54 protein-coding genes and 5 tRNA genes (1 of these 59 cut by a window edge) are annotated in these 55225 nt (G+C 73.4%); 37 read left to right on the top strand and 22 right to left on the bottom strand.

Features of this window, described 5'->3' with window-relative positions:
• The 10 genes from ACGFZN_RS21120 to ACGFZN_RS21075 form a co-directional block, all read left to right on the top strand.
• Nucleotides 1-1983: the 3' portion of a YfhO family protein gene (locus ACGFZN_RS21120; protein WP_393859995.1), read on the top strand. The gene continues 564 nt to the left of window position 1, outside the view; only the last 1983 of its 2547 coding nucleotides appear in the window; its start codon lies off the left edge, out of view; it ends in the stop codon at nucleotides 1981-1983.
• Nucleotides 1984-2006: 23 nt separating this feature from the next.
• Nucleotides 2007-2957: a glycosyltransferase gene (locus tag ACGFZN_RS21115; protein WP_393859994.1), complete on the top strand. Its 951-nt coding sequence runs from the start codon at nucleotides 2007-2009 to the stop codon at nucleotides 2955-2957.
• Nucleotides 2957-3334, top strand: coding sequence for a GtrA family protein (locus ACGFZN_RS21110; protein WP_393859993.1), 378 nt, complete (start codon nucleotides 2957-2959; stop codon nucleotides 3332-3334). The genes ACGFZN_RS21115 and ACGFZN_RS21110 overlap by 1 nt, the downstream gene beginning before the upstream one ends.
• Nucleotides 3335-3378: 44 nt before the next feature.
• On the top strand, nucleotides 3379-4407 hold the full coding sequence (gene argC, locus ACGFZN_RS21105) for an N-acetyl-gamma-glutamyl-phosphate reductase (RefSeq protein ID WP_393859992.1): 1029 nt from the start codon (nucleotides 3379-3381) through the stop codon (nucleotides 4405-4407).
• Nucleotides 4404-5555, top strand: coding sequence for a bifunctional glutamate N-acetyltransferase/amino-acid acetyltransferase ArgJ (gene argJ, locus ACGFZN_RS21100; RefSeq protein ID WP_393859991.1), 1152 nt, complete (start codon nucleotides 4404-4406; stop codon nucleotides 5553-5555). The genes argC and argJ overlap by 4 nt, the downstream gene beginning before the upstream one ends.
• A complete protein-coding gene (gene argB, locus ACGFZN_RS21095; RefSeq protein ID WP_393859990.1) occupies nucleotides 5552-6463 on the top strand; it encodes an acetylglutamate kinase in 912 nt (303 codons plus the stop codon). Before argJ ends, argB begins: the two co-directional genes overlap by 4 nt.
• Nucleotides 6460-7665 (top strand): acetylornithine transaminase, encoded by a 1206-nt coding sequence (locus ACGFZN_RS21090; RefSeq protein ID WP_393859989.1) that lies wholly within the window; start codon nucleotides 6460-6462, stop codon nucleotides 7663-7665. Before argB ends, ACGFZN_RS21090 begins: the two co-directional genes overlap by 4 nt.
• Nucleotides 7666-7672: 7 nt before the next feature.
• Nucleotides 7673-8218 carry an arginine repressor gene (locus ACGFZN_RS21085; RefSeq protein WP_393859988.1) on the top strand — a complete coding sequence of 182 codons (546 nt, stop codon included), beginning with the start codon at nucleotides 7673-7675 and terminating at the stop codon, nucleotides 8216-8218.
• 109 nt (nucleotides 8219-8327) lie between these two features.
• Nucleotides 8328-8915 carry an RNA polymerase sigma factor gene (locus ACGFZN_RS21080; RefSeq protein WP_393859987.1) on the top strand — a complete coding sequence of 196 codons (588 nt, stop codon included), beginning with the start codon at nucleotides 8328-8330 and terminating at the stop codon, nucleotides 8913-8915.
• Nucleotides 8905-9672 carry a hypothetical protein gene (locus ACGFZN_RS21075; protein ID WP_393859986.1) on the top strand — a complete coding sequence of 256 codons (768 nt, stop codon included), beginning with the start codon at nucleotides 8905-8907 and terminating at the stop codon, nucleotides 9670-9672. Before ACGFZN_RS21080 ends, ACGFZN_RS21075 begins: the two co-directional genes overlap by 11 nt.
• Before the next feature lie 16 nt (nucleotides 9673-9688).
• Here the strand turns inward: ACGFZN_RS21075 and ACGFZN_RS21070 are convergent, their stop codons facing one another.
• From ACGFZN_RS21070 to ACGFZN_RS21035, 8 genes are all read right to left on the bottom strand, one after another.
• On the bottom strand, nucleotides 9689-10537 hold the full coding sequence (locus ACGFZN_RS21070) for a serine/threonine-protein kinase (protein WP_393859985.1): 849 nt from the start codon (nucleotides 10535-10537) through the stop codon (nucleotides 9689-9691).
• Nucleotides 10534-12348, bottom strand: a complete 1815-nt coding sequence (locus ACGFZN_RS21065) for an ABC transporter ATP-binding protein (protein WP_393859984.1) — start codon at nucleotides 12346-12348, stop codon at nucleotides 10534-10536. Before ACGFZN_RS21065 ends, ACGFZN_RS21070 begins: the two co-directional genes overlap by 4 nt.
• A gap of 74 nt (nucleotides 12349-12422) precedes the next feature.
• The gene (locus ACGFZN_RS21060) at nucleotides 12423-12593 is read right to left on the bottom strand and encodes a hypothetical protein (protein WP_393859983.1); all 171 of its coding nucleotides are present in this window, start codon (nucleotides 12591-12593) and stop codon (nucleotides 12423-12425) included.
• 81 nt (nucleotides 12594-12674) lie between these two features.
• Complete coding sequence (locus ACGFZN_RS21055) at nucleotides 12675-13478, bottom strand: FAD:protein FMN transferase (RefSeq protein WP_393859982.1); 804 nt, start codon at nucleotides 13476-13478, stop codon at nucleotides 12675-12677.
• Complete coding sequence (locus ACGFZN_RS21050; RefSeq protein WP_393859981.1) at nucleotides 13471-14247, bottom strand: FMN-binding protein; 777 nt, start codon at nucleotides 14245-14247, stop codon at nucleotides 13471-13473. The genes ACGFZN_RS21055 and ACGFZN_RS21050 overlap by 8 nt, the downstream gene beginning before the upstream one ends.
• Nucleotides 14248-14264: 17 nt before the next feature.
• Nucleotides 14265-15647, bottom strand: a complete 1383-nt coding sequence (locus tag ACGFZN_RS21045) for a ferric reductase-like transmembrane domain-containing protein (RefSeq protein WP_393859980.1) — start codon at nucleotides 15645-15647, stop codon at nucleotides 14265-14267.
• A 72-nt stretch (nucleotides 15648-15719) separates the two neighbouring features.
• Nucleotides 15720-16211 carry an FMN-binding protein gene (locus ACGFZN_RS21040; RefSeq protein ID WP_393859979.1) on the bottom strand — a complete coding sequence of 164 codons (492 nt, stop codon included), beginning with the start codon at nucleotides 16209-16211 and terminating at the stop codon, nucleotides 15720-15722.
• 10 nt (nucleotides 16212-16221) lie between these two features.
• Nucleotides 16222-17574 carry a ferric reductase-like transmembrane domain-containing protein gene (locus ACGFZN_RS21035; protein ID WP_393859978.1) on the bottom strand — a complete coding sequence of 451 codons (1353 nt, stop codon included), beginning with the start codon at nucleotides 17572-17574 and terminating at the stop codon, nucleotides 16222-16224.
• Between the two features lie 209 nt (nucleotides 17575-17783).
• Here ACGFZN_RS21035 and ACGFZN_RS21030 point away from each other — a divergent pair, with 209 nt between their 5' ends.
• Both ACGFZN_RS21030 and ACGFZN_RS21025 read left to right on the top strand, forming a co-directional pair.
• A complete protein-coding gene (locus tag ACGFZN_RS21030; RefSeq protein WP_393859977.1) occupies nucleotides 17784-18524 on the top strand; it encodes a response regulator transcription factor in 741 nt (246 codons plus the stop codon).
• Nucleotides 18521-20002: a sensor histidine kinase gene (locus tag ACGFZN_RS21025; protein ID WP_393859976.1), complete on the top strand. Its 1482-nt coding sequence runs from the start codon at nucleotides 18521-18523 to the stop codon at nucleotides 20000-20002. The genes ACGFZN_RS21030 and ACGFZN_RS21025 overlap by 4 nt, the downstream gene beginning before the upstream one ends.
• Nucleotides 20003-20033: 31 nt before the next feature.
• Here ACGFZN_RS21025 and ACGFZN_RS21020 read toward each other — a convergent pair whose 3' ends face one another.
• Both ACGFZN_RS21020 and ACGFZN_RS21015 read right to left on the bottom strand, forming a co-directional pair.
• Nucleotides 20034-20738: a L,D-transpeptidase gene (locus ACGFZN_RS21020; RefSeq protein ID WP_393859975.1), complete on the bottom strand. Its 705-nt coding sequence runs from the start codon at nucleotides 20736-20738 to the stop codon at nucleotides 20034-20036.
• A gap of 3 nt (nucleotides 20739-20741) precedes the next feature.
• Nucleotides 20742-21329 carry a pyridoxamine 5'-phosphate oxidase family protein gene (locus ACGFZN_RS21015; RefSeq protein ID WP_393859974.1) on the bottom strand — a complete coding sequence of 196 codons (588 nt, stop codon included), beginning with the start codon at nucleotides 21327-21329 and terminating at the stop codon, nucleotides 20742-20744.
• A 155-nt stretch (nucleotides 21330-21484) separates the two neighbouring features.
• Here ACGFZN_RS21015 and argH point away from each other — a divergent pair, with 155 nt between their 5' ends.
• The 5 genes from argH (at nucleotide 21485) to ACGFZN_RS20990 (ending at nucleotide 27546) form a co-directional block, all read left to right on the top strand.
• Entirely contained in the window at nucleotides 21485-22918 is a 1434-nt protein-coding gene (gene argH, locus ACGFZN_RS21010) for an argininosuccinate lyase (protein ID WP_393859973.1), read from the top strand.
• Nucleotides 22919-23065: 147 nt separating this feature from the next.
• Complete coding sequence (locus ACGFZN_RS21005; protein ID WP_393859972.1) at nucleotides 23066-24037, top strand: aldo/keto reductase; 972 nt, start codon at nucleotides 23066-23068, stop codon at nucleotides 24035-24037.
• 83 nt (nucleotides 24038-24120) lie between these two features.
• Complete coding sequence (locus tag ACGFZN_RS21000) at nucleotides 24121-24672, top strand: TetR/AcrR family transcriptional regulator (protein WP_393859971.1); 552 nt, start codon at nucleotides 24121-24123, stop codon at nucleotides 24670-24672.
• Nucleotides 24669-26195: an MFS transporter gene (locus ACGFZN_RS20995; RefSeq protein ID WP_393859970.1), complete on the top strand. Its 1527-nt coding sequence runs from the start codon at nucleotides 24669-24671 to the stop codon at nucleotides 26193-26195. The genes ACGFZN_RS21000 and ACGFZN_RS20995 overlap by 4 nt, the downstream gene beginning before the upstream one ends.
• A gap of 271 nt (nucleotides 26196-26466) precedes the next feature.
• Entirely contained in the window at nucleotides 26467-27546 is a 1080-nt protein-coding gene (locus ACGFZN_RS20990; RefSeq protein WP_393859969.1) for a hypothetical protein, read from the top strand.
• 63 nt (nucleotides 27547-27609) lie between these two features.
• On the opposite strand, the gene ACGFZN_RS20985 is transcribed toward ACGFZN_RS20990, so the two are convergent.
• Entirely contained in the window at nucleotides 27610-28281 is a 672-nt protein-coding gene (locus ACGFZN_RS20985; protein ID WP_393859968.1) for a lysophospholipid acyltransferase family protein, read from the bottom strand.
• Between the two features lie 368 nt (nucleotides 28282-28649).
• On the opposite strand from ACGFZN_RS20985, the gene ACGFZN_RS20980 reads away from it, so the two are divergent.
• The 3 genes from ACGFZN_RS20980 to ACGFZN_RS20970 all read left to right on the top strand — a co-directional run bounded on the left by ACGFZN_RS20980 (nucleotide 28650) and on the right by ACGFZN_RS20970 (nucleotide 30947).
• Nucleotides 28650-29825, top strand: a complete 1176-nt coding sequence (locus tag ACGFZN_RS20980; protein WP_393859967.1) for a glycerophosphodiester phosphodiesterase — start codon at nucleotides 28650-28652, stop codon at nucleotides 29823-29825.
• A 93-nt stretch (nucleotides 29826-29918) separates the two neighbouring features.
• Entirely contained in the window at nucleotides 29919-30404 is a 486-nt protein-coding gene (locus tag ACGFZN_RS20975; protein WP_393859966.1) for an RNA polymerase sigma factor, read from the top strand.
• 45 nt (nucleotides 30405-30449) lie between these two features.
• Nucleotides 30450-30947: a GNAT family N-acetyltransferase gene (locus ACGFZN_RS20970; RefSeq protein WP_393860201.1), complete on the top strand. Its 498-nt coding sequence runs from the start codon at nucleotides 30450-30452 to the stop codon at nucleotides 30945-30947.
• Here ACGFZN_RS20970 and ACGFZN_RS20965 read toward each other — a convergent pair.
• Together ACGFZN_RS20965 and ACGFZN_RS20960 are read right to left on the bottom strand one after the other, a co-directional pair.
• Nucleotides 30937-31359: a hypothetical protein gene (locus ACGFZN_RS20965; protein ID WP_393859965.1), complete on the bottom strand. Its 423-nt coding sequence runs from the start codon at nucleotides 31357-31359 to the stop codon at nucleotides 30937-30939. The two genes, ACGFZN_RS20970 and ACGFZN_RS20965, sit on opposite strands and share 11 nt — an antisense overlap.
• A 1-nt stretch (nucleotide 31360) precedes the next feature.
• On the bottom strand, nucleotides 31361-31720 hold the full coding sequence (locus tag ACGFZN_RS20960; protein WP_330341114.1) for a hypothetical protein: 360 nt from the start codon (nucleotides 31718-31720) through the stop codon (nucleotides 31361-31363).
• Nucleotides 31721-31807: 87 nt separating this feature from the next.
• Between ACGFZN_RS20960 and ACGFZN_RS20955 the strand changes: the two genes are divergently transcribed.
• From ACGFZN_RS20955 to ACGFZN_RS20915, 9 genes are all read left to right on the top strand, one after another.
• Nucleotides 31808-32458: an HAD family hydrolase gene (locus ACGFZN_RS20955; protein WP_393859964.1), complete on the top strand. Its 651-nt coding sequence runs from the start codon at nucleotides 31808-31810 to the stop codon at nucleotides 32456-32458.
• A 345-nt stretch (nucleotides 32459-32803) separates the two neighbouring features.
• Complete coding sequence (locus tag ACGFZN_RS20950; protein ID WP_393859963.1) at nucleotides 32804-33838, top strand: methionine ABC transporter ATP-binding protein; 1035 nt, start codon at nucleotides 32804-32806, stop codon at nucleotides 33836-33838.
• Complete coding sequence (locus ACGFZN_RS20945) at nucleotides 33835-34572, top strand: methionine ABC transporter permease (protein ID WP_393859962.1); 738 nt, start codon at nucleotides 33835-33837, stop codon at nucleotides 34570-34572. Before ACGFZN_RS20950 ends, ACGFZN_RS20945 begins: the two co-directional genes overlap by 4 nt.
• Before the next feature lie 64 nt (nucleotides 34573-34636).
• Nucleotides 34637-35467, top strand: a complete 831-nt coding sequence (locus ACGFZN_RS20940; protein WP_393859961.1) for a MetQ/NlpA family ABC transporter substrate-binding protein — start codon at nucleotides 34637-34639, stop codon at nucleotides 35465-35467.
• A gap of 133 nt (nucleotides 35468-35600) precedes the next feature.
• Nucleotides 35601-36239, top strand: coding sequence for a GNAT family N-acetyltransferase (locus ACGFZN_RS20935; protein WP_393859960.1), 639 nt, complete (start codon nucleotides 35601-35603; stop codon nucleotides 36237-36239).
• Between the two features lie 85 nt (nucleotides 36240-36324).
• Nucleotides 36325-37560 carry a precorrin-6y C5,15-methyltransferase (decarboxylating) subunit CbiE gene (gene cbiE / locus ACGFZN_RS20930; protein ID WP_393859959.1) on the top strand — a complete coding sequence of 412 codons (1236 nt, stop codon included), beginning with the start codon at nucleotides 36325-36327 and terminating at the stop codon, nucleotides 37558-37560.
• Nucleotides 37561-37904: 344 nt separating this feature from the next.
• Nucleotides 37905-41900, top strand: a complete 3996-nt coding sequence (gene cobT / locus ACGFZN_RS20925; protein ID WP_393859958.1) for a nicotinate-nucleotide--dimethylbenzimidazole phosphoribosyltransferase — start codon at nucleotides 37905-37907, stop codon at nucleotides 41898-41900.
• Between the two features lie 142 nt (nucleotides 41901-42042).
• Nucleotides 42043-43275: a uroporphyrinogen-III C-methyltransferase gene (cobA, locus tag ACGFZN_RS20920; protein WP_393859957.1), complete on the top strand. Its 1233-nt coding sequence runs from the start codon at nucleotides 42043-42045 to the stop codon at nucleotides 43273-43275.
• Nucleotides 43276-43362: 87 nt separating this feature from the next.
• Nucleotides 43363-44181, top strand: coding sequence for a TrmH family RNA methyltransferase (locus ACGFZN_RS20915; protein ID WP_393859956.1), 819 nt, complete (start codon nucleotides 43363-43365; stop codon nucleotides 44179-44181).
• A gap of 45 nt (nucleotides 44182-44226) precedes the next feature.
• On the opposite strand, the gene ACGFZN_RS20910 is transcribed toward ACGFZN_RS20915, so the two are convergent.
• On the bottom strand, nucleotides 44227-45639 hold the full coding sequence (locus tag ACGFZN_RS20910; protein WP_393859955.1) for a protein kinase: 1413 nt from the start codon (nucleotides 45637-45639) through the stop codon (nucleotides 44227-44229).
• Between the two features lie 601 nt (nucleotides 45640-46240).
• On the opposite strand from ACGFZN_RS20910, the gene ACGFZN_RS20905 reads away from it, so the two are divergent.
• From ACGFZN_RS20905 to ACGFZN_RS20895, 3 genes are all read left to right on the top strand, one after another.
• On the top strand, nucleotides 46241-46417 hold the full coding sequence (locus tag ACGFZN_RS20905; RefSeq protein ID WP_393859954.1) for a hypothetical protein: 177 nt from the start codon (nucleotides 46241-46243) through the stop codon (nucleotides 46415-46417).
• Between the two features lie 888 nt (nucleotides 46418-47305).
• Nucleotides 47306-48265, top strand: a complete 960-nt coding sequence (locus ACGFZN_RS20900; RefSeq protein ID WP_393859953.1) for a phosphotransferase family protein — start codon at nucleotides 47306-47308, stop codon at nucleotides 48263-48265.
• Nucleotides 48266-48346: 81 nt separating this feature from the next.
• On the top strand, nucleotides 48347-48637 hold the full coding sequence (locus ACGFZN_RS20895) for a zf-TFIIB domain-containing protein (protein WP_330341127.1): 291 nt from the start codon (nucleotides 48347-48349) through the stop codon (nucleotides 48635-48637).
• 70 nt (nucleotides 48638-48707) lie between these two features.
• On the opposite strand, the gene ACGFZN_RS20890 is transcribed toward ACGFZN_RS20895, so the two are convergent.
• The 5 genes from ACGFZN_RS20890 to ACGFZN_RS20870 form a co-directional block, all read right to left on the bottom strand.
• Nucleotides 48708-48779, bottom strand: a tRNA-Val gene (locus ACGFZN_RS20890).
• Between the two features lie 29 nt (nucleotides 48780-48808).
• Nucleotides 48809-48880 (bottom strand) — tRNA-Val (locus ACGFZN_RS20885).
• Nucleotides 48881-48927: 47 nt separating this feature from the next.
• Nucleotides 48928-48999, bottom strand: a tRNA-Val gene (locus ACGFZN_RS20880).
• 1 nt (nucleotide 49000) lies between these two features.
• Nucleotides 49001-49074: transfer RNA gene (locus ACGFZN_RS20875), tRNA-Cys, on the bottom strand.
• Between the two features lie 38 nt (nucleotides 49075-49112).
• A tRNA-Gly gene (locus tag ACGFZN_RS20870) sits at nucleotides 49113-49185 on the bottom strand.
• Nucleotides 49186-49363: 178 nt separating this feature from the next.
• Here ACGFZN_RS20870 and ACGFZN_RS20865 point away from each other — a divergent pair.
• The 3 genes from ACGFZN_RS20865 (at nucleotide 49364) to ACGFZN_RS20855 (ending at nucleotide 52132) form a co-directional block, all read left to right on the top strand.
• Nucleotides 49364-50419, top strand: a complete 1056-nt coding sequence (locus ACGFZN_RS20865; protein ID WP_393859952.1) for a chorismate-binding protein — start codon at nucleotides 49364-49366, stop codon at nucleotides 50417-50419.
• Nucleotides 50416-51237, top strand: coding sequence for an aminotransferase class IV (locus ACGFZN_RS20860; RefSeq protein ID WP_393859951.1), 822 nt, complete (start codon nucleotides 50416-50418; stop codon nucleotides 51235-51237). The genes ACGFZN_RS20865 and ACGFZN_RS20860 overlap by 4 nt, the downstream gene beginning before the upstream one ends.
• A gap of 70 nt (nucleotides 51238-51307) precedes the next feature.
• A complete protein-coding gene (locus ACGFZN_RS20855) occupies nucleotides 51308-52132 on the top strand; it encodes a GNAT family N-acetyltransferase (protein ID WP_393859950.1) in 825 nt (274 codons plus the stop codon).
• Between the two features lie 13 nt (nucleotides 52133-52145).
• On the opposite strand, the gene ACGFZN_RS20850 is transcribed toward ACGFZN_RS20855, so the two are convergent.
• Entirely contained in the window at nucleotides 52146-52679 is a 534-nt protein-coding gene (locus ACGFZN_RS20850) for a DsbA family protein (RefSeq protein ID WP_393859949.1), read from the bottom strand.
• A gap of 263 nt (nucleotides 52680-52942) precedes the next feature.
• Here ACGFZN_RS20850 and ACGFZN_RS20845 point away from each other — a divergent pair, with 263 nt between their 5' ends.
• Nucleotides 52943-53380: a hypothetical protein gene (locus ACGFZN_RS20845; protein ID WP_393859948.1), complete on the top strand. Its 438-nt coding sequence runs from the start codon at nucleotides 52943-52945 to the stop codon at nucleotides 53378-53380.
• Nucleotides 53381-53562: 182 nt separating this feature from the next.
• The gene (locus ACGFZN_RS20840) at nucleotides 53563-53730 is read left to right on the top strand and encodes a hypothetical protein (RefSeq protein WP_366779354.1); all 168 of its coding nucleotides are present in this window, start codon (nucleotides 53563-53565) and stop codon (nucleotides 53728-53730) included.
• 64 nt (nucleotides 53731-53794) lie between these two features.
• Here ACGFZN_RS20840 and ACGFZN_RS20835 read toward each other — a convergent pair whose 3' ends face one another.
• Together ACGFZN_RS20835 and ACGFZN_RS20830 are read right to left on the bottom strand one after the other, a co-directional pair.
• Entirely contained in the window at nucleotides 53795-54355 is a 561-nt protein-coding gene (locus ACGFZN_RS20835) for a CGNR zinc finger domain-containing protein (protein ID WP_330341133.1), read from the bottom strand.
• A 310-nt stretch (nucleotides 54356-54665) separates the two neighbouring features.
• Nucleotides 54666-55079, bottom strand: coding sequence for an SsgA family sporulation/cell division regulator (locus ACGFZN_RS20830; RefSeq protein ID WP_004002642.1), 414 nt, complete (start codon nucleotides 55077-55079; stop codon nucleotides 54666-54668).
• Nucleotides 55080-55225: the final 146 nt, after the last annotated feature.

Below are 55225 nucleotides of genomic sequence, written 5' to 3'. Positions count from 1 at the left end.
GCCCTCGCCTGGACCGCCGACTTCTACACCGCCTACATGGCCACTCTCGGCGCCGGGCTCGTCCTCGCCCTGCGCCTGCTGCTCGCCCGCCCGCCCCGCCGGCAGGCGCTCGCGGCGGCCGGCCGCGCCGCCCTCACCGCCGCCCTCGGCACAGGCCTGGCCGCCCCGCTCGTCGCGGTGGTCTACTTCGGCACCCGGCACGCCTACCCCGGCCGCGTACGGCCGTTCACCCCCGTGCCGGGCGAGGACCTGCTCGCCCGGCTGCTGCCGGCGACGTACGGCTTCGGCTCCCCGGCCCTCTACGTCGGCGTCACCGCCCTGGTGCTCGCCCTCGCCCTGCCCTTCCACCGCGCGGTGCCCGCCCCGGTCCGCGCGGGCTGGACCGCGCTGGTGCTCCTGGTCGCCGTGTCCCTGCAGTGGGCGCCCACCAGCCTGGCCTGGCACGCCTTCGCCACCCCGCAGGGCAGCTCCTACCGGCAGGCCTTCGTCCTGTGCGGGCTGCTGGTGATCGCCGCCTGGCACGCCCTGGCGTACGGCCCGCCCGACGGGCGCGCCCTCGGCGCCGCGACCGCGCTGCTCGCCGTCCTCACCGCGGTGGCGAGCCGCAGCGCGCTGGTACGGCCGCACACCTGGCCGGTGCTGCTGCTCGCCGTCGCCGGCACTCTGACCGGGCTCGTCCTGCTGGGCCGCGCCGGGCCGCGCACCCGACTGGCCGGAGCCGCCGTCGTACTCCTCCTCGGGGCGCAGGTCGGGGAGAGCGCCGCCACCTCCGCCGTCGCCGCCGGGCTGCGCCTGAAGCACCTGGACGACTACGCGCCCTGGGGCGGGCGGCAGCAGCGGCAGGCCGCGGTGATCGCCGAGAACGACGGCTGGCCCCGTTACCGCACCGACCCCGGCCGCGAGCAGACCGTCGGCAACGACCCGCTGCTGGTCGGCGGCCAGGGCGCCCAGTACTACAGCAGCCTCACCTCCGACGTCCTCAGCCGCACCCTCACCGCGCTCGGCGGCGGCTGGAGCTCGCGCGGCCGCAGCGTGCAGAGCCTCGACAACCCCGTCACCGACGTCCTCTTCTCCGTCGGCGCCCGGCTGCACGACCCGCCGGACCCGCACCAGGGGGGAACCCAGGCCCCGGGAAGCGACCGGATCACCGTCACCCGGCGCGACGTGCCGCCCCTGGTGACCGTGCGGAGCGCGCCCGACGACACCCCGTTCGGACCGTCGCCGTACCGCAACCAGGAACTGCTGCTGGGCAGCCGGGTCTACACCGTGCCCCGCATCGCCGTGTACGACGACTCCGGCAAACCGGTGAGGAGCCGCTACGTGGGCTCCGGAAACGCCCTGACCGGGCCCGTGATCACCGCCCGCTGCCCGGCCGGGACCCAGGTCGAGCTGTGGGCGCCGCACTTCTCCGGCACCGCGCGGCTCGCGGGAAGCGGCACCGGCGTCCCGTTCCGGTCCACCTACGGGCGCAGCCGGGCCGCCATGGCGCCGCTCGGCGCCGCACCGGCCTTGGGACGGGTGCGGATCGAGCTGACGCCGGACCGGCCCGGCCGCATCCCGCCCGGCGCGGTCGGCTGCCTGGACACCGCCCGGCTGGACGCGGCCGCCGCGCGTCTGAAGGCCACCGGCGCCACCGGGGTGAGCGTCTCCGGCGGCACCCTCCGGGCCCGGCTGCCCGCCGGCAGCAAGGGCATCGCGGTCGTCGCGGCACCGCGCATCGCCGGCTGGCGGTGCGCCACCGGCGACGGCGCGGTCCGCCCCGCCGGCGCCTACCACGGGCTGATCGCCGTCCCGCTCGACGGCCGCTCCACCAGCCTGACCTGCACCTTCCATCCGCCCGGCCTGCGGCTGGGCACGACCGTCTCACTCGCCTCGCTCACGGTACTCGCCCCGCTCACCGCCCTCACCGCCGTCCGCCGCCGGCGCGTCCCCGCGCCGCCCGCCGGCACACCACCACGCGAGCGCGTGACCACCGCACCCTGACCGCGCCTCTGGGGGAACCCGCCATGCTGATATCGATCGTCGCGCCCTGCTACAACGAGGAAGCCGTCCTGGAACGGTTCCACGACAGGACCCAGGCCGTCGCCGAGGAACTGCTGCCGCTCGGCCACGACATGGAGTTCGTGTACGTGGACGACGGCAGCCGCGACCGCACGCTCGCCGTCCTCGAACGCCTCGCCGAGCGCGACGCACGGGTGCGCTACGTCTCCTTCAGCCGCAACTTCGGCAAGGAGGCCGCCCTGCTCGCCGGCCTCAGGCACGCCTCCGGCGACGCGGTGGTCGTCATGGACGCCGACCTCCAGCACCCGCCCGAACTGATCCGGCGGATGGTCCGGCTGCGCGAGGAGGGCCACGACCAGGTCATCGCCCGGCGCACCCGCACCGGCGACGGCCTGGCCCGGACCCTGACCGCGCGCCTTTACTACCGGCTCGTCAACCGCCTGGTCGACGTCGAACTCGTCGACGGCGCGGGCGACTTCCGGCTGCTGTCGCGCCGCGTGGTGGACGCCGTGCTGGCCCTGACCGAGTACAACCGCTTCTCCAAGGGCCTGTTCGCCTGGGTGGGCTTCCCGAGCACCGCCTTCGCGTACGAGAACGCCGCCCGCGAGGCCGGCCGCAGCTCCTGGAGCCTGCGCGGCCTGCTCAACTACGGCATCGACGGACTGCTGTCCTTCAACAACCGCCCGCTGCGCGCCGCCCTCTGGCTCGGCATGGTCCTGCTGGGCTGCGCGGGCCTCTACACGGCCTGGATCGTCGGCGCCGCCCTGCTCCACGGCGTCCGGACGCCCGGCTACGTCACCATCATCACCGCCGTGACCGCCCTCGCGGGCGTGCAGATGGTCATGCTGGGGGTGATCGGGGAGTACACCGGCCGCATCTACTACGAGGTGAAGGGCCGCCCGCACTTCGTGGTGCAGGCGACCAACGTCGAACGGGCGAAGGACCTCATCCCCTGATGTCGAGACAGATGGCCGTCTTCGCCGTCGTCGGCGGAGTCAACACCGCCACCTATTACGGTCTGTATCTGCTGTTCCTGGCATTCCTTCCCTATCTGGCCGCGCACGTCCTGGCATTTCTGCTGAGCATGGTCGGTTCTTTCTTCCTGAACGCGCGCTTCACCTACCGGACGCGGCCCACCTGGCGGAAATTCCTGCTGTTCCCCCTGACCAACCTCACGAATTTCCTCATCACCACGGCCGGGGTGTACGTGATCGTGGACGTCCTGCACGCGGGGAGCCGCTTCGCCCCGCTCCTCGCCTCGGCCGCCGCGATCCCGGTGACCTTCCTGCTCTCCCGCCGCATCATGCTGCCCGGCCCCGACACCGTTGCATAAAAGTGCAGCGAAACGTATAGTCATGCCATCCAGAGGAGGGTGACATGGCGGTACGTGCGGCGGTGGCCGGAGCGAGCGGATACGCGGGCGGCGAGGTCCTGCGCCTGCTCCTCGCACACCCCGAGGTCGAGATCGGTGCCCTGACCGCGAACTCCAACGCCGGTCAGCGGCTCGGCGCGCTCCAGCCGCACCTGCTGCCGCTGGCCGACCGGGTGCTCACCGAGACCACGGCCGAGGTGCTCGCCGGGCACGACGTGGTCTTCCTCGCGCTGCCGCACGGGCAGTCCGCCGCCGTCGCCGAGCAGCTCGGCCCCGACGTCCTCGTGGTCGACATGGGCGCCGACTTCCGGCTGAAGGACCCGGCCGACTGGGAGCGGTTCTACGGCTCCGAGCACGCCGGCACCTGGCCCTACGGCCTCCCCGAACTGCCGGGCGCCCGCGCCGCGCTGGAGGGGTCCAAGCGCATCGCGGTGCCCGGTTGCTACCCGACCGCGGTCACCCTCGCCCTGTTCCCGGCCTACGCCGCCGCGCTCGCCGGGCCGGAGGCGGTGATCGTCGCCGCGTCCGGCACCTCCGGCGCGGGCAAGGCACCCAAGCCGCATCTGCTGGGCAGCGAGGTCATGGGCTCCATGTCGCCGTACGGCGTCGGCGGCGGCCACCGGCACACCCCGGAGATGATCCAGAACCTCAGCGGGGTGGCGGGACGGAGCGTGCGCGTCTCCTTCACGCCGACCCTCGCGCCGATGCCCCGCGGGATCCTCGCCACGTGCAGCGCGTCCGCCGTCGAGGGGGTGACGGCGGACTCCGTCCGCGCCGCCTACGAGAAGGCCTACGCCGACGAGCCCTTCGTCCACCTGCTCCCCGAGGGCCAGTGGCCCGCGACGGCGTCCGTCCACGGTTCCAACGCCGTTCAGGTGCAGGTCGCGTACGACGAGTCCGTGGGCCGCATCATCGCCATCAGCGCCATCGACAACCTGACCAAGGGCACCGCCGGCGGTGCCGTCCAGAGCATGAACATCGCCCTGGGTCTCCCGGAGACCACCGGGCTTTCCACGATCGGAGTCGCACCGTGAGCGTCACGGCAGCCAAGGGGTTCACGGCGGCGGGCATCGCCGCCGGGATCAAGGAGAACGGCAACCCCGACCTGGCCCTCGTGGTCAACAACGGGCCGCGCCGTGCCGCCGCGGGCGTCTTCACCTCCAACCGCGTGAAGGCCGCGCCGGTGCTGTGGTCGGAGCAGGTGATCAAGAGCGGTCAGGTGTCGGCCGTCGTCCTCAACTCGGGCGGCGCCAACGCCTGCACCGGCCCCAAGGGCTTCCGGGACACCCACGCCACCGCCGAGAAGGCCGCCGAGGTGCTCGGCCGGGGCGCCGTCGAGGTCGCCGTCTGCTCCACCGGCCTCATCGGCGTCCTGCTGCCCATGGACAAGGTCCTCGACGGCGTCGAGACGGCCGCCGCCGCCCTGTCCGAGCACGGCGGCGAGAAGGCCGCCATCGCCATCAAGACCACCGACACCGTCCACAAGACCTCGGTCGTCACCAAGGACGGCTGGACCGTCGGCGGCATGGCCAAGGGCGCCGGCATGCTCGCGCCCGGTCTCGCCACCATGCTGGTCGTCCTCACCACCGACGCCGACCTCGACAACGCCACCCTGGACAGGGCGCTGCGCGCCGCCACCCGGGTCACCTTCGACCGCGTCGACTCCGACGGCTGCATGTCCACCAACGACACCGTGCTGCTGCTGGCCTCCGGCGCCGCCGGTGTCACCCCCGAGTACGCGGAGTTCGCGGACGCCGTACGGCAGGTCTGCGACGACCTCGGCCAGCAGCTGATCCGTGACGCCGAGGGCGCCAGCAAGGACATCAAGGTCGAGGTGATCAACGCCGCGAGCGAGGCGGACGCCGTCGAGGTGGGCCGCTCCATCGCCCGCAACAACCTCCTGAAGTGCGCCATCCACGGCGAGGACCCCAACTGGGGCCGGGTGCTCTCCGCGATCGGCACCACCTCCGCCGTCTTCGAGCCGGACCGGCTGAACGTCGCCATCAACGGCGTCTGGGTGTGCAAGAACGGCTCGGTCGGCGAGGACCGCGAGAAGGTCGACATGCGCTACCGCGAGGTGCACATCGTCGCCGACCTGGCCGCCGGGACCGAGACCGCGACGATCTGGACCAACGACCTCACCGCCGACTACGTCCACGAGAACAGCGCCTACTCCTCATGAGCACTCGCAAGCACACGGCCCTGCCGAAGGCCCAGATCCTCATCGAGGCGCTGCCCTGGCTGACGCGGCACCACGGCAAGATCGTCGTCATCAAGTTCGGCGGCAACGCCATGGTGAACGAGGAGCTGAAGGCCGCCTTCGCCCAGGACGTCGTCTTCCTGCGGCACGCCGGCCTCAAGCCGGTCGTCGTCCACGGCGGCGGCCCGCAGATCAGCGCCGCCCTCGACAAGCACGGCATCGTCAGCGAGTTCAAGGCGGGCCTGCGCGTCACCACCGAGGACGCCATGGACGTCGTACGGATGGTGCTCGCCGGGCAGGTGCAGCGCGAGCTCGTCGGCCTGCTCAACCAGCACGGCCCGCTCGCCGTCGGCCTGACCGGCGAGGACGCCCACACCATCACCGCCACCAAGCACCAGCCCGAGATCGACGGCGAACTGGTCGACATCGGCCGGGTCGGCGAGATCACCGGCATCGACACCGGCGCCATCGAGGCCCTGCTGGCGGACGGCCGCATCCCGGTCGTCTCGTCGATCGCCCGCTCCCAGGACGACCACCATGTCTACAACGTCAATGCTGATACGGCGGCTGCGGCACTCGCTGCGGCACTGGGCGCCGAAACCCTCATGGTCCTCACCGACGTCGAGGGCCTCTACGAGGACTGGCCGAACTCCGACGAGGTGATCAGCCGCCTCACCGCTTCCCAACTGGAGAAGCTGCTGCCGGAGCTGAGCTCCGGCATGGTGCCGAAGATGGAGGGCTGCCTGTACGCCGTGCGCAACGGCGTGCACACCGCCCGCGTCATCGACGGCCGGGTCCAGCACTCGATCCTGCTGGAGATCTTCACGGACGAAGGCATCGGCACGATGGTCGTGCCCGACGGCATTCCGGTCGAACAGGGGGAGTCATGAGCAACCAGGAGCTGACCGAGCGCTGGCAGGGCGCGCTCATGAACAACTACGGCACCCCGCGCCTGCCCCTCGTGCGCGGGGAGGGCGTGAAGGTGTGGGACGCCGAGGGCCGGGAGTACCTCGACCTCGTCGGCGGCATCGCCACCAACGCCCTCGGCCACGCCCACCCGGCGGTCGTCGCGGCCGTCACCGAGCAGATCGGCCGGCTCGGCCACATCTCCAACTTCTTCATGGCCGAGCCCACCGTCGCCCTCGCCGAGCGGCTGCTGACGCTCTTCGGCCGCGAGGGCAGGGTCTTCTTCTGCAACTCCGGCGCCGAGGCCAACGAGGCCGCCTTCAAGATCGGCCGGCTCACCGGGCGCACCCGCATGGTCGCCACCGCCGGCGGCTTCCACGGCCGTACGATGGGCGCCCTCGCGCTCACCGGCCAGCCCGCCAAGCAGGAACCCTTCCGGCCGCTGCCCGCCGATGTCACCCACGTGCCCTACGGGGACGCCCAGGCGCTCGCGGCGGCGGTCACCGAGGAGACCGCCTTGGTGATCATCGAGCCGATCCAGGGCGAGAACGGCGTCGTGGTGCCGCCGGCCGGCTATCTCAAGGCCGCCCGCGCCATCACCGCCGCCACCGGCGCCCTGCTGGTCCTGGACGAGGTGCAGACCGGCATCGGCCGCACCGGGACCTGGTTCGAGTACCAGGCGCACGAGGGCGTGCTCCCCGATGTCGTCACCCTCGCCAAGCAGCTCGGCGGCGGACTGCCGCTCGGCGCCACCGTGGCCTTCGGCCGGGCCGCCGACCTGCTCCGGCCGGGCCAGCACGGCACGACCTTCGGCGGCAACCCGGTCGCCTGCGCCGCCGGGCTCGCCGTCCTCGACACCATCGAGGGCGAGGGACTGCTGGAGAACGTCAAGCGGCAGGGCGAGAAGCTGCGCGAGGGAATCGAGGGCCTCGGCCACCCGTTGATCGATTCCGTGCGAGGCGCCGGCCTGCTCCTGGGTATCGTGCTCACCGGGCCGCACGCGCAGCAGGCGCAGGCGGCGGCCCAGGAGGCCGGGTTCCTGGTGAACGCGCCCGCCCCCGACGTCGTACGGCTCATGCCGCCGCTGAACATCACGGACGCCGAGGTGGGTGCCTTCCTGCAGGCGCTGCCCGGCATCCTCGACGCAGCGAACCCAGTGGATGGGGACGGACGATCCGGAGAATAGGACGACGATGAGCCAGGCGCAGGACCACGAGCACGCGGCCGGCAACGGGCCCGCCGTGCCGCAGACGCGTACCGCGCGGCACCGCCGGATCGTGGACATCCTCAACCGGCAGCCGGTGCGGTCGCAGAGCCAGCTGGCGAAGCTGCTCGCCGACGACGGGCTGAGCGTCACCCAGGCGACGCTCTCCCGGGACCTCGACGAGCTGAACGCGGTGAAGATCCGCAACACCGACGGCGAGCTGATCTACGCGGTGCCGAGCGAGGGCGGCTTCCGCACCCCCCGCGCGCCGCTGGGGGAGTCGGCGAAGGAGGAGCGGATGCGGCGGCTCTCCCAGGAGCTGCTGATCTCCGCGGAGGCCTCCGCCAACCTCGTGGTCCTGCGCACCCCGCCGGGCGCCGCCCAGTTCCTGGCCTCCGCCATCGACCAGGCCGAGCTGCACGACATCCTCGGCACCATCGCCGGCGACGACACGCTGCTGCTGATCAGCCGGGACCCGAGCGGCGGGCAGGCCCTCGCGGACCACCTGCTGCGCCTGGCGCAGAACGGCCACTAGCCCGCATGCGGCGCCCCGCCCGTCGGCGCAGAATGGGAATGTGATCTTCCGCGGCGGGCGGGCAGGTGGGCGGGCAATCCCCTGGCGGCCGTCGTCCGTATACAGAAGTGTGTCGGGTCTCCGGTTCCCCGAGGGCCGTCTCCCGGACGAGGCCCTGCTGGCCGGGCTGGCCACCGGGGACCCGGAACTGGCGGCTGTCTTCGTCCGCAGATTCCAGCGCCGGGTCTTCGGCGTCGCCATGGCCGTCACCGGCGACGAGCAACTCGCCGAGGACGTCGCCCAGTCGACGTTCGAGCGGGCGTGGCGGCACGCCCAGATCTACGACTCCCGCCGCGGCTCGGTCGCCACCTGGCTGACGACCATCGCGCACAACCTCGCCGTCGACGCCGTCCGGGCCCGGCGGAGCCCGCCGATGGCCCCCGAGGACGTCGACGCCCTCATCGGCGTCGTCACCGAGACCCCCGAGCAGTGGGCGCTGGCCGACGAGGCCTCCGCCGAGCTGCGGGCCGCCGTGGCCCGGCTGCCCCGGGAACAGGCCCGGGCCCTGGTGATGGCGGGCATCTACGGCATGACGGCCCAGCAGATCGCCGACACCGAGGAGATCCCGCTCGGGACCGCCAAGACCAGGATCAGGTCGGCCATGGCGAAACTGCGCACCACGCTCGCGTCCCCGAAGCGAGGCGACCATGTCGAGTGACGCCGGCTGCGAGAAGCTGCGGGAGATCGGCGCCGAGCTGGCGCTGGGCGTGCTGCCCGGCCGCGAGCGCGCGGAGGCGATCGCCCACCTGGACCGGTGCGCGGACTGCCGGGAGTACGTCCGCAGGCTCACCCTGGTCGGCGACCGGCTGATCGGCCTGCTGCCGGACGCCGACCCGCCGGCCGGGTTCGAGACCCGGGCGGCGCGCAGGCTGGCCGAGCAGGCGTCGGCGCAGGAGGGCCGGGAAGGCGCCGCGGCTCGCGCGGCCCGGGGGCTGCGCGGGCGGGCCCGCCGGGCCAGGCTGCGGTTCGCGGCCGTCCTCGCCGCGGTCACCGTCGCCGTCGGCTTCGCCGGGTGGGGGGTCGGCACCGCCGTGGAGGCGGTCATCGCCTCCACCGCGCCCGCCGTCGTGTCCGAGCCGATGATGGTCGGCGACATGACGTCGGCCGGGCACGGCGGGCAGGCCGCAGGCGAGGTCTACGCCCATCCCGGAAGCCCCGGCTGGGTGTTCGTGTCCGTCGCCCTCGCCGGGCCGCGCCACTCGTACACCGGCAGGGTCATCTGTCTCCTGGAGCACTCCGACGGCACCTCCGTGCGGGTCGGCGACTTCCCGCTGACCGGTGGGCGCGGCCAGTGGGGCGTGGCCGCTCCGGGCGACCTGTCGACCCTCACCGGCGCCCGGCTGACCGCTCCCGACGGCACCGTCCTCGCCACGGCCCAGCTGCACAAAGGCCAGGTGGTCCAGTCCGAGGCGTGAGGGCGGCCGCCGGCGCTCAGGGCTCCGGCGGCAGTGCCGGCTCCAGGGCCGCGGTCAGCTCGGCGACCGTGGGCCGCGCCGACGGGTCCGGCCGCAGACACGCGTCCACGGCGGCGGCGAGCGGCCGCGGCAGCCGCCGCCGGGACGCGACCGGTGGGGCCGTCCGCGCCGCCCCGGGGCACCCGCCGTCCGTGGCGTCGCCGCTGTCGCCGGCCGTCTCCCCGTGGTCGAACGGCGGCCCGCCGCACGCCACCTCGAAGAGCGTGACCCCGATGCCCCACACGTCGGCGGCCGCCGTGAGCGGCCCGCCGCGCGTCTGCTCCGGAGCCCGGTAGCCGCACGTGCCCACCCCGGCGGGCGCGCGTCCCGGCGGCCGGGCCACGCTCAGGTCCAGCACCTTGGCGTGACCGCGCTCCACCACCACGTTGGACGGTTTGAGGTCCAGATGCAGCAGGCCCCGGCCGTGGAGGTAGTGGACGGCGGAACACAACTGCACGCCGAGCAGCGCCACATCGGCCGCGGCCGGCCGGCGCCTCAGGCGGTGCACCAGATGGGACAGCGTCTCACCGGTCAGCGTCTCCAGGACGACGAGCGGCTCGGGCCGCTCCAGGGTCTCGTAGCCGCGCACCAGGTGCGGATGGGTGAACTCCCGCAGCCACCGGCCCTCCCGCAGCAGCCGCGCGCCCAGCCCCTCCTCGCCGCGCAGATCCGGCCGCACGACCTTGATCACGCAGCGGCAGGCCCGCTCCTCGCTCCACGCGTCGTACACGTCGAGCCAGCCGGTGCGGGTCAGATGGGCCAGGATCGCGTACCCGGGAGCCGGGCGCGCGCCCGGTGCCAGGGCCGGGGGCGCGGGGACGGTCATGACAGCACCGTGCCCGTGCTCAGCCGGTGCAGCCGGGCGTACGCGCCCTCTCGGCGCAGCAGGTCGTCCGGGGCGCCGTGCTCGACGACCCGGCCGCGGTCGAGCACCACGATCCGGGTGGCGTCGCGGACGGTCAGCAGGTTGTGGGAGATGACGACGGTCGTCCGGCCGGCCATGAGCCGGCGCAGCGGTTCCATGATCCGCCGGCCCGATCGCATGTCGAGCCCGGTGGTCGGCTCGTCCAGCAGCAGCACCGGCGCGTCCCTGATCATCGCGCGCGCGATCGCCAGGCGCTGGCACTGCCCGCCGGACAGCGTGCGGCCGCGCTGGCCGACGAGCGTGTCGTAGCCCTCCGGGAGCCGCTCGATGAACTCGTGGGCGTCCGCCGCGCGGGCCGCCGCGAGGATGTCCGCCTCGCTCGCCCCCGGCCGGCCGTAGGCGATGTTCTCCCGCACGGTGCCGTGGAAGACGAGCGTCTCCTGGAGCACCACGGCGACGCCCTCCCGCACGTCGGACAGGCGCAGCTCCCGCAGATCGGTCCCGTCGAGCCGGACCGCTCCCCGGTCGGGGTCGTAGAACCGCAACTGCAGCTTGGCGACGGTCGACTTGCCGGCCCCGCTGGCGCCGACCAGCGCCAGCGTCTCGCCCGGGGCCACCCGGAAGGACACTCCCGACAGTGCCCAGGAGGGGGCGCCGGGGTAGCGGAACCAGACGCCGTCGAACTCCAGCGCGCCCCGCACCCGCCCGGTCCGCCGGGCGTCCGCCCGCTCGCGGACCTGCGGCCGCTGGTCCAGCAGCTCGATGATCCGTTCGGCCGAGGCGGAGGCCGCGTAGAAGGCGGTGCCGAGCCCGGACAGGCCGTGCACCGGGCCGTACAGCTTGCCGATCAGGGCGAGGAAGACCAGCAGCCCGCCCAGCGTGAGCTGACCCTGCGCCAGTTTCCAGGTGCCCAGGCCCGTCACCGCGAGACCCCCGGTCACCTCGATGATCTCGACGACCGGGGTGTAGACGGCCCGGATCCGCGCGGAGGCCATCACCGCCCGGAACCTGCCGACGCCCTCCCGCTCGAACCGGCGCTCCTCCCAGCCCTGCCGGTTGTACGCCTGCACCAGCGCCACATTGCCCAGCACCTCCTCGGCGACCGCGCTGAGCGAGCCGCTGCGCCGCCTGCGCTCCCGGGACGCCGCCTTGATCAGCCGCGAGAAGTGCCGGGCGGCGCCCCAGAACAGGGGCACGATCACCAGTGCCAGCAGGGTCAGGTCCCAGCGCAGGTAGAACAGCAGGCCGAGGAAGAGGGCCAGGCGGATCACGTAGTACAGGGCGTCCGCGACCCCCGAGAGCAGGAACGTCTCCACCGCGTCGACGTCACCGGTGACGCGGGAGAGCACGTCGCCGAGCCGGCGGCGCTCGAAGAAGCCGAGCGACAGCCCCTGGACATGCCGGAAGACGTCGCAGCGCAGCGACAGCAGGAAGCGTTCGCCGACCCACGTCGAGATCATGTCGTCGGCGAAGCGCAGGACGCCGGAGAAGAGGACGAGACCCAGATAGGCCGGTGCGATCCACACGAAGGGCCGCAGGTCGCGGGGGACGAGGACCGCGTCCACCACGGTCTTGAACAGCCACAGCTCGACGGCGTCCACGGCCGGGCCGAGCAGGCTGAAGACGACGACGGGCGCCAGCCAGCGCCGGCCGCCGCGCGTATAGGGCCAGAACCGCCGGAACACCGCGCGCGGCGGCACCGGTGGCGCGGCCGCCACGACGCCGTCGGACGCCTCCGCGACCGACAGCAGACGCCGCAGGACATGCGCCATGGGAGGGTCCCTCGGGGATCGGCGGAGCGGACCGGGGCCTGGCGGTCCCCGGTCCGCTCCGCCTCCGTGCGCGATCAGTATCCGTGGTGGTCGTGGTCGCCGTGGTCGTGACGGCCGAAGTCGTCGTGGCGGTGACCGCCGCTGTGCCGGTGCCCGTGCCGGTGGCCGTGCCGCGTGCCGAAGTGACGCGAGGTGTCGTCGCGGTCGCGGCGCTTGGCGGGCAGCAGACTGCTGAAGATGGCCATAGCGCTCCTCCTGAAACTCAGTGCACACGGGATACGTCCCAGGACGGAAATGGGATGGCCTTCAGCGGAAAAAGGCGCGGGTCAGCCCAGTCGCGCGGCCAGCCCCCCGGTGCAGCGCACCTCGTCCCCGGCCGTGATCAGCAGGGCCTCCACGCCGGGCAGCGACTCCAGCCAGGCCAGCCCCGCCCGCGACCCCATCGCGAACGCCGCCGTGGCCCAGCAGTCGGCCCAGGTGAGCCGGGGTCCCACGACCGTCACCGCGACCAGGTCCGACACCGCCGACCTGCCCGTGCGCGGATCCACGATGTGCGCGCCCCGCTCGGCCGTGCCCGAGGTCGCCACCGACAGCTCCGCCAGACCCGCCGCGGAGATCACCGCCGCCAGACCGCCCGGCCGCAGCGGATCGGCCACTCCCACGCGCCACGGCCGCTGCGGCTCCGGCGACCCGAGCAGCTGCACGTCCCCACCCCCGTTGACGCTCACCCCGCACACCCCGGGCACCTCCGCCAGCAGCCGCGCCGCCCGCTCGGCGGCCCAGCCCTTGACGATGCCGGTGGGGTCCAGCGAGCCGCGGTAGCGGGGGCTGAACCAGCCCTCGCTCACCCGCTCCGCCTCGTCGGCCAGTTCCAGCACCTCGGCCACCTCGGGCGAGCAGTCCGCGACGGTCAGCTCACCCCGTACCAGCCGCGAGACCTCGCTGTCCTCGCGGTAGGTGCTGAAGACCGCGTCCGCGCGGTGCAGCCCGGCGACGGCCTCGGCCAGCGCCTGCCGCACGGCGCCGCCTTCCCCGCCGCGGACGTCGAAGGAGAAGACGGTCCCCATGACCTCCTCCGCGTGACGCACCGCGGCGGGAGCGTCGGCCGGCTCGGTCACCGTGTCAGCCACCGGCCTGGTCCAGCGCCGACTGGAGGGACTGCCGGTAGCCGGTGCTGGTGTAGGTGGCGCCGGAGACGGCGTCGATGTGCGCGGTGCCGGCCGCGACGGCCTCCTGGTTGAGTTTGGGCACGGCCATCGCGGTCTTCTGGTCGCTGAGCCCGCCCTTGGGGGCCTGGACGGCCTCCGCCTTGGTGATCTTCCCGCCGGCGACGGTGATCCGCACCTGGACCGGCCCGTACTGGGTCTGCGCCACCTTCCCGGTGACCGTACGGGCCTGCGCCGCACCGGAGGAGCCGGCGCCCGAAGAGCCGGAACCCGCCGGCTTCATCCGGTCCAGCGCCGACTGCAGCGACTTCTTGTATCCGTCGCTCGTGTACGTCGCCCCCGACACCGCGTCGATCCGCGCGCTCTGCGCCGCGACGGCCTCCTGGTTCAGCCTGGGCACGGCCATCGCGGTCTTCTGGTCGCTGAGCCCGCCTTTGGGGGCCTGGACGGCCTCCGCCTTGGTGATCCTCCCGCCGGCGACGGTGATCCGCACCTGCACGGTCCCGTACTGCGTCTGCGTCGCGTCACCGGTCACCGTGCCGGAACCCGCCCCCGCCGCCTGCGACCCGCCCTGCGGGGCCTGCTGCCCCGCGACGGTCTGCTGCGGCGCGGCGCCGGCCGCCGACGCGGCGGCAGGACCGGACGCCGGCTTCAGCGACAGCAGCAGCACGACACCGGAGACGGTCGCGGCGGTGGCCAGCACGACCCGCCGAATGGGGTGGCTCTTCCTCATCTGTCCGTAGCTCCCGCTCACATCTCGAACGACTCGTGATGGATGCGGCGGGCGGGGACCCCCGCGCCGCGCAGTGCCTCGTACACCGACTGCGCGAACCCGGGCGGGCCGCACATGAAGACGTCGTGGCGGTCGATGTCCGGGATCTTCCGCTGCAGGTTCTCCGCGGAGATGTCCGGCCGCTCGCCGTCGGGGCTGTTCACCGCGTACATCAGCCGGGCGCCCCGCTCGTCGGCGATCTTCGCCAGCTCGTCCCAGAGTGCCAGATCCTGGGTGCTGTTGGCCCGGTACAGCAGGGTGATGTCACCGGCCGCGCCGGGCAGCGTCTCGAACAGCGCCCGCATCGGGGTGATGCCGACCCCGCCCGCGACCAGCAGCACCTTGCCCCGGCTGCGGCGCTGCGCGGTGAGCGCGCCGTACGGCCCCTCCGCCCACACCCGGGTGCCGGGCGTCAGCTCGCGCAGCCGCGCGCTGTGGTCGCCGATCGCCTTCACGGTGATCCGCAGCATGTCCGGGCGGGGCGCCGCCGACAGCGAGTAGGGGTGCGAGCTGAACCGCATGCCCGGCGCGAGGAACCGCCAGCGGAAGAACTGGCCCGCCTCCGCGCCCATCCGGTGCAGCCTGCGCCCGCCGATCAGCACGGACACGATGCCCGGCGTCTCCTCGATGACGGCCTCCACCCGCATCCGGTGCCGCAGGTTCAGCCGGATCGGGGTGAGGATGCGGTACCACAGCACCAGCGCGGTGACGGCGCCGTACAGGCCGTACCAGAAGGTCTTCGCCACGGGTTCGACCGCGAAGTCGTTGCCGGTGGTGATCTGGTGCCAGAAGGTCAGGAACACGGCCGCGTACGTCATCAGGTGCACGTGGTACCAGGTGTCGTACGGCATCCGGCGGCGGACCGCGCCGGCGGAGGTGAGCCCGATCAGCACGAACAGGCCGGTGCCGACGGCCGCCTTGCCCAGGTCCGGCAGCTGGTCGATGGAGTCCATCGTCTGCTGGACGATGTCGCCGAGCGACTTGCCCGCCTGCCGCGCGTACCCCCACATGGTGAGGAAGACGTGCGCCGCGATCAGGGACAGGGTGTAGCGGCCGCTCATCGCGTGCCAGCGGGCCACCCGGTCCGAGCCGACCCGCCGCTCCAGCGCGGGCACGCGCGCCATCTGGAGCACGACCAGCGCCATCAGATAGCCGGCCAGCAGGCCGGTGATCCGGCCCGCGTTGAGGATCCTGCCGGTGTCGTCGGCGATGGAGGGGGTGTTGTGCCACCAGAGCCACAGCACGGCCGCCGCGCCCGCCCAGACGGCGAGCAGCAGCGGTACGGCCGGGCTGCGGCGCGGGCGGATGCGGCGCATCGTCTGGCGGCGGGCGGCACGGCCGCCTGCGAGCGTGGTGGTCACGGTTCCTCCGTGGGGACTTGACCCTTGGCCCTCAGATACGCGCCGGACGCGCTCGGTGTTCAGCGTGCCCGCTCACAGCCCCGCGGAGTCGAGTGCGGACTGCAGGGACTGCTGGTAGCCGGTGCTGGTGTAGGTGGCGCCGGACACCATGTCGATGTCCGCGCTCTGCGCCGCCAGCGCCTCGCGCCGCAGCTGGGGCAGCGCGTAGCTGTTGATCTCCTGGTCGCGCGGGTTGTCCTGCGGGTACTGCACGGCCGTCACGTCCGTGAGCTTGCCGCTCTTGATCGTCACCCGCACCTGGACCGGGCCCCAGCGGGTCTGCACGGTGTCGCCGGTGGCGGTCTTGGAGACGCCGCTCTTCGAGCCGGAGGAGGAGCCGCTCGACGAGCCGGACCCGCTGGACGGTGCCGAACTGCTCGACATCGTGGGCGACTTGGTCTCGGACGTGGCCAGCACGGGGCTCGTGTGCGGCTTCAGCGACAGCAGCAGCACCATGCCGGAGACGGTGGCGGCGCTCGCGAGCACGATACGGCGCAGGGGGCGGTTCTTCTTCAACGCGTGCACGGGGACTACCTCACAGCTCGAACGACTCGTGGTGGATACGGCGGTCCGGGACCCCGGCCGCCCGCAGCGCCTCGTACACGTCGCGGGCGAAGCCGTGCGGCCCGCAGATGTAGACGTCGTGGCCGGCGATGCCGGGGAAGGTCGCGCGCAGCGACTCCGCCGTGATGCGGGGGCGCTCGCCCCGGGGACCGTTCAGCGCGTACAGCACCTGGGCGCCGCGCCAGCGGGCGATCGCCTCCAGTTCCCCGCCGAGCGCCAGGTCCTCGGCGCCCCGCGCCCGGTACAGCAGGGTGACCTCGCCGGGCAGGGTCTCGAACAGCGCCCGCAGCGGGGTGATGCCGACGCCGGCCGCGATGAGCAGACAGTGGTGGCTGGTGGCGCGGTCGGCGGTCAGCGAGCCGTAGGGGCCCTCCGCCCACACCCGGGTGCCGGGCCGCAGCAGGGCGACGGCCGCGCTGTGGTCGCCGAGCGCCTTGACCGTGATGCGCATCGTGTCCGGGCGTGGCGGCGCGGACAGGGAGTACGGCGTCGACGTCCAGCCCAGTCCCTGGCCGAGGAACCGCCAGCGGAAGAACTGCCCCGGCCGTGCCCCCAGCTCGTCCAGGTGCCGCCCGCGCACGACGATCGAGTACACGCCGGGCGCCTCCTGGTGGACGGAGTCCACCCGCAGCCGGTGGCGCCGGTTGAGGCGGACCGGGGTGAGGATCCGGTACCAGAGCACCAGGGCGGCGACGCCCAGGTAGAGCGCGTACCAGGCGGCGGTCGCGACGGGCTTGCCGTTGAACTCGTTCCCCAGCGTCAGCTGGTGGAAGAAGGCCAGGAACACCGCCGCGTACGTCAGCAGGTGGACGTAGTACCAGAACTCGTGGCTGGTGCGGCGGCGCACCGCCCGCGCCGAGGTGACGCCGACCGCGAGGAGGATCACCGTGCCGGCGGTGGCCTTGAGCATGTCCGGGTAGTCCAGGACGACCGTCACCGCCTCGTGCCACAGCGAGGCCCGGTCCTGGGCGGCGTACCCGGTGAGGATCAGCACGATGTGCGCGAGCAGCAGGCAGACCGTGTACCGGCCGGCCATCGCGTGCCAGCGGGCCACCCGGTCCGAGCCGATCCGCCGCTCCAGCAGCGGCACCCGCGCCATCAGGCCGACCAGCACCGCGCAGGCGTATCCGCACAGCAGCCCGGCCATCCGCCCGGCGCCGGTCAGCCAGCCGGCCGTGCCGGTCACGGAGGCGGTGTCCGCCCACCACAGGGCGACCACGGCGGCCGCCCCGGCCCACAGCACGGCCAGCACGGGCGCCGCGGGGGAGCGCCGTGCGGTCACGGGCACCGGCGGGGCCGCCCGCCCCGCATCCACGGTGGTCATCGATCGCCGTCCCTTCGTCGTCGTACCGGGCCACTGTGCGCGGCGAAGCTCTGAGCCACCTCTGAACAACGCCCTGACCAGGGGCTTTGAGAGCAGACTCAGAGCTGGTTCTCAGCCGGTGTTCAGCGGGCCGGGGAGCGTACTCAGAGAAAACTCAGAGGGCGGGCGGTACGCCGCACCCCGCCACCTGGGTGATGCTGGTAGGCGCGATGAACACGACCCGTTCCGGCCGACCGGCCCTCACCCGACCCGACGGCACCCCCGTGCGCGTCCTCGTCGTCGACGACGACCCCGACCTCGCCGAGGTGCTCACCGGAGCCCTGCGCTACGAGGGCTGGCAGGTGCGCGCGGCCGGCGACGGCGCCTCGGCCCTCGACGGCGCGCGCGAGCTGCTGCCCGACGCCGTGGTCCTGGACGTGATGCTCCCGGACACCGACGGCTTCGCCGTGCTGCGCCGGCTGCGCGAGGTGAAGCCGGACGTCTGCGTGCTCTTCCTCACGGCCCGGGACGCGGTGGAGGACCGGATCGCGGGGATCACGGCCGGCGGCGACGACTACGTCACCAAGCCGTTCAGCCTGGAGGAGGTCGTGGCCCGGCTGCGCGGCCTGCTGCGCCGGGCCGGCATGGCCCGCCAGCAGGAGGAGGGCCCGCGGCTGACGGTCGGCGACCTGGTCATGGACGAGGAGGCCCGCGAGGTCACCCGGGCCGGCGAGCTGATCGAGCTGTCGCCCACCGAGTTCGAACTCCTGCGCTTCCTCATGCGCAACCCGCGCCGGGTGCTCAGCAAGGCGCAGATCCTCGACCGGGTGTGGTCCTACGACTTCGGCGGCCGGGCCCATGTCGTGGAGCTGTACATCTCCTACCTGCGCAAGAAGGTCGACGCGGGCCGCGCACCCATGATCCACACCGTGCGCGGGGCGGGGTACGTGCTGAAACCGGTGACGACGTGAGCCGTCCGGACGTCCGCGACCGCCTCGCCCGGCTGCCCCGGCCCCGCACGCTGCGCGCCCGCCTCACCTTCGGCCTCGTGGTGCTCCTCGCGGTGAGCTGCGCCGCCGTGGGCCTCGCGGCCGTCGTGGAGCTGAACGGCTTCCTCACCCAGCGCCTGGACGAGCAGCTCGCCCAGGTCGGCACCCGCTTCCCGGAGAGCCTCGAACACAACGGCATGCTGCCCGACGACCACGACGGGGACGAGAAGGGCGACACCCGCCGCATGGCCACCGGCACCTTCGGCGCCCGCCTGCTCGACGGCACGGTCACCAACAAGGGCCTCATCCGCTCCGGCGACCTGGGGGCGGACCTGAACGTCGACCTGACGGCGCGGGACGCGGCCCGGCTGGCCCGGGTCCCGGTCGACGGCCGGCCGCACACCGTCGAGCTGTCCTCCCTGCACGACTACCGCGTCGTCGCCTCCGCCGGCCGGGACGGGGACGTGCTGCTGGTCGGGCTGCCGCTGGAACCCGTCGAGACCGCGGTCCACCGGCTGGAGGCGGTCGCCGCGATCGTCTTCGGGGCGGCCCTGGTGGTGACGGGGGTGGCCGGCGCCCTCTGGGTCCGCTGGTCGCTGCGCCCGCTGAGCCGGGTCGCCGCCACCGCCACCCGGGTCAGCGAGCTGCCGCTGGCCAGCGGGGAGGTGGCGCTGCCGCCGCGCGCTCCGGATCCCGACCCGGGCACCGAGGTGGGCCGGGTGGCGGCCGCCTTCAACCGCATGCTGGGCCATGTCGAGGACGCCCTGACCAAACGCCACGCCAGCGAGGAGCGGCTGCGCCGCTTCGCCGCCGACGCCAGCCACGAGCTGCGCACCCCGGTCGCCTCGGTCCGGGGCCACGCCGAACTGGCCCTCCTCCACCCGGGCCCGGTGCCGCCGGAGGTGACCCGGGCGCTGCGGCGCATCACGGCCGAGTCCGCCCGCATGGGGGAGATGGTCGACGACCTGCTCCTGCTGGCCCGCCTCGACGCCGGCCGCCCGCTGGAACGCGAGCCGGTCGACCTGACCCGCCTGGTCCTGGACGCGGTCACCGACGCCCGCGCGACGGGCCCCGACCACCGCTGGACCCTGGACCTGCCCGAGGACCCGGTCACGGTCCCCGGCGACGCCCACCGCCTCCAGCAGGTGCTGGCCAACCTGCTGGCCAACGCGCGTTCGCACACGCCCGGGGGCACGAAGGTGACGGTCATCCTGGAGGCGGACGCCGGTTCGGCCGTCCTCCGGGTGCACGACGACGGCCCCGGCGTCCCGGAAGAGGTCAGGGCCGGCGTCTTCGAACGCTTCACCCGGGCGGAACACCGCCGCCACCCGAACGCCTCCGGCGCGGGCGCGGGCCTGGGGCTGTCGATCGTGGCGGCGGTGGCGGAGGCGCACGGGGGGACGGTGGGACTGGAGAGCCGGCCCGGCTCCACGACGTTCACGGTGCGCCTGCCCCGCTGAGCCGGCCCGGGCACGCCCCCGGGTACCGCCCTCAGTACCGGGTGACGGCCGTGACCCCGTCCACGGTCCCGATGGCGATGTGCGGCCGCTTCTCCGGCTCGGCCCACTGGAGGATCCGCCGCATCGCGTCCTCGGGCACCGACACGCAACCGGCGGTCGCCGCCTTGCCGTTCACATGGAGGAAGATCCCGGCGCCGCGCCCGCGCACCGGCCGGTCGTAGTTGAAGCCGATGACGAGGGCGTACGCGTACTGCGTCGGGTAGGAGACGAGGTGTTCGGACTCGGACGCACGGCAGTCCCGCGGCAACGGCTCGACCCACCGGTTGTACGAAGCCGAGTCGTTGTCCTGGCACCACCACGAACCGTCCTTCACCGCGCGATAGGCGACCCTCGTCCCGCTCGGCGCCGCCTTGGTCCCGAAGGCGAACGGAAGGCCGTACAGACCGGTCGGCGTGGTGTTCGTGCCCTGGGTCCGCGAGCCGCCCTCGGCCAGTCCGTTCGCTCCGAACCGCGCCGGAGCCGTCCCGGCCGCCACCCACCGGCCGTCCCGGAGGTCCCACCACGTGAGCGTCCCGGACGTGGAGTCGGTGCGCGCCGCCTGCGCGGTGATCAGCTGGCGGCCGCCACCGGTGTCGGCCATCCGCGCGGGCAGCGGGCCCGGCCCGGCATCCGGGGTGAGGCCGAGCAGGGCGAGCGAGGAGACGGACACGAGGGTCAGGACGACACCGGGGCGCATGGCTCAGACGGTAGACGGAGGCAGGGGGAGCGGCAGCCCGGGTAGTCCGTCCAGGCTCGTCGCCACGTGCTCCTTCTTCTCGAAGTACGCGTTCAGGGAGGCGTCGTCCTCCCGTGCGAAACGCTTTCCGTGCAGGTCGCGGTCGGCCTCGTACGCCATGTAGGGGACGGCGTACCCGCAGGTGTCGCGGATCAGCTCCGCATGGACGACGATGATCGCGCGCAGCCCGTGCGCGCTCGGGTCGCTGTCGGGGAAACGGCCGAGCAGGTCCTTGAAGCGCGGGTCGTCCCGGAAGACGGGCTCGCCCCGGCCGTGCACGCGCACGATGTTCGGCGGGCCCTGGAAGGCGCACCACATCAGGGTGATCCGCCCGTTCTCCCGGAGGTGCGCGATGGTCTCGGCGTTGGACCCCGCGAAGTCCAGGTAGGCCACGGTGCGTTCGTCGAGCACGGCGAAGGAGCCCTTGAGGCCCTTGGGGGAGAGGTTGACCGTGCCGTCGCCGGACAGCGGGGCGGTCGCGGTGAAGAAGAGGGGCTGCTCCTCGATGAACGTCCGGAGCCTGCCGTCGATGCGCTCATAGGTCTTTCCCATGTCTGCTGATTATCCGCGCAAGTCTTTCGACTGTCTAAGTATTTGCCCGCCCTTCGGGGCCCGGCCCCGCTGATTGACGAATAATGCAGACCTCTGCATAATCATGCATAACGGCAGGCGCAGTGTGAGAACCCACTTTCCTAGGAGCAGCCCAAGTGAGCAGCAACAGCGGTGACGTACGGCTCTGGGGCGGCCGTTTCGCCGACGGTCCCGCCGAGGCCCTGGCGAAGCTGTCCGCGTCCGTCCACTTCGACTGGCGGCTCGCGCCGTACGACATCGCCGGTTCGCGCGCCCACGCGCGCGTGCTGCACAAGGCCGGCCTCCTCACCGAGGACGAGCTGCAGCGCATGATCGCCGGGCTGGACCGGTTGGAGGCCGACGTGGCGTCCGGCGCCTTCGTCGGCACCATCGCCGACGAGGACGTGCACACCGCCCTGGAGCGCGGCCTGCTGGAGCGCCTCGGCCCCGACCTCGGCGGCAAGCTGCGGGCCGGCCGGTCGAGGAACGACCAGGTGGCGACCCTGTTCCGGATGTACCTGCGCGACCACGCCCGCATCATCGGCGGACTGATCGCCGACCTCCAGGACGCCCTGATCGGCCTCGCCGAGGCCCACCCGGACGTGGCGATGCCGGGCCGCACCCACCTCCAGCACGCCCAGCCGGTCCTGTTCGCCCACCACGTCCTCGCCCACGTGCAGTCCCTGTCCCGGGACGCCGAGCGGCTGCGCCAGTGGGACGAGCGCACCGCGGTGTCGCCGTACGGCTCCGGGGCGCTGGCCGGCTCCTCCCTCGGCCTGGACCCGGAGGCGGTCGCGCGGGACCTCGGCTTCGAGCACGGCAGCGTCGGCAACTCCATCGACGGCACGGCCTCCCGCGACTTCGTCGCCGAGTTCGCCTTCATCACCGCGATGATCGGCGTGAACGTCTCCCGGATCGCCGAGGAGATCATCATCTGGAACACGAAGGAGTTCTCCTTCGTCACCCTGCACGACGCGTTCTCCACCGGCTCGTCGATCATGCCGCAGAAGAAGAACCCGGACATCGCCGAGCTGGCCCGCGGCAAGTCGGGCCGCCTGATCGGCAACCTGACGGGTCTGATGGCGACGCTGAAGGCCCTGCCGCTCGCCTACAACCGCGACCTGCAGGAGGACAAGGAGCCGGTCTTCGACTCCTGCGACCAGCTGGAGGTGCTGCTGCCCGCCTTCACCGGCATGATCGCGACCCTCACCGTCAACCGCGAGCGCATGGAGGAACTGGCCCCGGCCGGCTTCTCGCTCGCCACCGACATCGCCGAGTGGCTGGTCAAGCAGGGCGTGCCGTTCCGCGTGGCGCACGAGGTCGCGGGGGAGTGCGTCAAGGCCGCCGAGGCGGAGGGCAAGGAGCTGGACGACCTCACGGACGAGCAGTTCGCGAAGATCTCCGCCCACCTCACCCCGGAGGTGCGCTCCGTCCTCAACGTGCCGGGCGCCCTGGCCTCCCGCGACGGGCGCGGAGGTACGGCGCCCAGCGCGGTCGCCGTCCAGCTGGCCGAGGTCAAGGCGGACGTGGCGGCCCAGCGCGCGTGGGCGGAGGCGAAGAAGCGGAACTGACGCGGCACGGCCGGGTCCCCGTGCCCCGAAGGGGCGCGGGGCTGTACCCATGCCCCGAGTACCCCGGCGCCCGGCTCCCGCAGCGGAGCGTCGTCGCGGGTTACGTTGGTCGCCAGCCGTACCGGAGCCGACCGAACGGAGCCCGCGATGCCCTTCGCCCGCCTGGCAACAGCGACGACCCCCACCTGTCACATCGGACTCGGACTCGCCGCCGTCGGCCGCCCCGGTTACATCAACCTGGACCGCGAGAAGGACCTCGGAGACAACCGCAGCGTCGACGCGCTGCGCGCCCGCACCCACGAACTCCTCGACGCCGCCTACGCGCAGGGCGTGCGCTACGTCGACGCGGCCCGCTCCTACGGCCGTTCGGAGGAGTTCCTCGCCGACTGGCTGAACGCCCGGCCCGACATCGACGACGTGGTCGTCGGCAGCAAATGGGGCTACACCTACACCGCCGGCTGGTCGGCGGACGCCGACACCCACGAGGTCAAGGACCACAGTCTCGCGGCGTACGAGCGGCAGCGCGCCGAGACCGACGCCGTGCTCGGCGACCGCCTCGACCTCTACCAGATCCACTCGGTGACCCCGGACAGCCCCGCGCTCACCGACAAGGAACTGCACGCCCGGCTCGCCGACGCCGCCGCACAGGGGCTGACCATCGGCTTCTCCACCAGTGGTCCCGCGCAGGCCGAGGCCGTCCGCGCCGCCCTCGCCGTGACCGTCGGGGGCGAACCGCTGTTCCGTACCGTGCAGTCGACGTACAACCTGCTGGAGACCTCCGCCGCGCCCGCGCTCGCCGAGGCGCACGACGCCGGGCTCACCGTGATCGTCAAGGAGGGCATGGCCAACGGCCGGCTGGCCGGGCCGCACGCGCCGGAGGCGCTCAGGGCCGTCGCCGAGGAGACCGGCCTCGGCTGCGACGCCGTGGCCCTGGCCTGGGTCCTCTCCCGGCCCTGGGCCGGCGTGGTCCTCTCCGGCGCGGCGACGGCCGCCCAGCTCGCCTCCAACCTCCACGCCCCCGCCGTCGACCTCGACGAGGACCAGCTGTCCCGCCTCGCCGGCCTCGCCGAGGACCCGCACGCCTACTGGGAGCAGCGCGGCCGGCTGCCCTGGCACTGATCACACACCTCACCGACCGGTAGCTCTGAGTCGCACACGCCCAGTATGAGACAAGACTGTCTCATACAAGCTATCGTTGTCTCATGGCTCTCGACCGTGACCACGTGCTGCGCACCGCGGCCGCCCTGCTGACCCGCAAATCCACCGCGACCATGGACGAGGTCGCCAAGGCCGCCGGGATCAGCCGGGCCACGCTGCACCGGCACTTCGCCGGGCGGGACGCACTCGTCCGGGCCCTGGAGACGCTCGGCATCGAGGAGTGCGAGGCGGCCGTGGACCGCGCCCGCCCGGACGACGGGCCCGCGAGCGAAGCCGTACGCAGGCTGGTGCGCGAGATCCAGCCCGCGGCCGGACTGCTCGCCTTCCTGTACGGCGAGAGCCAGTTGTGGGAGGGCGAGCGGCAGAACGGCGGCTGGCAGCGGCTGGACGGGCGCATCGGCGCGGTGTTCCAGCGCGGTCAGCGAAGCGGCGAGTTCCGCATCGACCTCACCCCGGTCTGGCTCACCGAGGCGCTCTACGGCCTGATCGCCTCCTGCGCCTGGGCCACCCTGGACGGCCGCGTGGCCGCCAGGGACTTCCCGACGATGGTCGCCGAGCTGCTGCTCGGCGGCGCTCTGCGAAGAGAGGAATCATGACCCGCACCCTGCAGCCGGCGCACACGGCGGAGGCGGTGAAGCGCCCGGGCCGCTGGCTCGCGCTCTGCGTCCTCGTCCTGGCCGTGCTGCTGGTGGCCGTCGACGCCACCGTCCTCGGCCTGGCGACCCCCTACATCAGCGAAGACCTGCACCCCTCCGGCACCCAGCTGCTGTGGATCGGCGACGTGTACTCCTTCGTCATCGCCGGTCTGCTGGTGTCCATGGGCAGCCTCGGCGACCGCATCGGCCGCAAGCGGATCCTGCTCGGCGGCGCCACGGCGTTCGGCGCGATCTCCGTGCTCAACGCCTACGCCACCACACCGGAACTGATGATCCTGGCGCGGGCGCTGCTCGGTGTCGCGGGCGCGACCCTGATGCCCGCCACCCTCGCCCTGATCCGCAACCTCTTCCACGACCCGCGCGAGCGCAGCCTCGCCGTCGGCATCTGGGGTGCCACCGCCTCCGCCGGCACCGCGGTCGGGCCGATCGCCGGCGGCTTCCTCCTCGAGCACTTCTGGTGGGGCTCGGTCTTCCTGATCAACCTGCCCGTGATGGCGGTGCTGGTCCTGGTCGGCATCCGCACCCTTCCCGAGTCCCGCAATCCGCACCCCGGCCCCTGGGACCTGCTCAGCGTCGCGGCCTCGCTGGCCGGCGTGATCGGCGTCGTCTACGCGGTCAAGGAGACGGCCACGCACGGCCTGACCTGGCCCACGCTCGCCGCGGGCCTGCTGGGCGCGGCCGCGCTCTGCGGCTTCGTGCACCGCCAGCTCACCATGCCGACGCCGCTGCTGGACATGCGGCTGTTCCGGCAGCGCGGCTTCAGCGGCGCGGTCCTCGCCGACCTGCTGACCGTGCTCGGCATGTCCGGCCTGGTGTTCTTCCTCTCCCAGTACCTGCAACTCGTCCAGGGCAGGCACCCGTTCGAAGCGGGCCTGGCCGAACTGCCCGCCGCCGTCGGCGCGGTGGCGGCCGGCCTGGCCGCGGGCCGCGCGGCCCGCCGCTTCTCGGTCCGCGCCGTGGTCTCCGGCGGCCTCGCGGCGGTCGGCCTGGCCCTGGCCACGCTGACGGCACTCGACCGGTCCACCGGCTACCCGGCCCTCGGCGCCGCGCTGCTGGTCGTGGGCGTCGGCGCGGGCCTGTCCTTCACCGTCACCGCCGACGTGATCCTCTCCAGCGTGCCGAAGGAACAGGCGGGCGCGGCCTCGGCGGTCTCCGAGACGGCGTACGAACTGGGCGCGGCCCTCGGCATCGCCCTGCTGGGCTCGATCGTCACCGCCGCCTACCGCGGCTTCACGGGCCCGGCAGGCACCCCGGCCCAGGCCCACGAGTCGCTGGGCGCGGCGGTCGAGGCGGCGACGAACATGCCCCCGCACACGGCAGGGGAACTCCTGAACGCATCCCGCGACGCCTTCGTCCACGGCCTGCACCTGGCCTCCGGCACGGGAGCGGCGGTCCTGCTGGGAACAGCGGTGGCGGCGTGGTTCCTCCTGCGGGGACAGCGACTGGAGAACACGGCGGAGTAATGGGCCTGGCGGCCAGGCACGTTGGCCTTCCGGTCCCTTGCCTGGCGGCGTCCAGGTCCGGTGTCTTGCCTTGCGGCGCACGGCAGCCCGGCGCTTCGCCGACCGCGCCGACGTGCCGGGCGGACGCTCATGCGATCATGCGGGCGGCTCTGGGTGGACCGGCGCACGGACGATCAGTCGATCGGACGGGCGAGGGCGAGGGAGCCGTCGGGAATCGAGCGGGGAACGGGAGTGCGGTGTGAGCGGGGCTGGGGGGCACGACGGGTCGTCAGTGTCGGACGAGGAGTGGGAGCGGTTCCTGCGTGAGTCGGTGGAGGGCGCAGCGGACGCTCCTGTCGAGCCGTCCGCGCGGGCGCGTGAGGTGGAGCGGCGGCTGCGGGAACGCCCGGGGCAGCCGGAAGGCTGGCGCACCCACGCACCGGCCCGGCCCCGGCGCAGGACGGGGCGGTACGTGACCGGGCTGGCGGCCGCCCTGGCGCTCCTCGTCGTGGGGCTGTTCCCGCAGCAGGTCGTCGGCTGGTTCGGCGGCGACGACGGGCACGCCGGGGCGCCGTCGGCCGCCGAGTCCGAGCGCCCGCGGGAGGCTCCCGGCGCGGAGCCGGCGCTGCGCGGCACCCTCGCCGAGCCCTTCCGGGGGTCACCCGCCGTTCACTGGGCCGACGGAGCGGCCGGGATCACCGTGCCGAAGGCCCGGGCGACCGGCTGGATGGACACCGCCCAGGTCGCGCGGGCGCTGCGGCGGAGCAAGGACTTCATGGTGGCCGCGGGGCTCGACTCCCGCGTGCTGCGCGGTGAGCGGCCGACGAAGGCGATCGCGCTGCTCAACCCGCACCAGAAGGACGTCCAGGACTACCTCCGCGCCGCCCTGTCGTCGAAGGCGCCCACTGCTGAGACCGATCCGCTGCTGCTGTTCAGCCGCTTCCGGCCGGGGCAGGCCCGGCCGGCCGGTGACGTCGTCAAGACCCGCGGGCGGCTCACCTACCGGGAGGGGAAGCGGGGAGCGGTCGAGGTGACGGCGGACGTCACCTTCGTGTACCCGGTGACCCCCGCCCGCGACAGCGGGCGGGACGCCGAGGTGGTCCGTACGATCGTGCGGCGCAAGGTCGTGATGAGCTGGGACGACCCGGCCAAGGTCATCACCCAACCGGGCACGATGTCCCTCGTCTCGTACGCGCTCGACATGACCAACGGCGGCTGCTCCGGCCCCACGGGCTACTTCGTGCCGCCCTTCGGCACCGCCGACGAGCAGTCCACCGACGCCGCCCACCGGATCGATCCGTACGACCGCAGCAAGCCGGTGGGCGGCACCGCGTCGAAGGGCGACGGCTGCGCGACCGCGACCCGCTCCTAGCGGACGGCTGCGAGGGGCGCGGAGTCTCCGGCGCCCCGAACGGCCGGCCGCACCGGCAGCGGCTTACGCCGCCTTGGCCTTGGTGGCGTACATGTCCACGTACTCCTGCCCCGACAGCCGCATGACCTCGGCCATCACCGAGTCGGTCACGGCCCGCAGCACATAGCGGTCCCGGTCCATCCCGTCGTACCGGGAGAACTCCATCGCCTCGCCGAAGCGGACGGTGACCCGGCCCGGCCGCGGGATGCCCCGGCCGCCCGGCTGCAGCTTGTCCGTGCCGATCATGGCGAACGGGACGACCGGCGCACCGGTCATCAGCGTCAGCCGCGCGATGCCGGTGCGCCCCCGGTACAGCCGGCCGTCGGGCGACCGCGTGCCCTCGGGGTAGATCCCGAAGATCTTGCCCTCCTCCAGGATCCGCCGCCCGGTCATCAGCGCGGCCACGCCGCCGCTCGCGCCGTCACGGTCCACCGGGATCATGCCGACGCCGGTGAAGAACCACGCCATCAGCCGGCCCTTGAAGCCCTTGCCGGTGACGTACTCGTCCTTGCCGATGAAGAAGACCTGCCGCTTGGTGACGAGCGGCAGCACGATCGAGTCGATGAACGTGAGGTGGTTGCCGGCCAGAATGACCGGACCCTCGCCGGGGATGTGCTCCACGCCCTCCACCTGTGGGCGGAACATCAGGCGCATGATCGGTCCGAGCACTGCCTTGATGAGCGCGAAGCGGGACAACGGGTCCTCCGATGCCGAGGGGGTCGATATGTGTCTGTGCAGGTGAGGACATTACTCGCGGCTCCCGGCCGGGCGCACATCGGGGACGCCCGGTTCACCGAGGTCTTACGAACTGTTGACGCGGGTTTACCTGCGGTGACGTCCGGGAGACGGGTCGTAACACCCTTGCGACGGTGTGACGGATATCGCGAACGGCCGTCACCCGGTCGGCTACCCGCACTGCGGCGGTCGAAGCCGACGGCCCGTCAGCACTCCGCCCCCACCGGCCATACGGCGTCACCCGGGTGTTCCGCCCGGGGACTCCCTCCGGTCATGTCCGCGCCCCTACGATCGGCCCGACTCACGAGGCCGACGGCAGGAGGGCGCTGATGAGCGGCGACCAGGCGGACAAGAAGACCCCGGGCCCCGGGCGGCGGGCGATCCTCGGCGCCGCGGTGCTCGGCGCGAGCGGAGCGGTCCTCGGGCTGCCGGGCGCGGCCGAGGCCGCCGGGGACCGCACCGCGGGACAGGGCGGCCGGGGCCTGAAGAGCCTGCCGGTGCCGGCGATCATCGGTCACCGCGGCGCCAGCGGCTACCGCCCCGAGCACACCTTCGGCTCGTACGACCTGGCCCTGGACCTGGGCGCCGACGTCGTCGAGGCGGGCGACCTGGTGCCCACCAAGGACGGCCATCTGGTCTGCCGGCACGAGCCGGAGATCGGCGGCACCACGGACGTCGCCGCGCACCCGGAGTTCGCCGGCCGCAAGACCACCAAGGTGGTCGACGGCGTGCCCACCACCGGCTGGTTCACCGAGGACTTCACGCTCGCCGAGCTGAAGACCCTGCGCGCGGTCGAGCGCATCCCGGCCAACCGGCCGCACAACACCCTCTACAACGGGCGCTGGGAGATCCCCACCTTCGAAGAGGTCCTGAGGTGGCAGGACGAGCAGACCCGCAAGCGCGGCAGGCAGGTCTGGATCTACCCCGAGACCAAGCACCCCACCTACTTCCGCAAGCTCGGGCTGGGCCTGGAGGAGCGGGTCGCCAAGCTACTGCGCAAGTACGGCAAGGACGGCCGGAACTCGCCGGTCATCCTGCAGTCCTTCGAGCCCACCAGCATCCAGAGGCTGAACCAGCTGGTGGACAACCCGCTGGTCGTGCTGCTCTCCACCGCCGACAGCCGCCCCTACGACTTCGTCGAGGCGGGCGACCCGCGCACGGTCGCCGATCTCATCACCCCCAAGGGCCTGCGCGAGATCGCCGGCTACGCGCAGGGCATCGGGCCGACCCTGGACCTGGTCATCCCGAAGAACGCGGACGGCACCCTGGGCAAGCCGACGACCCTGGTCGCCGACGCGCACAAGGTGGGCCTGGTCCTGCACCCCTACACCATGCGCAACGAGAACCCGTTCCTTCCGGCCGAGTACCGCAAGGGCAGCGCGGCCGACGGCTACGGCGACCCCTTCGGCGCCTTCCGCACCTACTTCGCGACCGGCATCGACGGCGTCTTCACCGACAACGCCGACACCGGCCTGCTCGCCCGCGCCGACTTCCTCGGCGGCTGACCGGCGTCAACCACGGCATCCGCCGGCCCTCCGTTCGGAGTGTCGGCCCGCCGCCCCGGAAACCCGCTCCCGGGGCGGCGCGTCGTTCCGCATATGACGCACGACTTGGTAGCCGCCCTGCACCCCCTGCTCACCGCCGAGGCGTCCGCCGAGGCATATGCCTCCGGGAGCGAGCCGGACGATCTGGAGCAGGCCGTCTGGGTGCGGCTGCTGGAACGGCTGGAGACCGACGGGCCGCCGGGCGACCCGCAGCGCTGGCTGCGCAGGGCCGTACGCGCCGAGGCGCGCCGCAGCCGCCGTACCAGCCGGCGTGAACGGCCCTACGGCCTGGAACCGGCCGACGACAACCGCCCCGGACCGGAGCAGCTCGTCCTCGCCGCCGCCCGGCACCGCGCGCTGCGCGACGCGGTGCGCCGGCTGCTCGAGGCCCTGCTGTCCCCGAAGGACCTGACATACCGGGAGATCGCGGGGGAGTTGGGTATCTCACAGGGCAGCCTCGGCCCGGAACGCTCCAGATGTCTGGGATGTCTGCGTCGATTGCTCGCACCGGAGGTTGCGGCCCGCGAAGTGCGGGGATAGGAGTGAGGGACGACAGGTGATCAGGTGAGCGGGAGGCGTGCGCACATGGGCATGAGCGTGACCATCTCGGCGGCGACCGAGCAGGACGCGGAGCAGATCTTCAGGCTCCAGTACCTGTGCTTCCAGAGCGAGGCGGCGCTGTACGGCAACTACCGCATCGACCCGCTCGTGCAGACCCTGGACTCCGTCCGCGAGGAGGTCGCCACCGACTGCGTCTTCGTCGCCCGGCTCGGCGACGAGGTGGTCGGTGCGGTGCGCGGCAAGGTCACCGAGGACGGCGCCGCGGCCATCGGCACGCTCTGCGTCCACCCCCGGCTGCAGGGCCACGGCATCGGCGCGCGCCTGCTGCGCGCGGCCGAGACGGCGCTGGAGCAGGAGCGGGGCGCCACCCGCTTCCGCCTCTTCACCGGCCACCGCAGCGAGGGCAATCTCCGCCTGTATCGCCGCTCCGGCTACGAGACGGTGGGCCGCTCCCGTGGTGACGACGGAGTGGAGCTGATCATCCTGGAGAAGCAGGCGGGGGCCTACGCCGCTACGGCGTGACGGTTGTCCGGCGCGCCCGCCGCAGCCAGTACATCGCCGAGACCGGCAGCAGCACCGGGATGAAGACGTACCCCGCCCCGTAGTACGACCACACCGTCGCGTCCGGGAACGCCGAGTGGTCGACCAGGGTCCAGGTACCGACGAGCAGCACGCCCGCGAGCTCGGCGGCACAGCACACCAGTGCCGCCCTGCGGGCCGTCTCCCCGCCCCGCACCAGCGTGAACGTGATGAACCCGTACACGACACCGGCCACGGCCGACAGCGAGTAGGCGAGCGGCGCCCGGTCGAACTCCGTGGAGATCTGGAAGACCGAACGGGACACCGCGCCGACCACCATCACGCCGTAGAACCAGACGAGCAGCATGCCCGGTCCCTTGATCAACCGGGTCGGCTTCTCCTCCACCGCCGTCATCTCAGCCTCCCCAGATGTCGAAGAGCCGCACTTCCAGCACGGCCAGCACCACACCGCCCGCGGCGACCGTCACCGAACCCCAGCGGGTCCGCTCCGCCAGGGACATGAACCCGGCCGCCGGGATGCACGCGAACGCGCCCAGCAGGTACGCCACGAAGATCGTCGTGCCCTGCGCCGGCTTCTCGCCCCGCGCCAGCTGTACGACGCCGACCACCAGCTGCGCCACGGCCAGCAGCGACACCACGGCCATGCCGATGAAGTGCCAGTCCTTGGTCGGCTGGTCCCGGTAGGCGGCCCAGCCGCACCAGGCGGCGAGCAGCAGCGCGGCGACCCCGGTCACCAGCGTCAGGGCATTGAGCATGCCGAGACCTTATTACGGCCGAAACGGACGCCGGCCGCCGACCCCGCCGTACGCCGGAGGGTCTAGACCACATCGTAGGGTCTGGGTATGACGATCCACGCGCACGCCCTCCTGTTCGACAACGACGGCACCCTCGTCTCCTCCCTCGATTCCGTCGAGCGCTGCTGGACCCGCTGGGCGAAGGAGTACGGGATCACCGCCGAGCAGTTCCGGCGCGTGGCACTGCACGGGCGGCCCGCCGCCGAGATAGTCGCCGACCTGCTGCCCGCCCGCCTGGTGCCGGAGGCGGTCGCCCGGGTCGAGCAGCTGGAGGTGGACGACGTGCCGGACGGCGGCGTACGGCTGCTGCCCGGCACCCGGGACTTCCTGGACGCGCTGCCCGCCGACCGCTGGGCCGTCGTCACCTCCGCCACCCGGCGCCTCGCCGAGGCCCGCCTCGACGCCGTCGGCATCCTGCCCAAGACGCTGATCGCCGCCGACGACGTCACCCGCGGCAAGCCCGACCCCGAGCCCTACCTGCTCGCCGCCCGGCAGCTCGGCGTCGACCCGGCCCGCTGCGTCGTCTTCGAGGACGCCCCGGCCGGACTGCGGGCGGGCCGCGCCGCCGGGATGACCACCGTGGCGTTGACCACAACCCACCGCGCGGAGGAGCTGGACGCCGACCTCGTGGTGCAGGACCTGTCTGCCTTGTCCGCACTGGTCACCGACCGGGACGTGGAGATCTCCGTCCGCCGCTGAGCGCCGGATCCGGGGTGTCCGCCGCTGTCCACTATCCGGACAGCGGCGACCGGTCAGCACCGTCGGTCTGGTTTACTGATCGCATGACCACGACGAGCTGCCGCACCCGTGCGACCGAGGCGACCATGACGCCGCCCGGTGCTCGTTGTCTGTGTCGCCTGATGTGTCGAATGTGCGCCTTCTAGAGGGCCCCCGCATCAGCTGAGCCTCGCGCCCCGAAGCGAGAGCCGTGGCATGTCCGTGCGCACAGTCCGTACGGGACACAACCCCACCCCCATGCCTGTACCGCATGCACCCGTGCCCGGGCACACCCACGCCCGCGCAACCGACAGTGACGGAAATCCTGTGATCACCACCTCGGGCCTGACCAAGGTCTACCGCTCCCGCGGCCGTGAGGTCACCGCCCTCGACGGCGTCGACCTGCACGTCCGCGAAGGCGAGGTCTACGGCGTCATCGGCCAGTCCGGCGCCGGCAAGTCCTCCCTCATCCGCTGCGTCAACCTGCTGGAGCGCCCCACCTCCGGCACCGTGACCGTCGCCGGACAGGACCTCACCGCCCTGGCCGGCCGAGGCCCGCGCGCCGGCCGGGAACTGCGCCGGGCGCGCAGCCGCATCGGCATGGTCTTCCAGCACTTCAACCTGCTGTCCACGCGGACCGTGCAGGACAACGTCGAGCTGCCGCTGGAGATCCTCGGAAAGTCGGGGAAGGAACGTTTCCGCAAGGCGCTGGAACTCCTCGACCTCGTCGGCCTCGCCGACAAGGCCAAGGCCTACCCGGCCCAGCTGTCCGGCGGCCAGAAGCAGCGCGTCGGCATCGCCCGCGCCCTCGCCGGCGACCCCAAGGTGCTGCTCTCCGACGAGGCCACCAGCGCCCTCGACCCGGATACCACCCGCTCCATCCTCCAGCTGCTGCGCGACCTGAACCGGCAGCTGGGCCTGACCGTCCTGCTCATCACCCACGAGATGGACGTCGTCAAGGCGGTCTGCGACTCCGCCGCCCTCATGGAGAAGGGCCGCATCGTGGAGTCCGGCACCGTCAGCGAACTGCTGGCCACGCCCGGCTCGGAACTCGCCGCCGCGCTGTTCCCGGTGAGCGGCGAGCGCACGGGCGCCGACCGGACCGTCATCGACGTCACCTTCCACGGCGAGGCCGCCACCCAGCCGGTCATCTCGCAGCTGTCGCGCACCTACAACATCGACATCTCGATCCTCGGCGCCGCCATCGACACCGTCGGCGGCCTGCAGATCGGCCGCATGCGCATCGAACTGCCCGGCCGCTACGAGGACAACGTGGTGCCGATCGGGTTCCTGCGCGAACAGGGCCTGCAGATCGACGTCGTGGGCCAGGAGGCCCTGCTGGTGAAGGAAGGTGCCAAGTGACCTGGTCCGAGATGCAGCCGCTGCTGCAGCAGGCGTGTACCGAGACCTTCCAGATGGTGCTGTGGTCCACCCTGATCGCCGTCGCCGCCGGCCTTCCGCTCGGCATCCTCCTCGTCCTCACCGACCGGGGCGGCCTGCTGCAGAACGTCCTCGCCAACAAGGTGACCGGCCAGATCGTGAACATCGGCCGGTCCATGCCGTTCATCATCCTGATGGTCGCGCTGATGAGCTTCACGCGCTGGGTCACCGGGACGACGATCGGCACCACCGCCGCGATCGTGCCCCTCGCCATCGGCGGCATCCCGTTCTTCGCCCGGCTGGTCGAGACGGCCGTCCGCGAAGTGGACCACGGCCTGGTCGAGGCCGTGCAGTCCATGGGCGGCAACACCTGGACGATCGTCCGCAAGGTCCTCGTCCCCGAGGCCCTGCCGTCCCTGATCGCCTCCACCACCACCACGGTCATCGCCCTCATCGGCTACTCCGCCATGGCCGGCACGGTCGGCGGCGGCGGCCTCGGAGACCTCGCCGTCCGCTACGGCTACCAGCGCTTCGAGACCGAGCTGATGTGGATCACCGTCGCGATCCTCGCCGTCGTCATCTCCCTCATCCAGTTCGCCGGCGACCTCGCGGCCCGCTCCCTGCACGGCCGCGGCGGCCGCTCCGGCCCGGCCCCCAGGCTCCGCCTGCTCAAGGCGAAGGAGCCGGCGGCGGCCGACATAAGCAAGGTCGCCTGACCCACCCCGGACTCCCCGTCCACCCAGCACGGGGTCGCACCACCCATCAGGAAAGGCACTTTTCGTGCGTAACACCGCCAAGCTCACCACCGCCGTCCTCGCCGCCGGAGCCCTCACCTTCGGGCTGACCGCCTGCGGCTCCGGCAGTTCCTCCGCCTCCCACGACTACAGCGGCCCGCTCGTCGTCGCCGCGAGCCCCACCCCGCACGCCGAGATCCTCGACTTCGTCAAGAAGAACCTGGCGAAGAAGGCGGGCCTGGACCTCGAGGTCAAGGAGTTCACGGACTACATCACGCCGAACACGGCGACCGAGGACGGCTCGGTGGACGCCAACTACTTCCAGAACCAGCCGTACCTGGACGACTTCAACGCCAAGCGGGGCACCCACATCGTGCCCGTCGTCACGGTGCACCTGGAGCCGCTCGGCCTGTACTCCCACAAGGTCAAGAAGGCCGACGCGCTGAAGAGCGGTGCGACCGTCGCCGTCCCCAACGACGCCGTCAACGAGGCCCGCGCCCTGAAGCTGCTCGCCGCCAACGGCCTCATCACCCTCAAGTCCGGCGTCGGCAACGAGGCCACCCCGCAGGACATCACCAAGAACCCCAGGAACCTGAAGTTCAAGGAGGTCGAGGCCGCCCAGACCCCGCGCTCCCTGGACGACGTGGACGCGGCCGTGGTGAACGGCAACTACGCCATCTCCGCCGGTCTGAAGCCCGCCAAGGACGCCATCCTCCTGGAGTCCGCCAAGAACAACCCGTACGCCAACTTCCTCGCCGTGAAGAAGGGCAACGAGAAGGACCCGCGGGTCGAAAAGCTCGCCAAGCTCCTCGTCTCGCCCGAGGTCAAGAAGTTCATCGAGGACAAGTACCAGGGCTCGGTCATCCCCTCCTTCTGATCCGGCCCGCCCGCCCCCGGGGCCCGCTCCCGCACCGGGAGCGGGCCCCGTCGTGCGGTTCAGTGGTTACATGCTGCATGCTGGGCAGTTCAGCAGGCCCTGAAGGTTCATTCCGAAGGTTACGGAGCGGCGCATGACTAGCACCTTCCCCAACATCTCCATCAGCACGGAGCGGTTGGTGCTGCGTCCCTTCGAGGAGTCCGACATCGAGGCCTTCGCCGAGATGATGAACGACGAACTGGTCACCGCCTGGACCTCGGTGCCGCAGCCGTACACCGAGGCCGACGCCCGCGCCTGGATCACCGAACAGGCCCCCGCCGAACGGGCGGAGGGCCGCGGCATCGTCTTCGCCGTCGACGAGTTCCTCACCCAGCGCCTGGTCGGCACCGTCCATCTGCGGCACGCGGACTGGCGCGTGCGCTCCGCCGAGATCGCCTACGTCATCGCCCCCTGGGCGCGCGGCGAGGGCTACGCCTCCGAGGCGGCCCTGGCCACCGCCCAATGGCTGTTCCGCGACCAGAAGTTCGAGCGCCTGGAGCTGCGCACCGCCGCCGACAACACCGCCTCCCAGCAGGTCGCCCAGAAGATCGGCTGCATCAGCGAGGGCGTCCTGCGCGGCGCCTGGATAGCCCGGACCCGCGACACCCACGGCGAGTGGACCGACGTGCGCACCGACCTCATCGTCTGGAGCCTGCTCCCCGAGGACCTGGACGGCGTCGAGGAGCAGCTGGCCGACACGAGCGGTTTCACCTCGTACTCCGACTGGAACTGAGCCCTCAGCCGCACCAGGTACGCTCAGGGGGCCCGCGAGGGGTCCGTACCCCTGACGACCTGCGAAGACCTGGAGAGAAACGACGATGGCCGACCGGGTCACGGTGATCGGCTGGGACGGCTCGCCGCTGACCGACACGGCACGCGCCGCCCTCGGCGCCGCCACACTCGTGGCGGGCGCGGCCCACCACCTGGCGCTGCCCGAGGTTCCGCCCGCCGCCGAACGCGTCCGCCTGGGCAGCGTCGCGCTCGCCGCCCGCCGGATCGCCGCCCACCGCGGCACCGCCGTCGTACTCGCCGACGGCGACCCCGGCTTCTTCGGTGTCGTACGGACCCTGCGCGCCCCCGAGTTCGGCCTGGAGGTCGAGGTCGTCCCCGCCGTCTCCTCGGTGGCCGCCGCCTTCGCCCGCGCCGGCATGCCCTGGGACGACGCCCAGGTGGTCGTCGCCCATCCGCGCACCCTGCGCCGGGCCGTGAACGTCTGCCGCGCCCACACCAAGGTCGCCGTCCTCACCGCGCCGGGCGCCGGACCCGCCGAACTGGGGCTGCTGCTGGAGGGCGTCCACCGGACCTTCGTCATCTGCGAGGAACTGGGCACCGAACGCGAGCAGGTCACCGTCGTCACCTCCGACAAGGCCGCCGACCACACCTGGCGCGACCCCAACGTCGTCATCGTCATCGGCGGCCCGGCCGGGGCCGGGGAGGGCGGCGGCTGGATCGCCGGCCGGGACCCGGGCGCCGGACCGCGCGGCTGGGTGCAGCCCGACGCGAGCTACGGCGAGGGACCGGCCGGCCGGCCCGGCGGCGGCCTCGGCGAGGGCGAACGGCAGCTGCTGCGGGCCGCCCAACTCGCCCGGCTCGGGCCCCGGGTCGGCGACCTGGTCTGGGACATCGGCAGCGGCTCCGGCGCGTTCGCCGCGGAGGCCGCGCGCGCCGGAGCGGCCGTCATCGCCGTCGACCGGGACCCCGCGGCCTGCGCCCGCACCGACTCCGCCGCGCGCCGGTACGGCGTCCAGCTCCAGGTCGTCCACGGCATCGCCCCGCACGTCCTGGAGAACCTGCCCGAACCGGACGTCGTCCGGGTCGGCGGCGGGGGGGCGGCCGTCGTCTCCGCCGCCGCCGACCGGCGCCCGCAGCGCATCGTCACCCACGCCGGCACCCGCGACGCCGCCGAGCTCATCGGCCGCGACCTGACCGAGCACGGATACCGCGTCGAGTGCGCGCTGCTGCAGTCCGTCGAACTCGACACCCGCGCCTGGACGGAGACCGAGCGGAGCGTCGCGTTCCTGCTCACCGGGGTTCTCCCGGAACGCGCCCCGTGATCCGGTTGTCGTACCGCGCGCGGTAGGCTGGCCGATCGTTGTGCCACACCGGCGGTCCGGAACTTCGTTCGCCAATGTCCGGAAAGCACGCCCGTTTTGGGGCGGGTGTGGTACTGCGGAACCGGAGGACGCGCAACGTGGCGCAGTCCACAGCGGGCTGTCGCGGATCATGCTGTCGCGACGGCCGGGCGGCCGGGACAATGCCACTGAATGGCTTTGTCGCCTTTTCCGGCGGGTCGTTCGTGCCGCTGGGCACGGACGCTCGTTCTTCACTACGGGCGGTCGGTGCGCCGTTCCGGGTGAGCTGGTCGTAGGAGCACTAAACCGATGGGCGAGGGGTACGCATGACCGACACCGGCCAGGTCCCGGGCGAGGGGCAGCCGGAGAGCGCAGGCATGGTGGAGCAGCCGGGCGTCGCCGCGCACGGTGCGTACACCTACCTCTCCGAGGCACCCGCCGAGGACGAAGACCTGCTGCTGCCGGGCGCCCAGGGCGCATGGGGCAACGAGGTTCCGCCACCCGCGCCGGAACCGGTCGTCGAGGCCGTCCACCAGCCGGGGCCGCACGAGACGGCCGGCCGGGACAGCGGCTCCGTCGACCTCAGCGGCGTCCGCCTGCCGAACCCGGCCCCGGCCTCCGTGCCGCCGTCGCCGATCCTCTCGGCCCCGCAGGAGCAGCCGGCCGCCGCGCAGCCGCCGCGCCGTCCGCTGCACCTCGGCCCGCCGATCCCCGACGCCTCCGCGAGCCCGGTCCGCTCCCTCGCCGACCGCGGCCCGGCCGGCGCGCCGGTACGGCAGCCCGGGCCGGTCGCGCCCGGTCCCGAGTACCTCGACGCCCAGCAGCCGCCCGAGACGGCCCCGCAGGGCGCGGTCCCCTGGGGCGCCGCCCCCGCGGTCCAGGCGGACGCGCAGGCACCGGCTGCCGAAACGGTTGACCCGGCCGCCGTCGCCGTGGACACCGCCGCGCAGACCGACCCGTCCGGCGCCGCGCAGGCCGCCGTCACCCGCCTCGCGACCCAGACCGCCGCACCGGTGCCGGACACCGCGCACCTGGTCCACGGCCACGACGGCGTACAGCCCGCGCACGGCCATGACGGGGTGGTGCACACGGCTCCCGCGGCGACGGTGCCCGAGGAGGCCGGGGCCGCCGGCCCTCGCGCGACGGAGGGTGTTCAGACGGCCGTGGCTGTCGCCGAAACCGGTGAGAGCGCGCCGGAGGTGGCCGGTGCGGAGCCCGCCGAGGGCACGACCGCCGTGGACGGCGGGCTCGCCGCCGCCGTCGGCGCTCCCGCCGCCGACGCCGAGGCCGTGGCGGACGCCGGCCGGCCCGCCGAGGGCGAGGTGCCGGCTCCCGAGGGTGCCGAGACCGGGCAGGCCGTGGCGGGCGCCGAGGGCACCCCGGCGCCCGCGGCCGCCGGGACGGCTGCCCCGGATCACGAGCAGACCGTCGCCCCGCAGGCGGCAACGCCCGCGCAGACCGAGACCGTTGCGGCCGGACAGGCAGCGGCTCACACCGCCGACGGGGTCGACCCGGCCGAGACCGCTCAGCCGTCCGGCGAGGCCGGCCCTGGCCAGGACCCGGAGCAGGCCGCGGACACTGCCCCTGCTGCCGAGGCAAGCACCGAGGCTCAAGAGAGTGCCGCGACCGTTCCCGCGGCACAGGAGCCGACCCCCGCGCCGGACGCCCCGGCGGACGCCGTCCCGGCCACCGGGGACGCCCCGTCCGGTGTGGCGGAGTCCCAGCCCGGTGCCGTGGACGCGCAGCCCCCGGCCGCCGCGGACGCCGTACACACGTCCGAGGCCGCCGTCGCACCCGAAGCCGACGCCGTGACCGCGCTCGCGTCCGGAAACCCGGCCGGTGCTTCCGAGGCGCCGGAGGCGCAGGCCGCCGAGGCAGTCACGGCACCCGGGTCCGCGGCCGAAGGCTCCGGCACCCCCGCGCCGCAGCCCTTCCCGGCGCACGGTCCGCAGGGCCCGCAACTGGCGGCCGAGCCCCTCGCGTACGACGTCCCGGCGGCCGCGGAGCCGTATCCGCAGTCCCAGCCCGACGCTGCCGCACCTGAGGCCGTCCCGCAGGCCGAGCCCCACGCGAGCGCCCCCGAAGCCCTCCCGCAGCCCGAGCCCGGCACGGCCACCCACACGGCCACCCCCGAAGCAGTCCCGCAGGCCGTCGCTGCCGCCACCCCGCAGACACCGCCCTCGGAGACCGTCACCACGGCGAATGCCGAAGCCGTTCCCGTGGCGGCGGCCCCGGCCGGGCCGGCGGGTGTGTCCGCGCAGCCGGAGGTCGGCGGGCAGCACGCCCCCGCCGAGCAGGCGGAGCCGCTGCCCTCCCATGTGCCGCCGCACCCGGAGCAGCCGTTCGGGCAGTTCGTGCCGGTCGACGGCCAGGTGCCCACGGCCCCGCACCTGGCGCCGACCCCGCCGCAGCCCCTGGTCCTGCCCCCGCAGGACACGCAGCAGGCGGCGGCCACGGTGCCCGCGCCGCGCGAGGGCGAACCCGCGCCGGGCCCCGATGTCGCACAGGACGCGGAGGACCTGCGGACCAGGGCCGCCGACCAGGAGGAAGAGGGCACGGAAGCAGTGGCCGAAGCAGGACAGTCCAGCGGCCCGGCCGCGCCCGGCTACGCCGACGCCGAGCGCGAGGCCGTCCTGAAGGTCATGCGCGAGCGCAGAGACATCCGCAACGGCTTCCGCAGCGACCCCATTCCGCACGAGGTGCTGCTGCGCGTCCTGGAGGCCGCCCACACGGCGCCCTCCGTGGGCCACTCGCAGCCCTGGGACTTCGTCGTCATCCGCTCCGCCGAGACCCGGCGGACGATGCACGAACTGGCGATGCGTCAGCGTGAGGCCTACGCCAAGTCGCTGCCCAAGGGCCGGGCCAAGCAGTTCAAGGAACTGAAGATCGAGGCCATCCTCGACACCCCGGTCAACATCGTCGTCACCGCCGACCCCACCCGCGGCGGCCGGCACACCCTCGGCCGGCACACCCAGCCGCAGATGGCGCCCTACTCCTCGGCGCTCGCGGTGGAGAACCTCTGGCTCGCCGCCCGCGCCGAAGGCCTCGGCGTCGGCTGGGTCAGCTTCTTCGACGAGCGGGAGATGGTCCGCGCGCTCGGCCTGCCCGAGCACCTGGAGGTCGTCGCCTACCTGTGCGTCGGGTACGTCGACGAGTTCCCGGACGAGCCCGAGCTGATGCAGGCCGGCTGGTCCAAGCGACGCCCCCTGTCCTGGGTGGTGCACGAGGAGACGTACGGCCGCCGCGCCCTGCCCGGAGAGGAACCCCACGACCTGCTTGCCGAGACCGTCGCCCAGATCCGCCCGCTCGACGCCAAGGCCCTCGGCGAGGCCTGGGAGCGCCAGAAGCGCATGACCAAGCCGGCCGGCGCGCTGGGCATGCTGGAGATCATCTCCGCGCAGTTGTCCGGGCTGTCCCGGCAGTGCCCGCCGCCGATCCCGGAGCCCGCCGCCGTCGCCATCTTCGCCGGCGACCACGGCGTGCACGCCCAGGGCGTCACCCCCTGGCCGCAGGAGGTGACCGCCCAGATGGTGGCCAACTTCCTGGGCGGCGGCGCGGTCTGCAACGCCTTCGCGAACCAGGTCGGCGCCGAGGTGTGCATCGTGGACGTCGGCGTCGCCGCCGACCTGCCCGCCACCCCCGGCCTGCTGCCCCGCAAGATCCGCGGCGGCACGTCCGACATGACCACCGGCCCCGCGATGACCCGCGAGGAGGCCAAGCAGGCCATCGAGGTCGGCATCGAGACCGCCCGCGACCTGGTGGCGGCCGGCAACAAGGCGCTGCTGACGGGCGAGATGGGCATCGCCAACACCACGGCGTCGGCCGCGCTCATCTCGGTGTTCACCGGCGCCGACCCGGCCGAGGTCACCGGCCGCGGCACCGGCATCAACGACGAGACGCTGGCCCGCAAGACCGAAGTGGTCCGCCGCGCCCTGGAACTCCACCAGCCCGACCCGGCCGACCCCGTCGGCGTCCTGGCCGCGATCGGCGGCTTCGAGCACGCCGCCATGGTCGGCCTGCTCCTCGGCGGCGCCTCCCTGCGGACGCCGGTGATCCTGGATGGCGTCAGCGCCGGCGCCGCGGCCCTGGTCGCCCGCGCCATCGCCCCCGAGGTGCTCGCCGCCTGCATCGCGGGCCACCGCAGCGCCGAACCGGGCCATGTGGCGGCCCTGAACAAGCTGGGCCTGCGCCCGCTGGTCGACCTCGACCTGCGCCTCGGCGAGGGCACCGGCGCCCTGCTGGCGCTGCCCCTGGTCCAGAGCACCGCGCGGGCCATGCACGAGGTGGCGACGTTCGACTCGGCGGGAGTCACCGAGAAGTAGGCGCCACGGCACGGGTGGTCCGGTGCTCAGCTGCCGGACCACCCGGTGCCCTCTGCCCTGCGCACAGCTAAAATCGCACGTCAGGGCCGCTCCGAAGGTGCAGCGGGCCCCCACCGCACAGCTGCACGAGGAGCCGCCCCTCATGGCCGAACACCCCGCCTACCCTGTAGGCCTCCGCCTCTCCGGCCGCCGCGTGGTCGTCCTCGGCGGAGGCACTGTGGCCCAGCGCCGCCTCCCGGCACTGATCGCGGCGGGCGCGGACATCACCCTCGTCTCCCCGGAGGCGACCCCCTCGGTCGAGGCCATGGCCGCTGCGGGTGAGATCACCTGGGTCCGGCGCCCGTACCAGGACGGCGACCTCGCCGAGGCCTGGTACGCCCTGATCGCCACCAGCGACCCCGAGGCCAACGCGCGGGCGTCCGCCGAGGCCGAGCGCCACCGCGTCTGGTGCGTCCGCTCCGACGACGCCGACCAGGCCACCGCCTGGACCCCGGCCACCGGCCACAGCGAGGGCGTCACCGTCGCCGTGCTCACCACCGAGGCGCGCGGCCGCGATCCCCGCCACACCGCCGCCATCCGCGACGCGGTGGTCGAGGGCCTGCGCGACGGCACCCTGGTGGCCCCGCACCACCGCACCCGCACGGCAGGCGTCGCCCTGGTCGGCGGCGGACCCGGCGACCCCGACCTGATCACGGTCCGCGGCCGCCGGCTGCTCGCCGCGGCGGACGTCGTCATCGCCGACCGGCTCGGCCCGCGCGACCTGCTCGCCGAACTCCCGCCGCACGTCGAGGTCATCGACGCGGCGAAGATCCCCTACGGCCGCTACATGGCCCAGGAGGCCATCAACAACGCGCTCATCGAGCACGCCAAGCAGGGCAAGTCGGTCGTACGGCTCAAGGGCGGCGACCCGTTCGTGTTCGGCCGGGGCATGGAGGAGGTCCAGGCGCTCGCCGAGGCAGGCATCCCCTGCACCGTGGTTCCCGGCATCTCCAGCTCGATCTCGGTGCCGGGCGCGGCCGGCATCCCGGTCACGCACCGGGGCGTGGCGCACGAGTTCACGGTCGTCAGCGGCCATGTGGCCCCGGACGACGAGCGTTCCCTGGTCGACTGGCCGTCGCTTGCGAAGCTCACCGGCACGCTGGTGATCCTCATGGGCGTCGACAAGATCGGGAAGATCGCCGAGACGCTCGTCGCGCACGGCAAGTCCCCGCAGACCCCGGTCGCGCTGGTCCAGGAGGGCACGACGGCCGCCCAGCGCCGCGTCGACGCCACCCTCGCCACGGTCGCCGAGACGGTGCGGACCGAGGACGTCAAGCCCCCGGCGGTCATCGTGATCGGCGAGGTCGTGACGGTCGGCCCGCCGCCCGCCGCATGACGACCACGCCCTTGATCATGTGTAACCCCGGGTAACCTAGTCGTTCCAGCCGTTGGCTCCGCACCCAGGACAAGGCAGTATCACCCTGTGGCCGATCTCATCACCGTCGAGGACCCCGACGACCCCCGCCTGACCGACTACACCGGCCTGACCGACGTCGAGCTGCGCCGCAAGCGCGAGCCCGCCGAGGGCCTGTTCATCGCCGAGGGCGAGAAGGTCATCCGCAGGGCCAGGGAAGCGGGCTACGAGATGCGCTCCATGCTGCTCTCGGCCAAGTGGATCGACGCCATGCGCGACGTCATCGACGAGGTCCCCGCGCCCGTCTACGCCGTGAGCCCCGAACTGGCCGAGCAGGTCACCGGCTACCACGTGCACCGCGGCGCCCTCGCCTCCATGCAGCGCAGGCCGCTGCCGACGGCGGGAGAACTGCTGCGGGACGCCCGCCGGGTCGTGATCATGGAGTCGGTCAACGACCACACCAACATCGGCGCGATCTTCCGCTCGGCCGCCGCCCTCGGCATGGACGCGGTCCTGCTGTCGCCCGACTGCGCCGACCCGCTGTACCGGCGGAGCGTCAAGGTGTCCATGGGCGCGGTGTTCTCGGTGCCGTACGCCCGCCTGGAGACCTGGCCGAAGGACCTGGAGTCGGTCCGCGAGGCCGGATTCACGCTGCTCGCGCTCACCCCGGACGACAAGGCCCGCACCCTCGACGAGGCCGCCCCGCACCGGATGGACCGGGTGGCTCTGATGCTCGGCGCCGAGGGCGACGGACTGTCCACCCGGGCCCTGGTCGCCGCCGACGAATGGGTCCGCATCCCGATGTCCCACGGCGTCGACTCGCTCAACGTCGGCGCGGCCGCAGCGGTCGCCTTCTACGCGGTGACCGCCGGCCGCCCGGAGTCCTAGTCGCCGACCGGTCCACGGCCCGTGCCTGGTGCCGGGCCGTGCCGGTCAGTTCGCGAGGCCCGTGCCCGGTGCCGGGGCGTGCCGGCCGGGTACCGGGAGTCCGGCCTCTGCCCTCGCGTGGGCCGGCTGGGCCTGCCGCTGGCGTCGGACGCCGTCGTCGCCGAGGCCGCGGGCGGGCCCCTGGCAGCCCTGCGCCACCGCGATGCCGAGCGCCACGAGCAGCGTCACCACGACGAACACGAACAGCCGCTGGCGCAGCAGCCGGGGATTGGCCGGCCGCAGCCCGGTGCCCGTCGTCCGCGGTGCCGGCCGCCCGGAACCACCTCTTCCGGCCGGACGGCCCCCGCTGCCCGAGCGCGGCGCGCCACCACGCTGCGCTGGGGGCGTACGCCCGGAGCCCGACCGTGCGGAGGGGCCCGTGCCGGCGCCCCGGGGGCCGCTGCCGGTCCGGGCGGACGCGCCGCCGCGCGCCGGCGTACCGCCCCGGGCGGGCGCGCCGCCGCGCGGCACCGGCGTGCCCGGGGACATGCGGCGGGTGCGCTGCGGCTCCGGGTAGGTGTCCACGAGCCGCCCGGTGGGCCGGTCCGCCTCCGCGGCGCGCGGCGCGGGCGGCCGTACGCCGTCCAGGCCCTGAGCCTCCCGTGCCGCGATCTCCTTGAGCCGCAGCGACAGCTGCAGCGTGCTGGGCCGGTCCTCGGGGTCCTTCGCCAGACAGGCCCGCACCAGCGGGGCGAGCGCGTCCGGCACGCCGTGCAGCTGCGCCTCCTCGTGCACCACCCGGTACAGCATCACCTCCGAACTGCCGTGCCCGAAGGGCGAGTCGCCCGTGGAGGCGTAGGCGAGGGTGGCGCCGAGCGAGAACACGTCGGTCGCCGGGGTGACGGCCGCGCCGCGCACCTGCTCCGGCGCGAGGAAGCCGGGGGAGCCGACCGCCGTGCCCACGTGGGTGAGCGTGGAGGCGCCGGTGGCCCAGGCGATGCCGAAGTCGATGATCCGCGGCCCCTTCGGGGACAGCAGGATGTTGGAGGGCTTCAGGTCCCGGTGGACGACGCCCGCCTCGTGCACCGCGACCAGCCCCTCCGACAGGGCCGCGCCGATCGCGGCGGTGTCGGCCGCGCTGAGCGGGCCCTCGTCGGCGACCTTGTCGTGCAGGGAGGGGCCGGGCACGTACTGCGTGGCGAACCAGGGACGCTCGGCCTCCAGGTCGGCCGCCACCAGCCGGGCCGTGCAGCCGCCCCGGATACGGCGGGCGGCGGAGACCTCGCGGGCGAACCGCGACCGGAACTCCTGGTCCTCCGCCAGATCGGGCCGGATCACCTTCAGCGCGACCCGCTGCCCCTTCTTGTCGGAGCCGAGGTAGACCACGCCCATCCCGCCCGCGCCGAGCCGTCGGTGAAGCCTGAACGAGCCGACGACGCGCGGGTCCTCGCGCCTCAGGCGCATCATCGCCATGTTCATCCCCGCTGCCCGGTCCCTGTGACGTGGCACAGCTTACGTTTCCACGGCCGCCTGCGCGCAGAGGCCGCGCCCTCCGGCGCGGAAGGAATGTGATGCCGACCGGTACGACGTGAAAAGCGGTCAGGAAGCCTGCCGCCACCGGGGCCTTGGGCCGACGCCGTCCCCAACCGCTCGCCCACGGGCGGGCGTTGGGATCATGACGGGCCAGCTGGCCTCGGTTTCCCGGCCCGCCAGGCACCCTCGGCGAAGGGCCCGCGGACCCCGGCGCGGGGCCGGCGGCGGACCGTGCGCGGCTCCGGCTCCGCCCCCGCGCGGAGTGATCGAAGTCACTCCGTCCGGCCGTAGGACGCGTCGGACATGACCGACACGGCGGACCACCCCTCCGGGAAGACCCCGAGACCCTGATGCGCGTCTCCACCCAGGGGAGTACGTCCCGGATCGTGGCTCATCCTCGGGGAGGCCCGGCAATCGGTACGAGGGCATGACGTCCGGATGCGGCCCCGCGCCTAGATTTGAGGTCAAGCGGCGGGTGCAGCACTCGTCCCCCGAGGTCAGACATCCGCCGCTGCCGACGACAACCGACACGGTCAGGAGAGGGACCATGGCCCACACGGCACCGCGACGCCCGTCGTTCGCACCGCGCCGGACGGGCCGTCGCCACCCCCTGGTGGCGACGCTCATGGCCCTTCCCCTGGCGGCCCTGCTCCTGCTCGTCTTCGACGGCTGGGAGACGGTGGCCACACAAGCGTCGTCCGTGGGTGTGATGCTGGGGCGCTGAGCGGCGACCCCAGGCCCGGAAGAGCGGTCCGGGCGGGGACATCCATCCAGGAAACCCCGTGGGGACGGGGGTGCGGCGGACGGCACAAATGCCGGCGCAGCTGGGGAGCTGCGCCGGCATGCGCCGTTTCGACGCGCTCGGGCGCGGCACGCGGACTCTCACCCCGAGGACCGCCGGGCACGCCCTGACCACCGGGTCGGGCCCACGCGGCGGTAGCCGCACGCCAGACACGGCCGCGCGCCCTGCCGGACGCTGCGGCGCGTCGGTTTCCCGGCGGCGGGCGAGCGTCCGCGCCCCGCGCCCTGAGGACTGCCGGGCGCGTCGTGACGGGTCGGGCCCACGAGGTGGCAGCCACGTATCAGACACGGCCGCGTGTCTGCCCGAAGCCGCGGCGCGTCGGTTTCCCGGCGGCGGGCGAGCGTCAGCGCGCCGCCCCCTGAGGACCGCCGGGCGCGTCGTGGCCGGTCGGGCCCACGCAGCCGCAGCCGCACGCCAGACACCGCCGCGTGCCCCGCCAGAAGCCGCGGCGCGTCGGTTTCCCGGCCTCGGGTGAGCGTTCGCGCCCCGCCCTCTGAGGACTGCCGGGCGCGTGGTGACCGGTCGGGCCCACGAGGTGGCAGCCGCAGACCAGACACCGCCGCGTGCCCCGCCGAAAGCCGCGGCGCGTCGGTTTCCCGGTGGGGGGCGAGCGTTCGGGCTCCGTCCTGCCGAGGACCGCCGGGCGCGTTGTGACCGGCGGTCGGGCCCACCCGGCCGCAGCCGCACGCCGGGCATCGCCGCGTGCCCCGCCGGAAGCCGCGGCGTGTCGGCTTCCCGGCGCGGGCGAGCGTCCGTGTCCCGTCCGTCGCCGGTACGCTCGGCCGCGCAGCCCACTCCGACGAGGCATCGTTGACCACAGACACCCCCGCCCTCATACCCGCGCTCACCGCGAAGGTCCGGGCCGCCGTCCATCCCGGCCGCACGGAGGACACCCCCTGCGCCTGCGCCGGCGGCGCTCTCGCCGACCGCCCCGACGCCACCGTCGTACGGCACGCCGGCACCGTCGCCAAGGCCCACGCCCCCGGCACCGACCCGGGGGAGCTGACCCGGCGCCTTGCCGTGGCCGCCCGCCTGCCCGGCGTCCTCCTGCCGCCGCTCACCCCGGCCCCCGCCCCGCTGCAGGACCGCCTTGTGACCTTCTGGCCGTACGGCGCCCCCGTGGATCCCGGCGCCCCGGACGCGGCGCCCTGGGAGGCCACCGCCAGCCTGCTGGCCCGGCTGCACCGCACGCCCCCGCCCCCTGGCCTGCCCCCGATGCGCGGCCCCGTGAAGGCCGCCCGCGCCGTCGCCCGGCTCCACAAGGCCCTGGACGGCGGACCTCACCCCGCCGCCGGCGCCGTCCTTGCCGCGTGGGCCGCCCTGCCCGCCTGGGCCCGCGCCGAGGCCCCCATGCCAGGCCCATCCGCCCTGTGCCACGGGGACCTGCACCTCGGCCAGCTCGTCCGCCACCCGGCGCCGGACGGGCCCTGGCGGCTGATCGACGTCGACGACCTGGGCGCCGGAGTCCCGGCCTGGGACCTCGCCCGCCCCGCCGCCTGGTACGCCTGCGGGCTCCTCCCGCCCGACGACTGGACGCGTTTCCTCGCCGCGTACCGGCAGGCGGGCGGCCCGGCCGTGCCCGCGGCCGGCGACCCCTGGCCCGCCCTGGACGTGCCGGCCCGCGCGCTGACCGCGCAGACGGCCGCCCTCGCCGTCGCCAAGGCGCGCGCGGCCGGCCGCCCGCTGGACGAGGTGGAGCAGGCGGTCGTCGACGCATGTGCCCGAATGGCCCCGGTTCCGCACCAGTTGGCGCCGGAAGGCACCGGCTAGGCTGCAACCGCCCGGGGCCGGACGGAGTCTGTCCAAGGGAACCGCGAAGCAGGACCGAACCGGCGAGGAGTTGAGCCGACCATGCATTGTCCGAAGTGCCACGCGCCGATGCACACCTACAACCGCAGCGGCGTCCAGATCGAGCAGTGCAGCGGTTGCCGCGGCATCTTCCTCGACTACGGCGAGCTGGAGGCGCTGACCCAGCTGGAGGCCCAGTGGTCCAAGCAGGCGCCCCCGGCCCCGCCCGCCCCGCAGCCGTACCCGGCCCCGCACGCGCCCGCCTGGGGCGCCCCGCACGGCGGTCACCACGGCGGCCACGGACACCACCACGGTCACCACAAGAGCTGGGCCCACATGCTCTTCTCCAGCTGAGCCCGCGACACCCGGGCCGAGCACGACGAAGCCCCCGGCCGTACGAGACGGCCGGGGGCTTCGCGCTGTGTGGACGATACTGGGATTGAACCAGTGACCTCTTCCGTGTCAGGGAAGCGCTCTCCCGCTGAGCTAATCGTCCGCGAGCTGTGACAGGTACATCACAGGCAGTGCGCGATACTGGGATTGAACCAGTGACCTCTTCCGTGTCAGGGAAGCGCTCTCCCGCTGAGCTAATCGCGCGGGCGGGGATCTTCGAGAAGACCCGTGGATCCTGCGAGAGGATCCAGTGGACGATACTGGGATTGAACCAGTGACCTCTTCCGTGTCAGGGAAGCGCTCTCCCGCTGAGCTAATCGTCCTTGGAGGTGGAGACGGGATTTGAACCCGTGTAGACGGCTTTGCAGGCCGTTGCCTCGCCTCTCGGCCACTCCACCAGGAGTGTAGGGGATCCGGAGACCCCCCTCTTCCTTCGAGCGGACGACGAGGCTCGAACTCGCGACCTCAACCTTGGCAAGGTTGCGCTCTACCAACTGAGCTACGTCCGCCTGTCGTTTCGGTCCGCTTGCGCGTCCCGGCGACGTGTTGAACTCTAGCGGATTCCCGGGCCAGTACAAAAACGCGTTTGCGCAGCGTGCTGCGCCGACCGTGGCGGACCCCGTGGTCACAGCGCCCTCGCGGACATCACACGGTCACCTGTCGGACACCCGACCTAGACTCGTCCACGTGCTTCACGACCCCTCCGGCCTGCCCGCCCTGGCCCGTTTCGGCGACCGCGTCGCCACCGGCCTCCTCGACGTCACCAGCGACCCGGCCGCCCTGGACTCCACGGGCTTCTGGGCCGTCTGCGCGGACTTCGAGGGCCGGCTGACCTGCGCCCGCTTTGCGGAGGTGCGCAGGGAGCCGGTGCCCGCCCCGGTGCCGGGCGGCTGGCGGGGCCCGGTGCTGGGGGAGTGGACCTCCTCCCTGGACCGGGCCGCGTACACGGAGGCCGTCCGCCGGATCCGCGCGCACATAGCGGCCGGCGAGGTCTACCAGGCGAACCTCTGCCGGGTTCTCGGCGCGCCGGTCGCCCCGGACGCCGACGTGGACGCCCTGACCGCCCTGCTGGCCCGCGGCAACCCGGCGCCGTACGCGGGAACCATCCGGCTGCCGGAGCACGGCGTGGAGATCGCCACCGCCTCGCCCGAGCTGTTCCTGCGCCGGGACGGGCGTGTCGTGGAGTCGGGACCGATCAAGGGCACCGGCCGCACCGAGGCGGACCTCCTGGAGAAGGACTACGCCGAGAACGTGATGATCGTGGACCTGGTCCGCAACGACATCGGGCGCGTCTGCGCCACCGGCAGCGTGACCGTCCCCGACCTGTGCGCCGTGGAGAAGCACCCGGGACTGGTCCACCTGGTCTCCACCGTCCGCGGCGAGCTGGCCGAGGGGGCGGGGTGGCCGGAGCTCCTCGGTGCCGCCTTCCCGCCCGGCTCGGTCACCGGCGCGCCGAAGTCCAGCGCCCTGAGGATCATCGAGGCCCTGGAGACCGCGCCGCGCGGACCGTACTGCGGCGGCATCGGCTGGGTCGACGCCGACCGGCGCACGGGCGAGCTGGCCGTCGGCATCCGCACCTTCTGGATCGACCGGGCGGCCGGGATGCTGCGCTTCGGCACCGGCGCAGGCATCACCTGGGGTTCCGACCCCGAGGGGGAGTGGCGGGAGACCGAGCTGAAGGCGTCCCGGCTGCTCGCGGTAGCGTCGGGGGCGTACGACCCGAGCGGAGGGGTGTTCGCATGAGGATCTGGCTGGACGGCGGGCTGCGGGACCTGGAGTCCGCCCGTGTCTCCGTCTTCGATCACGGGCTCACCGTGGGCGACGGCATCTTCGAGACGGTGAAGGCCGTCGAGGGCAGGCCGTTCGCGCTGACCCGGCACCTGGAGCGGCTGACCCGCTCGGCCCGGGGCCTCGGCCTGCCCGACCCCGACCACGACGAGGTCCGCGAGGCCTGCGCTGCGGTTCTGGAGGCGAACCCGATGCCGCTCGGCCGGCTGCGGATCACCTACACCGGCGGCCACGGACCGCTCGGATCCGACCGTGGCGAGCACGGCCCGACCCTCGTGGTCGCCCTCGGCGAGACCGCCCGCCGCCCGGACACCACCGCCGTGATCACCGTCCCCTGGACCCGCAACGAACGCGGCGCCCTCACCGGCCTGAAGACCACCTCGTACGCGGAGAACGTCGTCGCCCTCGCCCGCGCGCACGAACACGGCGCCTCGGAGGCCCTGTTCGGCAACACGGTCGGACAGCTCTGCGAGGGCACCGGGTCGAACGTCTTCGTCGTCCTGGACGGCGAGATCCACACCCCGCCCGTCTCTTCCGGCTGCCTCCCCGGCATCACCCGCGCGCTGACCGTCGAGTGGACGGGCGCCAAGGAGACCGACCTGCCGCTGGACGTGCTGCGGCGCGCCGACGAGGTCTTCCTCACCTCCACCCTGCGCGACGTCCAGGCCGTCCACCGGGTCGACGACCGCGAACTGCCCGGCACCCCCGGACCGGTCACCGCCAAGGCCATGCGGATCTTCGACGAGCACGCCGCGCGGGACCTCGACCCCTGAGCGGGGGCGCCCCCTGCGAGGTAGGGAAAACCGGCTGACTCGGCGGCCGGCCGCGGGTAGAACACCTGTGATGACCACGACCCTGCGGCCGGTCGAGCCGCTCCAGCAGCACCCCGACGGCACCCGTTCCCGCCGCTACCAGGTGTGCGTCAACAGCCGCCCCGTCGGCGAGGTCCACCTCGGCACCTCACCGTCCCTGGGCGAGACGGTGGCCCGCCTCATCGACCTGCGGATAGCCGAGCCCGACCGCCGCCGCGGCCGCGGCACGGTGGCCGCGCTCGCCGCCGAGGAGGTGGCGCGCGGCTGGGGCTGCACGCAGATCGAGACCCTCGTCCCCGCCTCGGCCGGCATCGCCCAGCGGCTGTTCGACGCCCTCGGCTACACCCTGCGCAACCGCGGCATGGAGAAGCGGCTCGGCACCACCCCGCCCGACCTGCCGCCGGGCAGCCGGGCGCGGCCCATGACGGCGGCGGAGTACGACGCCTGGCACGCGTACGAGAGCGAGCACTTCGCGCGCGCGTGGATCGAGCGCGGCATCCCCGAGGCCGCGGCCCGCGCCAAGGCCCGCAGGGACCACGAGACACTGCTGCCGCACGGTCTCGCCACCGGCGGCATGATCTTCAGCGTCCTGGAACACGAGGGGACCCGGGTGGGCACGCTGTGGGTCGCCCTGCAGGACGACAAGGCGTTCGTGTTCGACGTGGAGACCGACGCGGCCCAGCGCGGCCGGGGACACGGCCGCACGCTCATGCTGCTGGCGGAGCGCCAGGCCGTCGAGGCGGGCTGGCCGGTCCTCGGCCTCAATGTGTTCGCGGGCAACACCCCGGCCGAGCGGCTGTACGAGTCACTCGGCTACGAGACGACGATCCGCGCCCTCTCCAAACCCCTGCTGTAGGCGGTCGGCGGGGTCAGGCGCCCTCGCCCAGCAGCCGGTCGGCGATCTCCTCGATGCGCGCGCGCAGCCCCTCCTGGCTCTTGCCGCCGTCGAGGCGCTCGCCGCCGATGACGTACGTCGGGGTGCCGGTCACCCCGATCGCCTTGCCCTCGGCCTGGTCGGCGTCCACGATCAGGATGTGCCGGCCGTCGATCAGCGCGGTGTCGAACTCCTCGGCGTCGAGGCCGAGTTCACGGGCCACCTCGACCAGGAAGGGTTCGCCCTCGCGGTCCAGCTCCTCGACCCGCTCCAGCACGGCCTCGACGTACGGCCAGCCCCTGCCCTGCGCCAGCGCCTCCTCGGCGGCCTGCGCGGCGGCGAAGGAGTGCTTGTGCTTCTCCAGCGGGAAGTGCCGCAGCCGCAGCTCCAGCCGGTCGCCGTAGCGCTCCCGCAGCGCGCGGACGTCACCGAGGGCGGTACGGCAGTCGGGGCACTGCAGCTCGCACCAGACGTCGAGGACGACGGCGCCTGCGCGTGCGGCGGTGGAATCGGGGGAGGCATCGCTCATGCCGCCCAGTCTTCCAGGCCGGCCCCGTACCGACCCAATCGGGACGGTACGGCCGCCGTGCCTCGGCTGTGCGGCATGTGCCGGTACGGCCACGGGCCGGCACCCCAGTAGGAGACGACCCGGAGATGTCCCTGATGTCCCGCTGGAGCATGGCCTCGCCGGGAGGGGGCGGTGCAGGATGGAGGGGACGGAGGCGGCGTGCCGTGCCGGTGCGCAGCGTCCGCCGTAGCCCGCCGCCCGACCCAGCCCGCCAGGAGGACCGGATGATTGCCGAGACCGTCTGCTCCGCCGTGTCCGCGGCGGGCCTGGGCATCGCGGTGGTCACGGCCTACCGCAGGCGTTTCCTTTCCGCGGCCCGCATCGCCGCCTACGCACTGGTGCCGGTCGGCCTGGTGATGACCGGGCTGGTCGGCTGGCTCGCCGACACCGCCTTCAGCCCCACCGCATGGGCGGGGTTCGGGGTGCTGGGCGCGGCCTGGCTGCTGTTCGCCGGCACCCGGGCGGTGGAGCGCCGGCGCGTTGGGCGCGCGACGTCCGGCAGCGAGCGGACCGACGCCGTGGCCCCGGGAGCCTCCGCCCCGTCCCTGGGCGCCGGCAACCGGCCCGCCAAGGGCTCGGCCGCCCCGCGCCCGGCCGGCTCGGCGGCCTCCACCGACGACTTCACCGACATCGAGGCCATCCTCAAGAAGCACGGCATATGACGGCCGCGGCCCTCGGCGCCGCGGCACGCCCCCACATCCCCTCCGGGGTGAAACGACACAGAGCGTCGCGGGCCCGGCCCGAACCGTTCACAATCCGAAGCAAGCCGGACGGGACGGTGCGACAAGCGGCAACTCCCGCACCCGGCGAGCGTCTGGATCGCGCGCGTGCCTCCATCTGCGCCATGATCTGCGGCGAGATGCTGGACACGAGACAGAGCGAGGCCGCGCCGCCGAAGGACGAGCCGCGCGGGTGCCTCTTCGCCCTATCCCAGCCACCGCTGATGATCTTCCTTGCGGTGATCGGGTGTCTGCTCCTCATGGCTGCGCTGCACGACCTGCTGTTGCTGTGAGCCGTACACGTCCGTCCCGGCGTCACCCGCCGGGACCGACGTCGCTCCGGCAGGCCCGCGCCGGTCAGCCCGCCGCTTCCTTCCGCCTGGCCCGGTAAGCGGCCACATGGAGCCGGTTGCCGCAGGTGCGGCTGTCGCAGTAGCGCCGCGAGCGGTTTCGGGACAGGTCGACGAAGGCGCGCCGGCAGTCCGGTGCCTCGCAGCGCCGCAGCCGCTCCTGCTCCCCGGCCACCACGAAGAAGGCCAGCGCCATGCCGCAGTCGGCGGCGAGATGGTCGGCCACGGAGGCGCCGGGCGCGAAGTAGTGCACATGCCAGTCGTAGCCGTCGTGGTCCGTCAGACGCGGGGTGGTGCCCGCCGCGGCGACCAGCTCGTTGATCAGCACCGCCGCCGAGCGGGCGTCCGGCGCGGCGAAGATCGCCGCGAAGCGCCCCCGGACCCGGCGCACCGCCGACAGGTCGAACTCCGACAGCACGCCGACATCGCTGATCTTGTGGTTTCGTACGAATTCCGCGAGGGCCGGGACATCGGGCAGTCCGTCGGCCGCCGCGTCGTCCTCCGGCGCGGTGTTCACCAGATCCACCACGGTGTCGAGCGCGCACCGGGTGTCGTGGGTGATCAGCACTGTTCGCTCCCTGGCCTGGGGGGTCGGGCCGCGGCCCGCCGATGCTGGCCGATGGTAGCGACATCCGCGCCCACCGCACCGGTCCGAGTCCGACCTCGATTGCCGGTAGAACGCCTCGGCGCGCGGGCTGGTTCCCTTCCCGCGCCTGCGCGCACGCGTCACCCGGCCGGCGGAAGCGGGCGGGCACACCTGGGCGCCGTCCCGTGTGCATCGCTCACGGTGACGGCGCCGGGCTGTGCCGTATGCGGTTGTCTTGGCCCGAGCCGTCTCCCCGAGTGGACGGCGCCGGGCTGCTTTCGAGGGCCGCGACCTAGCTCTCCGCCAAGATGTGCGAGAGCTCCTGATCCAGATCGAAGTGCCGATGCTCCGTGCCGGGGGGCACGGCGGCGTCGGTTCGCTTCAGGAAGGACTCGAGGGCCCGCGCTGGGGCCTCGAGCAGGGCCTCCCCCTCAGGGGAGCTGAGGGCGATGCACACGACGCCCTGACCATGGCTGCGCGACGGCCAGACTCGGACGTCGCCGGTGCCGGTGGGACGGTGCAGCCCCTCGGCGAGGAGGTCGCGGGCGAACACCCACTCGACGGTCTCCTCGGCTCCGGTGTGGAAGGTGGCGTGCACGGCGTAGGGGTCGGCCGTGTCGTACCGCAGGCCTGCGGGGACAGGCAGGGAGGACTCGCTCGACACAACGAGGCGCAGGTGCAGCTCGCAGCTGACCGTGGTGTTCATAAGCGCCAGGGCCTTTCGCTCAGTGTGCGCTCGGGGATTCGCACGTCGGCGAAATCGACATGCCACCTACGATGCCGTTGTAAACCCCTCTGAGGGTTTTGCGTGTCTTTACGTAACTCTTCCGGCCGAGAACTCGTACGAGATCT

The organism is Streptomyces sp. NPDC048192 (assembly GCF_043202415.1).
In the GTDB taxonomy this organism is placed as follows: Bacteria; Actinomycetota; Actinomycetes; order Streptomycetales; family Streptomycetaceae; genus Streptomyces.
This window is presented reverse-complemented; position numbering and strand designations above follow the sequence as displayed.

Bases quoted from the DNA above. Each gene is read 5' to 3' on its own strand.
- ACGFZN_RS21115 (WP_393859994.1), top strand. From the start codon at position 2,007: ATGCTGATATCGATCGTCGCGCCCTGCTACAACGAGGAAGCCGTCCTG.
- ACGFZN_RS21110 (WP_393859993.1), top strand. From the start codon at position 2,957: ATGTCGAGACAGATGGCCGTCTTCGCCGTCGTCGGCGGAGTCAACACC.
- argC (WP_393859992.1), top strand. From the start codon at position 3,379: ATGGCGGTACGTGCGGCGGTGGCCGGAGCGAGCGGATACGCGGGCGGC.
- argB (WP_393859990.1), top strand. From the start codon at position 5,552: ATGAGCACTCGCAAGCACACGGCCCTGCCGAAGGCCCAGATCCTCATC.
- ACGFZN_RS21090 (WP_393859989.1), top strand. From the start codon at position 6,460: ATGAGCAACCAGGAGCTGACCGAGCGCTGGCAGGGCGCGCTCATGAAC.
- ACGFZN_RS21085 (WP_393859988.1), top strand. From the start codon at position 7,673: ATGAGCCAGGCGCAGGACCACGAGCACGCGGCCGGCAACGGGCCCGCC.
- ACGFZN_RS21075 (WP_393859986.1), top strand. From the start codon at position 8,905: ATGTCGAGTGACGCCGGCTGCGAGAAGCTGCGGGAGATCGGCGCCGAG.
- ACGFZN_RS21070 (WP_393859985.1), bottom strand. From the start codon at position 10,537: ATGACCGTCCCCGCGCCCCCGGCCCTGGCACCGGGCGCGCGCCCGGCT.
- ACGFZN_RS21065 (WP_393859984.1), bottom strand. From the start codon at position 12,348: ATGGCGCATGTCCTGCGGCGTCTGCTGTCGGTCGCGGAGGCGTCCGAC.
- ACGFZN_RS21060 (WP_393859983.1), bottom strand. From the start codon at position 12,593: ATGGCCATCTTCAGCAGTCTGCTGCCCGCCAAGCGCCGCGACCGCGAC.
- ACGFZN_RS21050 (WP_393859981.1), bottom strand. From the start codon at position 14,247: ATGAGGAAGAGCCACCCCATTCGGCGGGTCGTGCTGGCCACCGCCGCG.
- ACGFZN_RS21035 (WP_393859978.1), bottom strand. From the start codon at position 17,574: ATGACCACCGTGGATGCGGGGCGGGCGGCCCCGCCGGTGCCCGTGACC.
- ACGFZN_RS21030 (WP_393859977.1), top strand. From the start codon at position 17,784: ATGAACACGACCCGTTCCGGCCGACCGGCCCTCACCCGACCCGACGGC.
- ACGFZN_RS21020 (WP_393859975.1), bottom strand. From the start codon at position 20,738: ATGCGCCCCGGTGTCGTCCTGACCCTCGTGTCCGTCTCCTCGCTCGCC.
- ACGFZN_RS21015 (WP_393859974.1), bottom strand. From the start codon at position 21,329: ATGGGAAAGACCTATGAGCGCATCGACGGCAGGCTCCGGACGTTCATC.
- ACGFZN_RS21005 (WP_393859972.1), top strand. From the start codon at position 23,066: ATGCCCTTCGCCCGCCTGGCAACAGCGACGACCCCCACCTGTCACATC.
- ACGFZN_RS21000 (WP_393859971.1), top strand. From the start codon at position 24,121: ATGGCTCTCGACCGTGACCACGTGCTGCGCACCGCGGCCGCCCTGCTG.
- ACGFZN_RS20995 (WP_393859970.1), top strand. From the start codon at position 24,669: ATGACCCGCACCCTGCAGCCGGCGCACACGGCGGAGGCGGTGAAGCGC.
- ACGFZN_RS20980 (WP_393859967.1), top strand. From the start codon at position 28,650: ATGAGCGGCGACCAGGCGGACAAGAAGACCCCGGGCCCCGGGCGGCGG.
- ACGFZN_RS20975 (WP_393859966.1), top strand. From the start codon at position 29,919: ATGACGCACGACTTGGTAGCCGCCCTGCACCCCCTGCTCACCGCCGAG.
- ACGFZN_RS20970 (WP_393860201.1), top strand. From the start codon at position 30,450: ATGGGCATGAGCGTGACCATCTCGGCGGCGACCGAGCAGGACGCGGAG.
- ACGFZN_RS20965 (WP_393859965.1), bottom strand. From the start codon at position 31,359: ATGACGGCGGTGGAGGAGAAGCCGACCCGGTTGATCAAGGGACCGGGC.
- ACGFZN_RS20960 (WP_330341114.1), bottom strand. From the start codon at position 31,720: ATGCTCAATGCCCTGACGCTGGTGACCGGGGTCGCCGCGCTGCTGCTC.
- ACGFZN_RS20955 (WP_393859964.1), top strand. From the start codon at position 31,808: ATGACGATCCACGCGCACGCCCTCCTGTTCGACAACGACGGCACCCTC.
- ACGFZN_RS20935 (WP_393859960.1), top strand. From the start codon at position 35,601: ATGACTAGCACCTTCCCCAACATCTCCATCAGCACGGAGCGGTTGGTG.
- cbiE (WP_393859959.1), top strand. From the start codon at position 36,325: ATGGCCGACCGGGTCACGGTGATCGGCTGGGACGGCTCGCCGCTGACC.
- cobT (WP_393859958.1), top strand. From the start codon at position 37,905: ATGACCGACACCGGCCAGGTCCCGGGCGAGGGGCAGCCGGAGAGCGCA.
- cobA (WP_393859957.1), top strand. From the start codon at position 42,043: ATGGCCGAACACCCCGCCTACCCTGTAGGCCTCCGCCTCTCCGGCCGC.
- ACGFZN_RS20910 (WP_393859955.1), bottom strand. From the start codon at position 45,639: ATGAACATGGCGATGATGCGCCTGAGGCGCGAGGACCCGCGCGTCGTC.
- ACGFZN_RS20905 (WP_393859954.1), top strand. From the start codon at position 46,241: ATGGCCCACACGGCACCGCGACGCCCGTCGTTCGCACCGCGCCGGACG.
- ACGFZN_RS20895 (WP_330341127.1), top strand. From the start codon at position 48,347: ATGCATTGTCCGAAGTGCCACGCGCCGATGCACACCTACAACCGCAGC.
- ACGFZN_RS20860 (WP_393859951.1), top strand. From the start codon at position 50,416: ATGAGGATCTGGCTGGACGGCGGGCTGCGGGACCTGGAGTCCGCCCGT.
- ACGFZN_RS20855 (WP_393859950.1), top strand. From the start codon at position 51,308: ATGACCACGACCCTGCGGCCGGTCGAGCCGCTCCAGCAGCACCCCGAC.
- ACGFZN_RS20850 (WP_393859949.1), bottom strand. From the start codon at position 52,679: ATGAGCGATGCCTCCCCCGATTCCACCGCCGCACGCGCAGGCGCCGTC.
- ACGFZN_RS20845 (WP_393859948.1), top strand. From the start codon at position 52,943: ATGATTGCCGAGACCGTCTGCTCCGCCGTGTCCGCGGCGGGCCTGGGC.
- ACGFZN_RS20840 (WP_366779354.1), top strand. From the start codon at position 53,563: ATGATCTGCGGCGAGATGCTGGACACGAGACAGAGCGAGGCCGCGCCG.
- ACGFZN_RS20830 (WP_004002642.1), bottom strand. From the start codon at position 55,079: ATGAACACCACGGTCAGCTGCGAGCTGCACCTGCGCCTCGTTGTGTCG.